At 54.9% G+C, this 55,999-nt stretch carries 55 protein-coding genes (2 of these 55 cut by a window edge); 26 read left to right on the top strand and 29 right to left on the bottom strand.

Annotated features, from left to right (window positions below; genetic code table 11):
* From GNG27_RS09975 to osmE, 6 genes are all read right to left on the bottom strand, one after another.
* Nucleotides 1-99 carry the start of a 6-phospho-beta-glucosidase gene (locus GNG27_RS09975; protein ID WP_156263575.1) on the bottom strand. Its footprint begins 1,257 nt before the window's first position, so only the first 99 of its 1,356 coding nucleotides appear in the window; it begins with the start codon at nucleotides 97-99; its stop codon lies off the left edge, out of view.
* Nucleotides 100-202: 103 nt separating this feature from the next.
* The gene (gene chbR / locus GNG27_RS09970; protein WP_156263574.1) at nucleotides 203-1,021 is read right to left on the bottom strand and encodes a transcriptional regulator ChbR; all 819 of its coding nucleotides are present in this window, start codon (nucleotides 1,019-1,021) and stop codon (nucleotides 203-205) included.
* 28 nt (nucleotides 1,022-1,049) lie between these two features.
* Nucleotides 1,050-1,403, bottom strand: coding sequence for a PTS N,N'-diacetylchitobiose transporter subunit IIA (chbA, locus tag GNG27_RS09965; protein ID WP_142489167.1), 354 nt, complete (start codon nucleotides 1,401-1,403; stop codon nucleotides 1,050-1,052).
* A gap of 46 nt (nucleotides 1,404-1,449) precedes the next feature.
* On the bottom strand, nucleotides 1,450-2,808 hold the full coding sequence (gene chbC, locus GNG27_RS09960; protein WP_156263573.1) for a PTS N,N'-diacetylchitobiose transporter subunit IIC: 1,359 nt from the start codon (nucleotides 2,806-2,808) through the stop codon (nucleotides 1,450-1,452).
* Nucleotides 2,809-2,892: 84 nt separating this feature from the next.
* Nucleotides 2,893-3,210 (bottom strand): PTS N,N'-diacetylchitobiose transporter subunit IIB, encoded by a 318-nt coding sequence (gene chbB, locus GNG27_RS09955; RefSeq protein ID WP_142489165.1) that lies wholly within the window; start codon nucleotides 3,208-3,210, stop codon nucleotides 2,893-2,895.
* Between the two features lie 273 nt (nucleotides 3,211-3,483).
* Nucleotides 3,484-3,825 (bottom strand): osmotically-inducible lipoprotein OsmE, encoded by a 342-nt coding sequence (osmE, locus tag GNG27_RS09950; RefSeq protein ID WP_106993615.1) that lies wholly within the window; start codon nucleotides 3,823-3,825, stop codon nucleotides 3,484-3,486.
* Between the two features lie 231 nt (nucleotides 3,826-4,056).
* On the opposite strand from osmE, the gene nadE reads away from it, so the two are divergent.
* Complete coding sequence (gene nadE, locus GNG27_RS09945; RefSeq protein WP_156263572.1) at nucleotides 4,057-4,884, top strand: ammonia-dependent NAD(+) synthetase; 828 nt, start codon at nucleotides 4,057-4,059, stop codon at nucleotides 4,882-4,884.
* Nucleotides 4,885-4,969: 85 nt separating this feature from the next.
* Nucleotides 4,970-5,857 carry an excinuclease Cho gene (gene cho, locus GNG27_RS09940; RefSeq protein ID WP_156263571.1) on the top strand — a complete coding sequence of 296 codons (888 nt, stop codon included), beginning with the start codon at nucleotides 4,970-4,972 and terminating at the stop codon, nucleotides 5,855-5,857.
* Here cho and ves read toward each other — a convergent pair.
* The 7 genes from ves to GNG27_RS09905 form a co-directional block, all read right to left on the bottom strand.
* Nucleotides 5,826-6,383, bottom strand: a complete 558-nt coding sequence (ves, locus tag GNG27_RS09935) for an environmental stress-induced protein Ves (protein WP_142489162.1) — start codon at nucleotides 6,381-6,383, stop codon at nucleotides 5,826-5,828. The two genes, cho and ves, sit on opposite strands and share 32 nt — an antisense overlap.
* Before the next feature lie 296 nt (nucleotides 6,384-6,679).
* On the bottom strand, nucleotides 6,680-7,168 hold the full coding sequence (gene spy, locus GNG27_RS09930; RefSeq protein WP_142489161.1) for an ATP-independent periplasmic protein-refolding chaperone Spy: 489 nt from the start codon (nucleotides 7,166-7,168) through the stop codon (nucleotides 6,680-6,682).
* A gap of 337 nt (nucleotides 7,169-7,505) precedes the next feature.
* Nucleotides 7,506-8,471, bottom strand: coding sequence for a succinylglutamate desuccinylase (gene astE / locus GNG27_RS09925; protein ID WP_156263570.1), 966 nt, complete (start codon nucleotides 8,469-8,471; stop codon nucleotides 7,506-7,508).
* A 10-nt stretch (nucleotides 8,472-8,481) separates the two neighbouring features.
* Nucleotides 8,482-9,807 (bottom strand): N-succinylarginine dihydrolase, encoded by a 1,326-nt coding sequence (astB, locus tag GNG27_RS09920; protein ID WP_156263569.1) that lies wholly within the window; start codon nucleotides 9,805-9,807, stop codon nucleotides 8,482-8,484.
* Complete coding sequence (astD, locus tag GNG27_RS09915; RefSeq protein WP_156263568.1) at nucleotides 9,794-11,281, bottom strand: succinylglutamate-semialdehyde dehydrogenase; 1,488 nt, start codon at nucleotides 11,279-11,281, stop codon at nucleotides 9,794-9,796. Before astD ends, astB begins: the two co-directional genes overlap by 14 nt.
* Nucleotides 11,278-12,312 carry an arginine N-succinyltransferase gene (astA, locus tag GNG27_RS09910; protein ID WP_142489157.1) on the bottom strand — a complete coding sequence of 345 codons (1,035 nt, stop codon included), beginning with the start codon at nucleotides 12,310-12,312 and terminating at the stop codon, nucleotides 11,278-11,280. Before astA ends, astD begins: the two co-directional genes overlap by 4 nt.
* Entirely contained in the window at nucleotides 12,309-13,529 is a 1,221-nt protein-coding gene (locus tag GNG27_RS09905) for an aspartate aminotransferase family protein (RefSeq protein WP_156263567.1), read from the bottom strand. Before GNG27_RS09905 ends, astA begins: the two co-directional genes overlap by 4 nt.
* Before the next feature lie 145 nt (nucleotides 13,530-13,674).
* Here GNG27_RS09905 and GNG27_RS09900 point away from each other — a divergent pair, with 145 nt between their 5' ends.
* The 7 genes from GNG27_RS09900 to GNG27_RS09870 all read left to right on the top strand — a co-directional run bounded on the left by GNG27_RS09900 (nucleotide 13,675) and on the right by GNG27_RS09870 (nucleotide 20,189).
* On the top strand, nucleotides 13,675-13,977 hold the full coding sequence (locus GNG27_RS09900) for a hypothetical protein (RefSeq protein ID WP_156263566.1): 303 nt from the start codon (nucleotides 13,675-13,677) through the stop codon (nucleotides 13,975-13,977).
* Entirely contained in the window at nucleotides 13,974-14,783 is an 810-nt protein-coding gene (gene xthA / locus GNG27_RS09895; RefSeq protein WP_142489154.1) for an exodeoxyribonuclease III, read from the top strand. The genes GNG27_RS09900 and xthA overlap by 4 nt, the downstream gene beginning before the upstream one ends.
* Entirely contained in the window at nucleotides 14,784-15,470 is a 687-nt protein-coding gene (locus GNG27_RS09890) for a TVP38/TMEM64 family protein (protein ID WP_156263565.1), read from the top strand. It abuts the gene before it with no gap.
* Nucleotides 15,471-15,481: 11 nt separating this feature from the next.
* Entirely contained in the window at nucleotides 15,482-16,654 is a 1,173-nt protein-coding gene (locus GNG27_RS09885) for an ABC transporter substrate-binding protein (RefSeq protein ID WP_156263564.1), read from the top strand.
* Nucleotides 16,627-18,162 (top strand): ABC transporter permease subunit, encoded by a 1,536-nt coding sequence (locus tag GNG27_RS09880; RefSeq protein ID WP_156263563.1) that lies wholly within the window; start codon nucleotides 16,627-16,629, stop codon nucleotides 18,160-18,162. The genes GNG27_RS09885 and GNG27_RS09880 overlap by 28 nt, the downstream gene beginning before the upstream one ends.
* Nucleotides 18,162-18,794 (top strand): ATP-binding cassette domain-containing protein, encoded by a 633-nt coding sequence (locus GNG27_RS09875; protein WP_156263562.1) that lies wholly within the window; start codon nucleotides 18,162-18,164, stop codon nucleotides 18,792-18,794. The genes GNG27_RS09880 and GNG27_RS09875 overlap by 1 nt, the downstream gene beginning before the upstream one ends.
* Before the next feature lie 87 nt (nucleotides 18,795-18,881).
* Nucleotides 18,882-20,189, top strand: a complete 1,308-nt coding sequence (locus tag GNG27_RS09870) for a rhodanese-like domain-containing protein (protein WP_156263561.1) — start codon at nucleotides 18,882-18,884, stop codon at nucleotides 20,187-20,189.
* On the opposite strand, the gene GNG27_RS09865 is transcribed toward GNG27_RS09870, so the two are convergent.
* Both GNG27_RS09865 and GNG27_RS09860 read right to left on the bottom strand, forming a co-directional pair.
* Nucleotides 20,181-20,813 (bottom strand): CDP-alcohol phosphatidyltransferase family protein, encoded by a 633-nt coding sequence (locus GNG27_RS09865; protein WP_156263560.1) that lies wholly within the window; start codon nucleotides 20,811-20,813, stop codon nucleotides 20,181-20,183. The two genes, GNG27_RS09870 and GNG27_RS09865, sit on opposite strands and share 9 nt — an antisense overlap.
* Nucleotides 20,806-21,378 (bottom strand): carboxymuconolactone decarboxylase family protein, encoded by a 573-nt coding sequence (locus GNG27_RS09860; RefSeq protein WP_197090579.1) that lies wholly within the window; start codon nucleotides 21,376-21,378, stop codon nucleotides 20,806-20,808. Before GNG27_RS09860 ends, GNG27_RS09865 begins: the two co-directional genes overlap by 8 nt.
* 69 nt (nucleotides 21,379-21,447) lie before the next feature.
* Between GNG27_RS09860 and GNG27_RS09855 the strand changes: the two genes are divergently transcribed.
* Nucleotides 21,448-21,864, top strand: a complete 417-nt coding sequence (locus GNG27_RS09855) for a pyrimidine (deoxy)nucleoside triphosphate diphosphatase (protein WP_156263559.1) — start codon at nucleotides 21,448-21,450, stop codon at nucleotides 21,862-21,864.
* Here the strand turns inward: GNG27_RS09855 and GNG27_RS09850 are convergent.
* The gene (locus GNG27_RS09850) at nucleotides 21,824-22,102 is read right to left on the bottom strand and encodes a YnjH family protein (protein ID WP_142489146.1); all 279 of its coding nucleotides are present in this window, start codon (nucleotides 22,100-22,102) and stop codon (nucleotides 21,824-21,826) included. The genes GNG27_RS09855 and GNG27_RS09850 overlap by 41 nt on opposite strands.
* Nucleotides 22,103-22,338: 236 nt before the next feature.
* Between GNG27_RS09850 and gdhA the strand changes: the two genes are divergently transcribed.
* On the top strand, nucleotides 22,339-23,682 hold the full coding sequence (gene gdhA, locus GNG27_RS09845; RefSeq protein WP_142489145.1) for an NADP-specific glutamate dehydrogenase: 1,344 nt from the start codon (nucleotides 22,339-22,341) through the stop codon (nucleotides 23,680-23,682).
* A 93-nt stretch (nucleotides 23,683-23,775) separates the two neighbouring features.
* On the opposite strand, the gene GNG27_RS09840 is transcribed toward gdhA, so the two are convergent.
* The 3 genes from GNG27_RS09840 to GNG27_RS09830 form a co-directional block, all read right to left on the bottom strand.
* Nucleotides 23,776-25,680: a DNA topoisomerase III gene (locus GNG27_RS09840; RefSeq protein WP_156263558.1), complete on the bottom strand. Its 1,905-nt coding sequence runs from the start codon at nucleotides 25,678-25,680 to the stop codon at nucleotides 23,776-23,778.
* Between the two features lie 4 nt (nucleotides 25,681-25,684).
* Nucleotides 25,685-26,728 (bottom strand): selenide, water dikinase SelD, encoded by a 1,044-nt coding sequence (gene selD, locus GNG27_RS09835; RefSeq protein ID WP_156263557.1) that lies wholly within the window; start codon nucleotides 26,726-26,728, stop codon nucleotides 25,685-25,687.
* A gap of 117 nt (nucleotides 26,729-26,845) precedes the next feature.
* Complete coding sequence (locus GNG27_RS09830; RefSeq protein ID WP_156263556.1) at nucleotides 26,846-27,397, bottom strand: NAD(P)H nitroreductase; 552 nt, start codon at nucleotides 27,395-27,397, stop codon at nucleotides 26,846-26,848.
* Between the two features lie 164 nt (nucleotides 27,398-27,561).
* Between GNG27_RS09830 and sppA the strand changes: the two genes are divergently transcribed.
* The 4 genes from sppA to GNG27_RS09810 all read left to right on the top strand — a co-directional run bounded on the left by sppA (nucleotide 27,562) and on the right by GNG27_RS09810 (nucleotide 33,030).
* The gene (gene sppA, locus GNG27_RS09825; protein ID WP_156263555.1) at nucleotides 27,562-29,418 is read left to right on the top strand and encodes a signal peptide peptidase SppA; all 1,857 of its coding nucleotides are present in this window, start codon (nucleotides 27,562-27,564) and stop codon (nucleotides 29,416-29,418) included.
* Nucleotides 29,419-29,477: 59 nt separating this feature from the next.
* Complete coding sequence (ansA, locus tag GNG27_RS09820; protein ID WP_142489140.1) at nucleotides 29,478-30,494, top strand: asparaginase; 1,017 nt, start codon at nucleotides 29,478-29,480, stop codon at nucleotides 30,492-30,494.
* Between the two features lie 9 nt (nucleotides 30,495-30,503).
* Nucleotides 30,504-31,145: a bifunctional nicotinamidase/pyrazinamidase gene (pncA, locus tag GNG27_RS09815; protein ID WP_142489139.1), complete on the top strand. Its 642-nt coding sequence runs from the start codon at nucleotides 30,504-30,506 to the stop codon at nucleotides 31,143-31,145.
* A 634-nt stretch (nucleotides 31,146-31,779) separates the two neighbouring features.
* A complete protein-coding gene (locus GNG27_RS09810) occupies nucleotides 31,780-33,030 on the top strand; it encodes a glycoside hydrolase family 18 protein (RefSeq protein ID WP_156263554.1) in 1,251 nt (416 codons plus the stop codon).
* A gap of 43 nt (nucleotides 33,031-33,073) precedes the next feature.
* Here the strand turns inward: GNG27_RS09810 and GNG27_RS09805 are convergent, their stop codons facing one another.
* The gene (locus GNG27_RS09805) at nucleotides 33,074-33,352 is read right to left on the bottom strand and encodes a YeaC family protein (protein WP_142489137.1); all 279 of its coding nucleotides are present in this window, start codon (nucleotides 33,350-33,352) and stop codon (nucleotides 33,074-33,076) included.
* 42 nt (nucleotides 33,353-33,394) lie between these two features.
* Nucleotides 33,395-33,808 (bottom strand): peptide-methionine (R)-S-oxide reductase MsrB, encoded by a 414-nt coding sequence (msrB, locus tag GNG27_RS09800; RefSeq protein ID WP_156263553.1) that lies wholly within the window; start codon nucleotides 33,806-33,808, stop codon nucleotides 33,395-33,397.
* A gap of 341 nt (nucleotides 33,809-34,149) precedes the next feature.
* Here msrB and gapA point away from each other — a divergent pair, with 341 nt between their 5' ends.
* Together gapA and GNG27_RS09790 are read left to right on the top strand one after the other, a co-directional pair.
* On the top strand, nucleotides 34,150-35,145 hold the full coding sequence (gene gapA / locus GNG27_RS09795; RefSeq protein ID WP_032617687.1) for a glyceraldehyde-3-phosphate dehydrogenase: 996 nt from the start codon (nucleotides 34,150-34,152) through the stop codon (nucleotides 35,143-35,145).
* 76 nt (nucleotides 35,146-35,221) lie between these two features.
* Nucleotides 35,222-36,106, top strand: a complete 885-nt coding sequence (locus GNG27_RS09790) for a D-hexose-6-phosphate mutarotase (RefSeq protein WP_142489135.1) — start codon at nucleotides 35,222-35,224, stop codon at nucleotides 36,104-36,106.
* Between the two features lie 46 nt (nucleotides 36,107-36,152).
* Here GNG27_RS09790 and GNG27_RS09785 read toward each other — a convergent pair whose 3' ends face one another.
* Both GNG27_RS09785 and GNG27_RS09780 read right to left on the bottom strand, forming a co-directional pair.
* Nucleotides 36,153-37,007 carry an aldo/keto reductase gene (locus GNG27_RS09785; RefSeq protein WP_156263552.1) on the bottom strand — a complete coding sequence of 285 codons (855 nt, stop codon included), beginning with the start codon at nucleotides 37,005-37,007 and terminating at the stop codon, nucleotides 36,153-36,155.
* A gap of 90 nt (nucleotides 37,008-37,097) precedes the next feature.
* Nucleotides 37,098-37,844 (bottom strand): MipA/OmpV family protein, encoded by a 747-nt coding sequence (locus tag GNG27_RS09780; protein WP_142489133.1) that lies wholly within the window; start codon nucleotides 37,842-37,844, stop codon nucleotides 37,098-37,100.
* 433 nt (nucleotides 37,845-38,277) lie between these two features.
* On the opposite strand from GNG27_RS09780, the gene yeaG reads away from it, so the two are divergent.
* Entirely contained in the window at nucleotides 38,278-40,212 is a 1,935-nt protein-coding gene (gene yeaG, locus GNG27_RS09775; protein WP_142489132.1) for a protein kinase YeaG, read from the top strand.
* 126 nt (nucleotides 40,213-40,338) lie between these two features.
* Complete coding sequence (locus GNG27_RS09770; RefSeq protein WP_142489131.1) at nucleotides 40,339-41,625, top strand: YeaH/YhbH family protein; 1,287 nt, start codon at nucleotides 40,339-40,341, stop codon at nucleotides 41,623-41,625.
* Nucleotides 41,626-41,769: 144 nt separating this feature from the next.
* Here GNG27_RS09770 and GNG27_RS09765 read toward each other — a convergent pair whose 3' ends face one another.
* On the bottom strand, nucleotides 41,770-42,666 hold the full coding sequence (locus tag GNG27_RS09765) for a diguanylate cyclase (RefSeq protein WP_156265104.1): 897 nt from the start codon (nucleotides 42,664-42,666) through the stop codon (nucleotides 41,770-41,772).
* Nucleotides 42,667-42,975: 309 nt separating this feature from the next.
* On the opposite strand from GNG27_RS09765, the gene GNG27_RS09760 reads away from it, so the two are divergent.
* Nucleotides 42,976-43,422, top strand: a complete 447-nt coding sequence (locus GNG27_RS09760) for a DUF441 domain-containing protein (protein WP_142489129.1) — start codon at nucleotides 42,976-42,978, stop codon at nucleotides 43,420-43,422.
* Here GNG27_RS09760 and GNG27_RS09755 read toward each other — a convergent pair.
* Nucleotides 43,406-44,194, bottom strand: coding sequence for a helix-turn-helix transcriptional regulator (locus tag GNG27_RS09755; protein WP_156263551.1), 789 nt, complete (start codon nucleotides 44,192-44,194; stop codon nucleotides 43,406-43,408). The two genes, GNG27_RS09760 and GNG27_RS09755, sit on opposite strands and share 17 nt — an antisense overlap.
* 99 nt (nucleotides 44,195-44,293) lie before the next feature.
* Between GNG27_RS09755 and GNG27_RS09750 the strand changes: the two genes are divergently transcribed.
* Nucleotides 44,294-45,481 (top strand): CynX/NimT family MFS transporter, encoded by a 1,188-nt coding sequence (locus GNG27_RS09750; RefSeq protein ID WP_156263550.1) that lies wholly within the window; start codon nucleotides 44,294-44,296, stop codon nucleotides 45,479-45,481.
* Between the two features lie 8 nt (nucleotides 45,482-45,489).
* Here GNG27_RS09750 and GNG27_RS09745 read toward each other — a convergent pair whose 3' ends face one another.
* The gene (locus GNG27_RS09745) at nucleotides 45,490-46,200 is read right to left on the bottom strand and encodes a CTP synthase (RefSeq protein WP_156263549.1); all 711 of its coding nucleotides are present in this window, start codon (nucleotides 46,198-46,200) and stop codon (nucleotides 45,490-45,492) included.
* A gap of 147 nt (nucleotides 46,201-46,347) precedes the next feature.
* On the opposite strand from GNG27_RS09745, the gene GNG27_RS09740 reads away from it, so the two are divergent.
* Nucleotides 46,348-46,692 carry a DUF488 domain-containing protein gene (locus GNG27_RS09740; protein ID WP_142489125.1) on the top strand — a complete coding sequence of 115 codons (345 nt, stop codon included), beginning with the start codon at nucleotides 46,348-46,350 and terminating at the stop codon, nucleotides 46,690-46,692.
* Nucleotide 46,693: 1 nt separating this feature from the next.
* Here GNG27_RS09740 and GNG27_RS09735 read toward each other — a convergent pair whose 3' ends face one another.
* Nucleotides 46,694-46,999, bottom strand: coding sequence for a hypothetical protein (locus GNG27_RS09735; RefSeq protein ID WP_142489124.1), 306 nt, complete (start codon nucleotides 46,997-46,999; stop codon nucleotides 46,694-46,696).
* A gap of 526 nt (nucleotides 47,000-47,525) precedes the next feature.
* Here GNG27_RS09735 and GNG27_RS09730 point away from each other — a divergent pair.
* Genes GNG27_RS09730 through GNG27_RS09715 form a run of 4 tightly spaced genes read left to right on the top strand, consistent with a single transcriptional unit; the run spans nucleotide 47,526 to nucleotide 52,936 of the window.
* Nucleotides 47,526-48,731 carry an integrase gene (locus tag GNG27_RS09730; protein WP_156263548.1) on the top strand — a complete coding sequence of 402 codons (1,206 nt, stop codon included), beginning with the start codon at nucleotides 47,526-47,528 and terminating at the stop codon, nucleotides 48,729-48,731.
* Nucleotides 48,724-50,631: a hypothetical protein gene (locus GNG27_RS09725; RefSeq protein WP_156263547.1), complete on the top strand. Its 1,908-nt coding sequence runs from the start codon at nucleotides 48,724-48,726 to the stop codon at nucleotides 50,629-50,631. The genes GNG27_RS09730 and GNG27_RS09725 overlap by 8 nt, the downstream gene beginning before the upstream one ends.
* Complete coding sequence (locus GNG27_RS09720) at nucleotides 50,628-52,538, top strand: hypothetical protein (protein ID WP_156263546.1); 1,911 nt, start codon at nucleotides 50,628-50,630, stop codon at nucleotides 52,536-52,538. The genes GNG27_RS09725 and GNG27_RS09720 overlap by 4 nt, the downstream gene beginning before the upstream one ends.
* Before the next feature lie 20 nt (nucleotides 52,539-52,558).
* Complete coding sequence (locus tag GNG27_RS09715; protein WP_156263545.1) at nucleotides 52,559-52,936, top strand: hypothetical protein; 378 nt, start codon at nucleotides 52,559-52,561, stop codon at nucleotides 52,934-52,936.
* Nucleotides 52,937-53,111: 175 nt separating this feature from the next.
* Here GNG27_RS09715 and GNG27_RS09710 read toward each other — a convergent pair whose 3' ends face one another.
* Nucleotides 53,112-54,827, bottom strand: a complete 1,716-nt coding sequence (locus GNG27_RS09710; protein ID WP_156263544.1) for an ATP-dependent helicase — start codon at nucleotides 54,825-54,827, stop codon at nucleotides 53,112-53,114.
* A protein-coding gene (locus tag GNG27_RS09705; protein ID WP_156263543.1) for an ATP-dependent endonuclease crosses the window boundary here: on the bottom strand, nucleotides 54,824-55,999 show its 3' portion. The gene runs 678 nt beyond the window's last position; 1,176 of the gene's 1,854 nt are visible here — the last part of the coding sequence; its start codon lies beyond the right edge, outside the window; it ends in the stop codon at nucleotides 54,824-54,826. The genes GNG27_RS09710 and GNG27_RS09705 overlap by 4 nt, the downstream gene beginning before the upstream one ends.

The following is a 55,999-nucleotide window of genomic DNA, read 5'->3' as shown; positions in this document are numbered from 1 at the left end:
GAACGGCAGTTCATGATAACGCTTGAGGAACCCTTCCAGTAATTCCGGGGTGTAGCTGCTTCCGCCGCCGATGGTCACTACTTTTAGTTTCTTTTGCATAATATTTCTCCCAGGGAGATGCGCCATTTAAGTATAGCGATCCCGTCCCATATATTTGGGCAAGTTTTGAAGTCGATATTTCCGGCGGCGATCCCGCCGGACGTTAATTAATAATGGTGAGGTTTTTCCGGTAGCTGTTAGGTGTAAATGAGGTCAATTTCTTAAAGGTCTTAATAAACAGACTCGGACTGCTGTAACCGGATTCGTAAGCAATATCCGTCACCGAATAATTGGTGATCTCCAGCTGTTTTCTGGCGAAATTGATCCGTATTTCATTAATAATCTGCACCGGGGTTTTCTGATAATAACGCTGGGTCGCCCGGGTCAGATATTCTTGTGATTTACCTGACAGCGCCACCATATTCTCCAGCGCATTTTCACCAAAGCGCAGTTTATCGTGCATCATTTCTACGGTGGTGCGCAGCCATTGTGGGATATCGTCCGTCGCCTGCTGCTCTTCGCGATAGTGGCGTAAGCGGTTGACGACATAGAAGGTCACCGTTTCAATGAATTCATCGAACTCATTGTCACGAAAGTTAAGCGAGGCAATAACGGTGTCGATCCAGTTCAGGAATTCACTTTTTACATGATAAACCTGCGAAGCGACAAAGCAGAACGGCAGCAGCGGCGAATAGTGAGTTTCGAAGAAGCGTTTACTGATGCCGACGTTAAGAATACGCGTGGCGCCAAAGTCGTAAAAGCTCTGATGGTGGGACCCCATCGGGATAAAGACGAAGTCCCCACGCTCCAGCAGCACCCGCTTGCCGTTGATCTCCTGGAAATAGCGGCCGGTCAGCACAATGGTGAATTCATAGTAGTCATGCTGATGCAGACCGCTGATGCTCTCCACCTTGTTGTAGATAAACACATGAAAATTTTTACCATTGAACAGCTGCTGTTCCCGGGCGGTAGTGATTTCCATTGCGCTGACCTCCTGCTATCAGTCTGACTTACTGCATTTTCTCGTGAAGTTCGATGAGTTCCGCCACCAGCTCACGTGCCAGCATGGAGGTCATCAAATGGTCCTGGGCATGTACCAGCACCAGGCTGACCTTCATCTTACCTTCACCCTGATCGCTTTCGATCAGTTTTGTTTGCACCAGGTGCGCTTCATTCAGCGCGGTGCGGGACTGGGCCATCATCTCTTTGGCGGTATCGAAATCACCCTGCTTGGCTTTTTTCAGTGCGCCGTACGCCAGGCTACGCGCCTGACCAGAGTTGATGATAAGCCCCATCACTACTTCTTCAAGGTCGTTCTCTGCTACTTCTTCTGCTTCTGCAACAACATTTTCTAAATCAAACATCTCGGGTTCTCCTGTACTGACGCGGGTTGCCCCGCGTCATACGACATCAGAATTTCAGTGCGAGGGCGATCTCTTCTTCGCTCTCTTCTTCATCAATGGTGGTCTGAGCCTTATTGGCGATGGCGACGAACGGCATGTAGAGCAGGGTTGCCACACCAAGGTTAAATATCGCCAGCAGGAAGGCCGCTACGCTGCCGTTGGTGTTAAAGAAGGCACCCAGGCCCGCTGGCATAGTCCATGGCGCAATGTTGGTTACCGGCGGGATTATCCCCAGGTAGTAGGCAGTCAGAGTTATGCCGGCCAGCAGCGGTTGCACCAGGATGAACGGAATGAACATCACCGGGTTCATAATAATCGGCAGACCGAAGAGGATAGGCTCGTTAATCTGGAAGATGCCTGATGGCAGTGCCAGCTTCGCCACCTGACGGTGATCCGCACGACGGGAGGTGATAAAGACCGCGATAATCAAGCCCAGCGTCGCCCCGGTACCGCCCAGGAAGATATAGGAGTCGAGCATCGGTTTGGCCCACACGTGGAAGGTTTTACCCGCCGCCAGCGCCGCATCAACGGAGCCGTACTGCTGATAAAGCGCCACGTTTTCCAGCGCCCATGGGGTCATGATGCCGCTGTCCAGCGCAGCCAGCGCCAGAGAGCCGTGAACACCGAAGAACCACAGCAGGGAGGTGAAAATCACGTAAGCCCAGCCCACGACACCACCCATAGAGGCCAGCGGTGTGGAGATGGTATCCATAATGATCTGGTGGAAGTTGGTGCCCCAGTGAGAGAGCGCCCAGGCGATGGTCCCCATGATGGAGAGAATAATAAAGCCTGGGATCAGCGCCGAGAAGGAGCGGGACACCGACGCCGGCACGCTGTCAGGTAAACGAATCACCCAGTTGCGACGAATAATAAAGGTAAACATTTCCGCCACGACCAGGCCGATCACGATACCGGAAATGATGTTTGCCCCGCCCAGCCAGTTGGCCCCTACCGCGTACGCTTCACCGACGCTGTATGGGGTCACGGTCATAAAGGCAGCGACGGATAATAAACCGGCGGCCAGCGAGTCGACTTTACGCTCTTCTGCCAACGCCATCCCAATAAAGAAAGGCGCCATCAGCGACATAATACCCAGCGTACCGTTGTACACATTGCCGCCGATGGCCTTGAAACCATTTAACGTTTCAATAGTTGAGGGATCTAAACGAACACCTAATGAATAGAAAAATGAACCATCACCGAAGCTAAGAAAAACGTTGTTAATTAAAACGAACATGGCCCCGGCCAGGGTTAACGGCATTACTTTAATAAAGCCGTTTTTAATGGCGTTGACATGCGGTTGCTTTCCTATTTTAACTGCAAAAGGAAGGAGTACCTTTTCAAGCGCAGCAATAAATCTACTCATAGAAAATGCCCTTAAATGCCGCAATAATATTGCGGCGTAAGTGTGTGTGAAATTGCTCTTTGACGGGAAAAATAAAAAATTAAATTAATTAGCAGCTTTTTTAATCGCTGCTACAGCAGCTTTAAGAACACCCAAACCATCCACTTTGCCGTACAGCGCAGAGTCGATCACTTCAACCGGTTTATTCGGTAACAGACGTTGAATCTCCGGCAACATATAGGCAATTTGCGGCCCTAACAGCACCACATCCGCCTGGGTCCCTTTCTCGCCTGCCAGCGTTTCCGGGAAGGCTTCAATCACAACCGGTACTTCGTACTTCTCTGCCTGCGCGCGCATCTTTGACACCAGCAGTGACGTTGACATGCCCGCCGAGCAAAACAGATAGATATGTTTCTTTTCCATAGCAATTTCCCTCTTATATGCTCACCGCTTTCGCCGCGATATCCCCGCCTTGACCGACCGGATTCCCTCGCTGGCGTATCTGATGGATGGAGTATACGGCAACTGATTTCCCAGGGATAATTCGAAAGAGACTACAATTGTCTCTCCTTGACCTGTCGTTATGACCACCTTCACATTTTAGGTAAATAATTCGCGGTGAGAATTAAGATGTGTAGAGACGTAAAAAAACCGGCCATGCGGCCGGTTTGTCTCTTTGCTCAGGAAAAGGCGTTATCAGGCCTTAGGTGCCTGCGGATCGGTATCGTATTCCGCACAGGTCTGGTAGCCGGAGTTAATCACGTGGCCAGTATCGTCGAGGGCCACAAAGTAAGTTTCTGTTTTACCATCACGTTGACCCAGGATGTAGGTCTGGCAGGTACCGCGGGCGTGGATCATCGTCACTTCTGATGACGGCTTACCGGCAAGCTGCTGTACCTGTGCACGGCTCATCCCTTTTTTAACGTCTTTTACGACGGGCTCTTTAAACTGGTCCGTCGTACGGTCATACGCGGTACACCCTGCCAGCAAAGTCATTACAGCCGCTGCGCCTAACATTCCTGCTAAATTCTTGTTCATATTCCGTCCTCTTGTTTATCAGCGTGTTATGTAAGCCTGGAATAGAAAATCACATTTTTCAACCTTAAGCGTGACGGCAAAGTTTTTTCGGAAAATTCCTGTAAAGCACGCATAAGCTGCTAAATCGGCCTGGTTCGCCCAATTCAAATGTGTGATCCTTGTCGTTTTCCGCATGACGAGTTAGCTTTAACAGAACATTCATCAGGCAAATTTGTGTAACGGAGGGGCTAAATGGCTCTGCAACAAGAAATTATCCAGGCGCTGGGTGCCAAAGCCACCATCAATGCGGAAGAAGAGATCCGCCGTAGCGTCGATTTTTTGAAATCCTATTTAACACGCTTCCCGTTTCTGAAGACGCTGGTGCTGGGCATCAGCGGCGGTCAGGACTCCACCCTCGCCGGGAAGCTCGCCCAGATGGCGATCAGCGAACTGCGCGCCGAAACGGGTAATGAATCCCTGCAGTTTATCGCGGTGCGCCTGCCCTTCGGCGTGCAGTTTGACGAGCAGGATTGCCAGGATGCCCTCGAATTCATTCAGGCGGATCGCGTCCTGACCGTAAACATTAAAGAAGCGGTGCTGGCCAGCGAAAAGGCATTGCGCGACGCGGGTATTGAGCTGAGCGACTTCGTGCGCGGCAATGAAAAGGCCCGCGAGCGCATGAAAGCCCAGTACAGCATCGCCGGGATGACCAGCGGCGTGGTGGTGGGCACTGACCATGCGGCCGAAGCGCTGACCGGTTTCTTCACCAAATATGGCGACGGCGGCACCGACATTAACCCGCTGTTCCGTCTCAACAAGCGCCAGGGCAAACAGCTGCTGGCCGCGCTGGGCTGCCCGGAGCATCTTTACAAAAAAGCCCCTACCGCGGATCTGGAAGACGATCGCCCTTCCCTGCCGGATGAAGCCGCGCTGGGCGTGACCTATGAAAACATTGACGATTATCTGGAAGGCAAGACGCTGGATGAAGGCACCGCCCGCATTATTGAAGGCTGGTATCTGAAGACCGAACACAAACGTCGCCCGCCGATCACGGTATTCGACGACTTCTGGAAACAATAATTATGACGGGGCGGCATCTGCCGCCTCTTTTTTAACCACACCACAGCTGCTACACTGTATGCCTGAACAGTATCAGGAGTAAGTTGTGAGCAGGCGTCAATCGGCACCGCGGCTTGAATTCGAAGCGGCAGCTATCTATGAATATCCCGAACATCTGCGCCCGTGGCTTGAGGCACTGCCCAAGCAGCCTGGCGTCTACTTCTTCCATGGCGACAGCGACGCCATGCCCCTTTATATCGGTAAAAGCGTAAATATTCGCAGCCGGGTGCTGTCACATCTGCGTACCCCGGACGAGGCCGCCATGCTGCGCCAGTCTCGACGTATCACCTGGATCCAGACCGCGGGTGAGCTGGGCGCTCTGCTGCTTGAGGCGCGCTTGATTAAGGAGCAACAACCGCTGTTCAATAAACGGCTGCGCCGCAATCGCCAGCTCTGCTCCCTGCAAATCACCGAGGGTAAACCGCAGATCGTGTACGCCCGCGAGGTCGATTTTTCACACACGCCGAATCTGTTTGGCCTCTTCGCCAACCGCCGTGCGGCGCTGCAAACCCTGCAGACGCTGGCCGATGATCGCCAGCTCTGTTACGGCCTGCTGGGGCTGGAGTCGCTAAGCCGCGGGCGGGCCTGCTTCCGTTCCGCTCTGAAGCGCTGCGCGGGCGCGTGCTGCGGGAAAGAGAGCGTTGAGGATCATCAGCAGCGTTTAGTCGAGGGATTGCAGGCGATAGGCGTCACCTGCTGGCCGTGGGACAGCGCCGTGGCGCTGAAAGAGTCGCGCCCGGACATGACCCACTACCATATCATCCATAACTGGCTCTGGCTGGGAGCGGTCGACAGTCTGGACGAGGCGGCGGACCTGCTGCGCACGCCCGCCGGTTTCGATCAGGATGGGTATAAAATTCTCTGCAAGCCCTTGCTGACCGGCAACTACGAGATCATTCCGCTCAGTGTCCCGGAAGCCAGAAAATCTCGCTGAACAGCAGGGTTCCCTCTTCCTTCAGCAGCCGCAGCGTATGGTCGCCCTCATGCCACCATGCGCCCTGATCGGCGGTGAGCAGCTTCTCCCCCAGCTGCCAGGCGCCGCTCAGCACAAACACCACCCCGCCGCGTGAGGCAAAGGTGGTGAAGGTGCGGTCCGCCACGCGCACCTTTGCCCGGCAGCGATCCCGGCGGGTCATAATATTGAAATCCATCGACATCTGTCCTTCCAGCAGCTGCGCCTTTACCGGCAGGTCGCCGGCAAAGCTGAAGGGCTGATGACGCTGCAGTGTGTGAGTAAAAGCCTTTCCGCCATCCAGATGGACCTCCCCCCCCTCCAGCAGGGTGATCACCCGATCGACGCCGGGTGATACGGAAAAGTCACCGTTACTGGCCAGAGAGGCAATACTGGCACGCCAGTTAAATTCCCGGGTTGCGGGGGGAAAACAACATATTTCGCGCGTCTCACCGGCCCCGTTGCGCCAGAGGCTGATCGGCATTTTGCGGATATCAAAGAATTCCATCACCACTCCGAATGGCGCAATACGCGCCAGAGCAACCCGCGCAGGGCGGTCGCATTTTGATTGTTATCGTTAGGTCATCACTGGGTAGTATCGGCAGATGTGCACAACGGCCTTAGCATGACGACGAAAAAATCCGTAACGCCAGAAATTTCAATCACATTCTGCAAAGCGATAACAGGAGAATACCGGGATGGCGGCGGCTGGCAAGAGGGGAGAAAAGAAAAAACCGCCGGACCTGTCCACAGCGTATTCGCTTGGGTGAACAGGACTCCGGCGGTCTTGAATGGCTGAACCGATTATTCGGCTGGTGGGGTCATTTTACCTTCCGGCGCGGAACGTTCTGTCAGACGCTTCTCAAAATTCGCATCGAACTGTTTTTTCTGTTCCGGGGTCAGGATGTTGTAAATCTTGTTCTGGGTTTCCATATGCGCCAGCATGCGGGCTTTGTTCTGCTCGGCCATCTTATCGACCTGCGCCTGGGCTTTCGCTTTATCGAAGCTGTCGCTGGCAATGATGTCATGCATTGCGCGGCGCTCTTCTACCGGCGGACGTTTCATCTGGTCACGCTGGCTTTTCATGATGTCGCGGATCTGCGTTTTCTGCGCATCCGTCAGGTTCAGGTCTTTAAACATCATGTCGTGATGCATACCCGGCTTACCTTTGTGATGCATCATTTTGCTTTCGGTCGGTGCTGCCGTCGTGGTGGCGGTATCTGCGGCGAACGCCGCGCTGGTAGCGCCCAGAGCCAGGGTAGAGGCAACAAACAGTGCAGTTAATTTACGCATAATTTTGTCCTTCCTTTCAGTTATTCTTCGGCGCTATGCCGTGTTGACGAGATTCACTTTACGGGGTTTATCGTCAATTAATCAGAGCAAGGGTAAAACAATGAAAGTGTAAAAAACAAATTATCGCCAAATATGGAGGAAATAAGGATAAAGCGTGGAGAGTTGAAACAAAAATATTCATCTGAATGATTTTAAAGAGATTGTGAAGGAGTATACCGGGAGAAAGATTAATAATAAAGCAAACAGCCAGGAATAATCTGTAATAAAACGGCAGCCAAATGAAATGGCTGGGAAAATAAACAACCCCACCGTGTTATGCTGATGGGGCCGGAGGGTTTCAGGTTATTTTTTCCAGCATCAGCCCGGCTCGTAAACCGAAGGCCACGGCAGGATTCGGGAACAGAACATACTCCGTCGGGTGGTGTACTTCATAGCGTTCCTCGCCATCCTCTGCCAGCAAACTGCCCTGGCGGAACGGGGTAAAGTTCAGGGTATGCGCCGCCATGTGCAGCACAAAAGCTTCGCTGCGGCGGGTGATCTGCTGCACCACCCGGTACTGCTGGACAGGATCAGCATGCTGCCCTGGCGCCTCGCCACTCAGCAAGGCATACAGCGCCTGATGGGTAGTGGCAAAGCGAGTCAGATCGTTATGGCCGAACGGCAGCGCCTTGCCCAGCTCCAGGGTACAGGCCAGGGCACCAAAACGTTCGCAGCTGAAATGGGTGAAGGTGCCGCCCGGCGCCTGATGAAAGACCAACGCCTCCAGCCCGGCATCTCCAAGCCACTGAATAAAGGCTTCATCCCAGGGTTGACTGCGCTGGGGCAGCACGCCAAAACGCTCATGATAAGAGGCGCGGATGGCAGTATGCAGATCCAGATGCCAGCGATCGTCCCCCGCCTGCTGGTAAAACCCTGTCACCAACTCCTCCAGCAGGGGCGCCCGCGCGGTCTCGTCGCAGGCCGGAAACTGCGCCCCGCGCCCGCTGAACAGACGATTGATATCGCAGGTGAGATAGCGCTTGCCGGCCCTCAGCGCCGGAGGGTTACCGTAGATGACCAGCAGGCGGCAGCGCAGCGTCAGTTCGCCGCGAAACAGCGCCCGCACCAGCAGGTCGACAATTTCCACCGGTGCGGTTTCATTGCCGTGGATCCCGGCCGAGAGCACCAGGGAGCGCGTGCTTGCGACCTCCGGCGTCAGCTCCAACACCCCGCGTGCCAGCCAGCGCCAGTGAAACGATGCCCCTCTGCCTTCGTGGTGGGGAGGCATTTCATCGGCCATCGTCAGCGCCAGAAAGTTGTCCATCACGCCTCCTTTATTGCTGGAACGGGTAGACAGACCCGAGCTGCAAAATTTGGGTCAGAGCATCCAGCGCCTCGCGCCCTTCGCGCAGCAGCTGCGGATCCACCAGGTCAGCCAGGGTCAGGCGATCGCGGTAGTAGCGGTCCACCCAGTCATTGAGGGTATTGAACAGGGTCTCGTTCATCATTACCGCCGGGTTGACCGCCCGCTGCTCCTCGGGAGTCAGTACCACGCGCAGGCGCAGACAGGCCGGGCCACCGCCGTTAGCCATGCTCTCGCGCAGATCGAATACCCGCAGCTCGCTGATAGGGTTATCCTCCGCCACCAGACCACTCAGATAACGCCAGACGCCCGGGTGATCCTGCGACTCCTGCGGCAGGACCAGCATCATGCTACCGTCGTCCCGGCTCAACAGCTGGCTGTTAAACAGATAGGTCGCGACCGCGTCCTGCACCGAGACCGCCTCAGTCGGCACTTCGATGGGCATAAAGCCGGGCACCCGCTCGCGCAGGGCCTCCAGCAGCGCGGCCTGATGCACAAACGCCTGCTCATGGCAGAACAGCACCTGGCGGTTCGATACGGCAATCACGTCGTTATGGAACACCCCCTGGTCAATCACCTGCGGGTTTTGCTGGGCAAACATCAGCTGCCCGGGGTTAACCTGGTTTAGCCGGGCAACCGCCTGGCTTGCGGCCAGGGTCTGGCGTGCCGGGTAGCGGGCCGGTGCCTCATTGCCCCCCTCTTCCCGACCGTAAACAAACAGCTGCAGGCCCGGCTCGCCGTAGTCGCCGCCGAGGCGGTTATGGTTGGCCGCCCCTTCGTCACCGAACATCGCCACCTGCGGCAGCGCCGTATGAACGCTGAAACGGGATTCATCGCGAAAAAGAGCGCGCAGCACCTTTTCGGTGGTGCCGGCTTCGCTGGCGCGGTGGAATTTGTTGTTGAGGTTAGCCACCGTCAGATGCACTTTGCCGTCGAGAGTGTCCGCCGACGGCGCCACGGTCGCGGCATTGGCTACCCACATCGAGGAGGCCGAACTGGCAGCGGATAGCAGCTGTGGCATCTGAGTGCCTGCCTTCTCCACCACCTGTTCATCGGTGCCGGTAAAACCGAGCTGGCGCAGTACGCCGACGTTAGGCCGCTCCTGAGGCGGGATCACCGCCTGGGGAAAGCCCGCATCCGCCAGCGCCTTCATCTTTAACAGCCCCTGCTTTGCCGCCAGTTGCGGGTTGGAGATCTGAAAACGGTGTTTCGTGGAGGCCTCATTGCCGAACGACAGCCCGGCATAATGGTGGGTCAGGCCTACCAGCCCGTCAAAGTTAACTTCACGCGCTTTCATGGCGCTTCTCCCGAGTAAAATCGAGGCCCGGACTCAGCTGCTCCGGCAGGACAATGGCCGGAGTTTCGAGGCTCGCCATCGGCCAGGCACAGTAATCCGCCGCATACCAGGCGCTGGCGCGGTGGTTGCCGGAGGCCCCTACGCCGCCAAAGGGCGCAGTACTGGCCGCGCCGGTGAGCGGTTTGTTCCAGTTAACGATCCCGGCGCGAGCCTCCAGCAGCAGCTGGTCGAACTTCTCGCGATCCGGGGAGATCAGCCCGCACGACAGGCCGTAGCGCGTGGTGTTAGCCATCGCGATGGCCTGGTCGAAATCGTCATAGCGCCAGACGCAGAGCAGCGGACCGAAGACCTCTTCGTCCGGTACATCGCGCACCCCGGTCATCTCAACAATGCCCGGCGTCAATAAAGAGGTGCCCGCCTTCACCAGACGCGGATCCAGTAGCGACTGGCCGCCACGGGCGACATGTTCCCGCCAGACGTGATAGACGTTTTTCGCCGCCTGTTCGGAGATCAGCCCGCCGATAAAAGGCTGGTCGCTGGCATCCCACTCGCCCGGCAGCAGATGTGCACTCACCTCCACCAGACGGGCGAGGAAGGCGTCACCCTCGGCACCGCTTTTTACCAGCAGACGACGGGCGCAGGTGCAGCGCTGTCCGGCGGTGATAAAGGCCGAATGGATGGTCAGATGAACCGCGGCGTCGATGTCAGCCGGATCGTCGACGATCAGGGCATTGTTGCCGCCCATCTCGAGGGCCAGAATTTTTTCCGGCTGTCCAGCCAGCTGGCGGTGCAGCTGGTAGCCGGTGCCGGCGCTGCCGGTAAACAGCAGCCCGTCAATGTCGCGCAGCGCACTCAGCGCCTGGCCGGTTTCGCGCCCGCCCTGTACCAGATTGAGCACGCCCGGCGGCAGCCCGGCCTGCTCCCACAGTTTGACGACCGCCTCCCCGCTCCACGGCGTCAGCTCGCTCGGCTTGAAGATCACAGCGTTACCCGCCAGCAGCGCGGGCACGATATGGCCGTTCGGCAGATGGCCGGGGAAGTTATAGGGGCCGAACACCGCCAGCACGCCGTGCGGGCGGTGGCGCAGGGTGGCGGCGCCGTCGGCCATCTCGGTACGCTGCTCGCCGGTGCGGGTGTGGTAGGCCTTCACCGAAATGGCGATTTTGTTGATCATCGCGGTGATTTCGGTCGCCGCTTCCCAGCGCGGTTTGCCGGTTTCGCTGGCAATGATGCGGGTCAGCTCCTGTTTGTTGGCCTCCAGCAGGGCGGCAAATTTCTCAACGATAGCCTGACGGGCGCTGAACGGCAGCCTCGCCCAGCCCGGGAAGGCGGCGCGCGCCGCACGGCACGCCTGCTCAACCTGCGCGGCGCTGGCGTCCGCCCCCTGCCATAACACCTCCTGACCTACCGGATTGTGTTTGGTGCGTGGTTCACCTTCGCCGGTCACCCAGTCGCCGTTAATCCATAAGTTCATGCTGTTTTCTCCTCGGGGCACAGGCGCACCATGCGAATACGATCGCCGGCGCGGCATTTCAGGGCATCCAGCTGGGCTGGGGTCAGCACCAGACGTTCACAGTCAGGATCCACGCGGATCAACGTGGCGCGGAACTGGTCATATTGTTCATTGGCCACCAGGCAGGCGGGCCACTCGCCCGGCGCAGGCTGGCCTTCGGCCACCTCTACCAGACGGCTTTTACGGATCGCCCGCACCCGGTCGATGTCGCACTCCAGCGTCGGGCCGCCGTCAAAGATGTCGACATAGTTACGGTAGCGGAACCCTTCTTTCTCCAGTACCGCGCGCGCCGGGGCGGTTTGCGGATGCACCTGGCCAATCACGGCCTGCGCTTCAGGGCTGAGGAAATAGGTATAGATAGGATGTTTTGGCATCAGCTCGGCAATAAAGGCTTTCTGCCCGGTACCGCACAGATAGTCGGCCTTGCTGAACTCCATCGAGAAGAAGCGCTCCCCCAGGCTTTGCCAGAACGGCGAGAAGCCGGTTTCGTCGATCACGCCGCGCATCTCGGCCACCACTTTTTCGTTAAAGCGGTCGCGGAAGGCGGCCATAAAGAGAAAGCGCGATTTGGAGAGCAGATAACCGTTGCCCTCCTTGCGCCATTCCGGATCGAGAAACAGCGTGCACAGCTCGCTGCTGCCGGTGTGATCGTTGCTGAGGAACAGCGTCGGCAGCGCGTTGTAGACGTTCAGCTCTTTCGAAGCGTGCACCAGGGTGCCGACACGGTAGTTGTACCAGGGATCGTTCAGACCCACCGCCACCTCAATGGCGCAGATTCCGGCCACGGTGCCGCTGTCGGTATCCTCCAGCACAAACACGTAGCCCTGTTCGCCTTTCGGCAGCGTCCCTTGCCAGGTCTCCAGCGAGCGCTCAATGCGCGCCGAGAGGGTATTTTCATCAACGGGAAGCGAGGTCAACCCGCCTCCTGTCTTACCGGCAAGCTGCATGAGGGCGGATAAATCACCGCGCTCAATGGGACGGATGACCATCATGATGACACCCCGGACTTCACACGTTCACAGGCCAGCGCGAAGCGATCTAACCCGGTCTGCACTTCTTCCTCGCTGACGATCAGCGCAGGCGCGAAGCGCACCACGTTAGCCCCGGCGATCAACACCATCACGCCCGCTTTTGCCGCTTCCTGTGAAATAAGTTTAGCTTTTCCGGCGAACTCCTCCGTGAGCACGCAGCCAATCAGCAGCCCCAGACCGCGGATTTCTTTGAACAGGCCGGTTTTGGCGTTAATGGCCTGCAGGCGCTCGACAAACCACTCATGACGCTGCCTGACGCCGGTCAGCACTTCCGGGGTGTTGATGATATCCAGCACCTGACCGGCCACCGCCGACGCCAGCGGGTTACCGCCGTAGGTGGTGCCGTGGGTGCCGACGGTCATCACCCGGGCGAATTTGTCGGTGGTGAGCATTGCCCCCACCGGGAAGCCGCCGCCGAGGGCCTTGGCGGTGGAGAGCACGTCCGGGATGACGCCGTAATGCATATAGGCATACAGCTCGCCGGTGCGGCCGACGCCGGTCTGAACTTCATCAAAAATCAGCACCGCGTTGTGGCGATCGCACAGCTCGCGCAGCCCCTGGAGGAAGGCTTTATCCCCAGGCAGCACGCCGCCCTCGCCCTGCATCGGCTCGACGATCACCGCGCAGGTGGTGTCGTCGATCAGCTCGCTGGCGGATTGCAGATCGTTATAGATCGCGTGACGGATATCCGGCGGCAGCGGCGCAAAGTCCTGGGAATAAGAGGGCTGACCGCCCGCGCTGACGGTAAAAAGGGTGCGGCCGTGGAAGGCATTTTTGAAAGCGACGATGCCGCTTTTCTGGCTGCCAAAGTTGTCGTGGGCATATTTACGCGCCAGCTTCAGCGCCGCTTCGTTAGCTTCGGCCCCGGAGTTACAGAAGAACACTTTTTCGGCGAAGGTGGCGTCGATCAGTTTTTTCGCCAGGCGCAGCGCCGGTTCGTTGGTGTACCCGTTCCCGGTATGCCAGAACTTCGCCGCCTGGTCATTCAGCGCCTGTCGCAGCGCCGGATGGGCGTGACCCAGGGCGTTAACCGCAATGCCGCCGGCGAAGTCGATATACTCTTTGCCCTGCTGATCCCACAGGCGTGAGCCCTCTCCCCGTACCGGAATAAAAGCCGCCGGGGCGTAAACCGGCATCATCCATTCATCAAAGTTTTCACGCGTAATTGACAGAGACATAGCGACCTCATCCGGTAAATAAAAGGTTGATTAAATGTTAAATATTTTAGTGTTTACGCTGTAAATGTAGATTGCAGCGATCGTGCCAGCCAGCGATAAAAATGCATAAACGGGATGGGGGAACGTAATATCAACAGGTTACGATATGGAGTTATTCACTGTTATTGCATATAAAGTGAATATTTTTACAACAAGCGCGGCTTTGCCGGATGAAAAACAGCTGTTTTATGCAGAAGCCAAATATAATTCTGGAATTGTGATCGCTCGCGAAATTTGTGGTCCATTTACGCGCCATCGCAGGGCATCACGCGCCAGATCGGTGCAAAAATTGCACTGTCAGTACGATCTATCGCAGAAATGGCTGGAACATACGCAGCGGCGGCAGTCAGCCCAACGAAATTCTGCTACCATCCTTGCACTATTCACCTTGCACTGGCAGCGACTATGAAATTTGTCTCTTTTAATATCAACGGCCTGCGCGCCCGTCCTCATCAACTGCAAGCCATCGTTGAGCAGCATCAGCCTGACGTTATCGGCCTGCAGGAGACAAAAGTTCACGACGATATGTTCCCTCTGGAAGAGGTGGCAAAACTGGGTTACAACGTCTTTTATCACGGCCAGAAAGGCCATTACGGTGTGGCGCTGCTCACTAAAGAGACGCCCGTCTCGGTGCGTCGCGGCTTCCCGGGGGACGGTGAAGATTCCCAGCGCCGCATCATCATGGCGGAAATTCCTTCGCCGCTGGGCAACATCACCGTGATCAATGGCTACTTCCCGCAGGGCGAGAGCCGCGACCATCCGCTGAAGTTCCCGGCTAAAGAGAAGTTCTACCAGGATCTGCAGTCCTTCCTCGAAACCGAGTTGAACAAAGAGAATCCGGTGCTGATCATGGGTGACATGAACATCAGCCATACCGATCTGGATATCGGCATCGGCGAAGACAGCCGCAAACGCTGGCTCCGCGCCGGGAAGTGCTCCTTCCTGCCGGAAGAGCGCGAGTGGATGGCGCGTCTGATGGACTGGGGTCTGGTGGATACCTTCCGCCACGCCAACCCGGAGACCCAGGATCGCTTCTCGTGGTTTGATTACCGCTCCAGAGGCTTTGACGATAACCGCGGCCTGCGCATCGACCTGCTGCTGGCAAGCGCGCCGCTGGCAGAGCGCTGCATTGAAACCGGGATCGATTACGAGATCCGCAGCATGGAAAAACCGTCCGACCACGCCCCGGTATGGGCGACATTCGACGTAAAATGAATGGCGGCAAACGTCCGTAAAATCACACTTCTGTGCGCCCTTCTGGGCGCATTTGTTGTTATTTATACGCAACTGCCTCCCGGCGTCCTGACGCTGGAAAATCTTCAGGCCCGGCATCAGGCGCTGCTGCTTTACTGCCAGCAGGCGCCACTGCAAAGCGCCGCGCTCTTTTTCATTCTCTATGTGCTGGTCACCACCCTGTCGCTGCCGGGGGCTGCGCTGCTGACCCTGCTCGGCGGGGCGCTGTTCGGCCTCTGGCCGGGGATTTTGCTGGTCTCCTTCGCCGCCACGCTTGGCGCCACGCTGGCGATGCTGGTCAGCCGCTATCTGCTGCGCGACTGGGTGCAGCGCCGCTTTGCCGGGCCGATGCGCACCGTGAATGACGGAGTTGCCCGCGACGGGGTTTTTTATCTGTTTGCCCTGCGCCTGATGCCGCTGTTTCCTTTCTTTATGGTCAACCTGCTGGCCGGGGTGACGACCCTCGGGGTACGGCGCTACTGGTGGGTCAGCCAGCTCGGGATGCTGCCCGGTGCGGTGGTTTTTCTCAATGCCGGCCACCAGTTAGGGCAGATCGCCTCGCTGCGTGATATCCTCTCGCCGGGCGTGGTTTTCGCCTTTACGTTACTGGGACTGCTGCCGCTGATTACCCGCTGGCTGTTTGCCCGCTTTTCCCGCACTTCTCCATAACAGGGGGCATTATGCGCCGTGCGCGTTTTTGCATGTTGTTAACCGGCCTGCTGATGGCAGGGCCGGCGCTGGCTGATGACAGCTGGCAGAAAACTAAAGAGGAGGCCCGGGGCAAGACCGTCTGGTTTAACGCCTGGGGCGGCGATGAGGCGGTAAACCGCTATCTGGACTGGGTGAGCGGCGAGATGAAAACCCACTACGCCATTACCCTGAAGATTGTCCGTCTGGCGGATGCCGCCGACGCGGTAAAACGCATCCAGACCGAGGCCAGCGCCGGGCGTAAAACCAACGGCTCGGTCGATCTGCTGTGGGTCAACGGCGAGAACTTCCGCACCCTGAAAACCGCCGGGCTGCTGCAGACCGGATGGGCACAAAGCCTGCCCAACTGGCGCTATGTGGATACGACTAAACCGGTGACGGAAGATTTCGCTATTCCGACCGAGGGGGCTGAGTCGCCATGGGGCAGCGCCCAGCTCACCTTTATCGCCAGCCGCAAGACCCTGCCGCAACCGCTGTCGGACCCGCAGGCGCTGCTGGCGTACGCCACCCAACATCCCGGTACCGTCACCTATCCGCGACCGCCCGACTTTACCGGCACCGCGTTTCTGGAACAGCTCCTGCTGACGCAAACCACCCTGCCGGAGGCGCTGAAGCAGCTGCCGGACAACGCCAGTTTCGCTGCGGTCACCGCCCCGCTGTGGGCGTATCTGGATAAGCTGCATCCCCATCTGTGGCGCGAGGGTAAAGATTTCCCGCCGTCACCGGCGCGGATGGATGCCCTGCTGGCAAGTGGCAATTTAGGGCTATCCATCACCTTTAACCCGGCCCACGCGCGGCAAAAAGTGAACAGCAACGAGCTGCCCGCTGACAGCTACAGCTTTGGTTTTCAACAGGGGATGATCGGCAACGTGCACTTTGTGACGATCCCGGCCAATGCCTCTGCCAGCGCGGGCGCGAAGGTCGTGGCTAACTTTTTACTCTCCCCGCAGGCGCAGATCCGCAAGGCGGATCCCGCCAACTGGGGCGATCCGAGCGTGCTGGATCCACAGACCTTGCCTGCCGCTGAGGCCGCAGCGTTGCGTCAGTTTATCCCGGCAGGACTCCCGGCCACGCTCGCGGAACCGCACGCCGCCTGGGTTAACGCGTTGGAGCAGGAATGGCTGCGTCGCTACGGCACCCACTAAGCGGGCTCGCCTGGCTGCTGATGGCGGCGGTGTATCTGCCGCTGCTGCCCGCCGTTGCCCTGCTGTTACCGCCGATCTTCTCCCTGGAGAACTGGCGGGCTCTGGCAGCGGATCCGCAGCTGCCGCAGGCGCTGATCGCCACCCTGGTGTCCACCCTGATTGCCGCCGTCGGGGCGCTACTGCTGGCGCTGGCGGTGGTGGCCGCGCTGTGGCCCGGCAGCCGCTGGCGACGGCTGTGCAACCACCTGCCCTGGCTGCTGGCGATCCCCCACGTGGCGTTTGCGGTCAGCGTGCTGCTGATTTTTGCCGAAGGCGGCGAGCTCTACCGCCTCTGTTCGTTCTGCTCCCCGGTGCTGGATCGCTACGGAATTGGCCTTGGCCTGACCCTCGCTATCAAGGAGAGCGCGTTTGTTCTCTGGGCGATTTACGCCTCGCTGCCGGAAAAAGATCTGGTGCAAAAAGTGACCGTGCTGCGTTCGCTGGGCTATGGCCGCTGGCAGGCGCTGCGCTGGCTGATCCTGCCCGCCATTGCCCCCGCGCTGGGGGCGGTGATGCTGGCGACGATCGCCTGGACGCTGTCGGTGGTGGACGTGGCCCTGATCCTCGGACCGGGAAACCCTCCTACCCTCGCCGTGCTGGCCTGGCAGTGGCTTTCACAGGGGGATACACAACAGCAGGCCAAAGGGATGCTGGTCTGTGCGATCCTGCTGATCATCCTGGAGCCGATCGCCGTCGCGCTGTTTCTCTGCTGGCGACGCTGGAAACGCACTATCCCGGACGTCTCCGGGGATCGCCCGACGCCGCGCCCGCTGCGGGTGGGACGCGCCTGCGCCCTGCTGCTGCCCCTGGCGGGCCTCGTCAGCGTGGCGATCCTGGTGCTGGTGGCGGGCGATGCCCGCGTCTCCCGCGACGCGGCGGCGGTGAGCCTGTCGCTGGGTCTCTGTTCGGCGGCGCTTGCGCTGGGAATGATCCTGCTCTGGCTGGAGTGGGGCCCGCAGCGCGGGGGCTTCTGGGTCTGGCTACCGCTGGCGCTCCCCGCCCTGCCGCTGGTGGCCGGACAGTATCAGCTGGCGCTGCTGATGCAGCTCGACGGAGAGTGGATTGCCGTGCTGTGGGGTCATTTACTGTGGGTGCTGCCGTGGATGCTGCTGGTGATGCAGCCGGCCTGGCGCCGACTCGATCCGCGCCTGATCCTGATCGCCCGCACCCTCGGCTGGGGATCGCTTAAAATATTCTGGCTGGTCAAATGCCCGCAGATGATCCGTCCGGCGCTAACCGCCTTTGCGGTCGGATTTTCCGTCAGTATGGCGCAGTATCTGCCCACCCTGTGGCTGGGCAGCGGCCGGTACGCCACGCTGACCACCGACGCCGTGGCGCTCAGCAGCGGCGGCAGTAGCGCCGTGCTGGCGGCCCAGGCGCTGTGGCAGCTGCTGCTACCGATGCTGGTCTTTGCCGCCTGCATCCTGCTTTCCCGGCTGGTGGGCCGCTTTCGACAGGGGTTACGTTAATGCTGATAGTTAAGGATGTTTCGCTCTCGCTGCGCCAGACGACGCTGCTGCACAACGTCAGTTTCGAGGTGCCGCCTGGCGAAATACTCACCCTGATGGGCCCTTCCGGTAGCGGGAAATCATCGCTGTTTGCCTGGATGGTGGGGGCTCTGCCCGGCGATTTTCGCGCTGCCGGAGAGCTGTGGATCAATTCCCGGCGCTGCGACACCCTGCCCACCGAGCTGCGGGGGCTCGGGCTGCTGTTTCAGGATGCGTTGCTCTTCGATCACTTCAGCGTCGGGCAGAATCTGCTGCTGGCGCTCCCGGCGGCGGTCAAAGGCGAGGCGCGCATACAGCAGGTTAACGACGCGCTGGACGCTGCGGAATTGAGCGGCTTCTTTCGTCGCGATCCCGCCACGCTCTCCGGCGGCCAGCGCGCCCGGGTGAGCCTGCTCCGCGCCCTGCTGGCTCAACCCCAGGCGCTGCTGCTCGACGAGCCTTTTAGCCGTCTGGATAAAAATCTGCGCGACCAGTTTCGCCGCTGGGTGTTTGCCGAAGTGCGTGCCCGGCGGATCCCGGTAGTACTGGTGACGCACGATGACGACGATATTCCCGCGAATGGGCAGATGCTGCCGATGGCAGGCTGGCAGTGAATCCCGTGACATCCTGCGCAAACGCAACGTTTTTTGTCCGGCAGATTGCCACAATCACGTCTCATTTTTTTACGATCGGGCATTTCGATGAAACGTGTTTCTCACCTGACCGCGCTGACCGCCGCTTTAGGTCTCGCCTCTTTTTCAACCCTGGCCGCTGACATGGCGCACTCCCTGACGCTGACGAAGCTTCAGCAGCAGCAAGGTTCGATTATTGATACCCGCGCCAGCGCCTTTTACAACGGCTGGCCGCAGACCCTGAACGGCCCATCCGGCCACGAGCCTGCCGCCCTTAATCTTTCCGCCAGCTGGCTGGGAGCGATGAACGAGACCCAGCTGAAAGCCTGGGCGTCGCAGCATCAGCTGACCCCGACCACTCCGGTTGCCTTATACGGCAGCGACAGCGATAACCAGGCCGTCCAGGCCTGGCTGAATCAGGCGGGTTTCAGCCAGGTCACGTTGCTGAGCGATGCCCTGAAAAACCCGGCGCGTCTCCAGCGCCTCGCCCACTTCGAACAGCTGGTCTACCCGCAGTGGCTGAACCAGCTCCAGCAGGGCAAGACGGTGACCGCCGCCCCTGCCGGGGAGTGGAAAGTGATTGAAGCCGCCTGGGGCGCACCTAAATTTTATCTGCTGAGCCATATTCCCGGCGCAGGCTATATCGACACCAACGAGGTGGAAAGCGAGCCGCTGTGGAACAAAGTTTCCGATGCCGATCTGAAGGCGATGCTGGCAAAACATGGGATCCGCCATGACACCACGGTGATCCTCTACGGCCGCGACGTCTATGCCGCCGCGCGCGTGGCGCAGATCATGCTGTACGCCGGGGTGAAAGATGTGCGCCTGCTGGATGGCGGCTGGAAGGCCTGGAGCGAAGCAAACCTGCCGGTCGAACGCGGGACGCCAGGCAAAGTGTCGCCAGCGGCCGATTTTGGCGCGCCGATCCCCGGTCAGCCGCAGCTGATGCTGAATACCGAACAGGCCCGCGGCCTGCTGCATCGTAAGGATGCCTCTTTGGTGAGCGTTCGCTCATGGCCGGAGTTTACCGGCGTGACCAGCGGCTACAGCTATATCAAGCCAAAAGGTGAGATCGCGGGCGCACGCTGGGGTCATGCCGGGAGCGACTCGACCCATATGGAAGATTTCCATAATCCGGATGGCACCATGCGCAGCGCTGACGATATCGCCGCCATGTGGAAGCAGTGGAACATTCTGCCGGACCAGCAGGTGGCCTTTTACTGCGGCACCGGCTGGCGGGCATCAGAAACCTTCATGTATGCCCGGGCGATGGGCTGGAAAAATGTCGGCGTTTACGACGGCGGCTGGTACGAATGGAGCAGTAACCCGCAGAACCCGGTGGCGACCGGTGAACGCGGGCCAGAGAGCTCACTCTGATCCCGGCTGGCGCTGAACATCCTTCAGCGTCATATAGCCACTCCAGATGCGCGTTGCGGTGGTGAGCCAGCACAACGCGCCAAACACCCAGGCCAGCCACGCAAAGTGCGCCGGGAACAGGCAGCAAAGCACAAACAGCAGAATAGTTTCTGTTCCTTCCGTCAGCCCGCCCAGATAGTAAAACGACTTGTGGGCGTAGCCCGGATTGTCGATGTTGTGCTTCGCCGCCAGCGCCGCAAACGCCAGAAAGCTGCTGCCGGTGCCGATGAAGGCGAACAGCAGCCAGGCGGCTGGCAGCGCATTCACCACAGGATCCGCCAGGGCAAAGCCAAAGGGCACCAGAGCATAAAAGAGAAAATCGAGGGCGATATCGAGAAAGCCCCCGGCATCGGTTAACCCGCGCCGCCGCGCCAGCGCCCCGTCCAGCCCGTCCAGCAACCGGTTCAGCACAATCGCCACCAGCGCCGCCAGATACCAGCCCAGCGCCAGAAACGGCAGGGCCAGCACTCCCATAGCAAAGCCGATCAGCGTAATGCCGTCCGGAGCAATCCCCGGTTTATCCAGCGTCATCACCAGCCGGTTAAGCAGCGGTTTCAGGCGCGGATGGAGGTGACGGTCAAGCATCGTGTTTTTCTCCGGGCATGGCGCACAACCCTTGCGAAGGGATATCCAGCGCGGCATTGAAGCGCGCAGAGAGGTTCTGAAACGCGAGCAGTGCGGTCATCTCCGTGATCGCCTCATCGCTGAAGTGTTGGCGCAACGCCGCTTTGAGGGCATCGTCCACCACCGGCGGGGTGGCAGTAACCGCCTCGGCATAGGCCAGCGCGGCACGCTCTTCATCGCTGAATATGGGACTGTCGCGCCATGTCGCGACGGCCTGCACCTTCTCCAGACCACCGCAGCGTTCCGCCAGACGCAGCGCATTGGCATCGATGCAGAACGCGCAGTGGCACACCTGCGAGACGCGGGTCATCAGCAGCGAACGCAGCACCGGGTTGAGAGGCGATTTTTTGCGCTCCAGAAAGCCGACAAACAGCGCCACCAGCCAGAACAGCCGGGGCATTCTCCCCCACCAGCGCAGCGGATTGAGCACCGCGCCATAATGTTTTTTCTGCATCCTGGCGATTGGCGTTAGACTGGCGGGGATGGATTCGATGGGTTTAACCCAGGCTGGTGGTAACTCTTTCACAGGATGCTCCCTGGTCGCTAATAAGTACGTAGATCCTAACGCTTTCTCTCTTAACCATTATTGACGACCATGCTAAAAACACTCGATGTTGTTTGCGCTATTCTCGAACGGGATGGCAAGATTTTACTGGCGCAGCGCCCGCTGCATGCGGATCAGCCCGGACTGTGGGAGTTTGCCGGCGGCAAAGTGGAGGCCGGGGAAACGCAGCCCGAGGCCCTGGCGCGCGAGCTGCGCGAGGAGCTGGGCATCGAGGCCCGGCCCGCGCGGTATATCGCCAGCCACCAGCGGGAAGTATCCCTGCGGCTGATTAACCTGCACGCCTGGCACGTCCCGACGTTTACCGGCACGCCCGAAACGCACTACCACAGCCAGCTGGTGTGGTGCTCCCCGCGCGAGGCGCTGGGCTACGATCTCGCCCCAGCGGATATTCCTCTGCTGGAAGCCTTTATTCTCTTACACGACGCCAGACCAGCGGATTGGTGCTGATCGCCTGCGGATCGCGCTGACACTGCAACAACACGCCCTCGGCTTTTACCACCGATCCTTCTGAATAGTTCTGATCCTGATAGATGCAGCACTGGTTGCACGGCGGCGGGCGCTGACCGCTGGAGCTGAAGATCTCCGGCGGGATATTCACATCCACACCCCCGGTACTAAATCGCTGGTCGGCCTGACTGCCGGCCGCGAAAACCCCAAGCAAAACAGCCATTACAATACGCTTCATAGACGTCTCTTCCTGTTGTGTCCTGACAATGACTATAACGGTAAACCTGCCGACAAACTTTAATCCCGCCGATCATCGTTTTTTATTATGACCCGGCGCGTTTAATGAATTTAACTTGAGGGCGAAATTTAGCTTGCGTCACAAAGCCCATCGGGTGGTATAGTCGAAAAACACAACATCATGCATATATTTGTTACAAATAAAATAATCCCAAAATATTAGAGGAACTTATAGTTATGGACCAGGCTTGCTCCCTTGAATCCTTTCTAAACCGTGTTCAACAGCGCGATCCGAATCAGAGTGAATTCGCTCAGGCCGTGCGTGAAGTGATGACCACCCTCTGGCCATTTCTGGAACAAAACCCCCGCTATCGTCAGATGTCCCTGCTTGAACGCCTGGTTGAACCAGAACGCGTGATCCAGTTCCGCGTGGTATGGGTGGACGACCGCAATCAGGTCCAGGTCAACCGCGCCTGGCGTGTCCAGTTCAGCTCCGCGATCGGCCCGTTCAAAGGCGGGATGCGTTTCCACCCGTCGGTTAACCTGTCGATCCTGAAGTTCCTCGGCTTTGAACAAACCTTTAAAAATGCCCTGACCACCCTGCCTATGGGCGGCGGCAAAGGCGGCAGCGATTTTGATCCGAAAGGCAAGAGCGAAGGCGAAGTGATGCGCTTCTGCCAGGCGCTGATGACCGAACTGTATCGTCACCTGGGCGCGGATACCGACGTACCGGCCGGGGATATCGGCGTGGGCGGGCGCGAAGTGGGCTTTATGGCCGGGATGATGAAAAAACTCTCCAACAACAGCGCCTGCGTCTTCACCGGGAAAGGTCTCTCCTTCGGCGGCAGCCTGATCCGCCCGGAAGCCACCGGTTACGGTCTGGTCTACTTTACTGAAGCGATGCTGAAGCGTCACGGTATGAGCTTCGACGGGATGCGCGTCGCGGTATCCGGCTCCGGCAACGTGGCCCAGTACGCTATCGAGAAAGCAATGGAGTTGGGCGCCCGGGTGATCACCGCCTCCGACTCCAGCGGCACCGTGGTTGATGAAGCAGGCTTCACCACTGAAAAACTGGCGCGCCTGTGCGAAATCAAAGCCAGCCGTGACGGTCGCGTGGCCGATTATGCCCGCGAATTCGGTCTGACCTACCTTGAAGGCAAACAGCCGTGGGCCGTGCCGGTTGATATCGCCCTGCCATGCGCCACCCAGAACGAATTGGATATTGATGCAGCGCACCAGCTGATCGCCAACGGCGTAAAAGCGGTTGCGGAAGGGGCTAACATGCCAACCACCATCGAAGCCACCGACCTGTTCCTGCAGGCTGGCGTGCTGTTCGCACCGGGTAAAGCGGCAAACGCCGGCGGTGTGGCAACCTCAGGTCTGGAGATGGCGCAGAACGCCGCGCGTATGGGCTGGAAAGCCGAGAAAGTGGATGCGCGTCTGCATCACATCATGCTGGATATTCACCACGCCTGCGTCGAGTACGGCGGAGAAGAGAAGCAGACCAACTATGTCCGCGGTGCGAACATTGCCGGGTTTGTGAAGGTCGCGGATGCGATGATGGGTCAGGGTGTGATCTGATTCTGTGGCTGTGCCGGGTGGCGCTGCGCTTACCCGGCCTACGGTTCGTGCTTTTGCAGGCCGGGTAAGGCGTAGCCGCCACCCGGCAACTCCTCAGGCCGCACTCTTCTTCTTAAACTTTTTCTTCTTGTCGCCACCCGGCGCAACCATGCCGCGAAAATCTCTGACCGAGGTATTCCGCGCCTGGTTGATCAGATCGAATAACGTGCCCACCAGCGGCTGCATAAAATCCTGATAACGACACTGTTTTTCGCTGATCTGAGTCAGCACCGACTCCCAGTGCGCGGTCATGTCCGGGCGGGCGGCCATCTCCGGCAGGGAGTGGATCAACGCCTTTCCGGCATCCGTCGCGTGGATATAACGCCCTTTCTTGTGCAGAAAACCGCGTTTAAACAGCAGCTCGATGATCCCGGCGCGAGTCGCTTCCGTCCCCAGCCCGTCGGTGGCACGCAGGATTTTCTTCAGATCTTTATCCTGCACAAACCGGGCAATACCGGTCATTGCTGAGAGGATCGTGGCGTCGGTGAAGTGTCGCGGCGGCTGGGTCTGTCGCTCCACCACTTCGCCCTTCTCGCACAATAGTTCGTCGTCTTTTTTCACCACCGGCAGCGGCGTGCCGTCGTTCTCCTCGTCACGCTCTTTATTGCCCAGCAGCGTGCGCCAGCCCGCTTCGGCGAGGAAACGCGCCTTGGCGATAAACTTGCCTTTGGCGATCTCCAGCTCAATAACGCACTTGCGGAACAGGGCATCCGGGCAGAACTGCATCAGATACTGACGGGCGACGAGGTTATAGACCTTCGATTCGTTCTCGGTCAGATTGACCTTGCTGCTGCGCGCCGTCGGGATGATGGCGTGGTGGGCATCCACCTTCTTATCGTCCCAGCAGCGGTTGCGGGTATCCGGATTGACCACCGGCTGCGGCAGTAAATCGGGCGCGTGGGCGGCAATGGCGTTCAGCACCGCGTGGCGTCCGGCGAAATGCTCCTCCGGCAGGTAGCGGCTGTCGGAACGCGGATAGGTGATCAGCTTGTGCGTTTCATACAGCTTCTGGCAGATATCGAGCACGTTTTGCGCGCTCAGGCCATAGCGTTTTGCCGCCTCGATCTGCAGGGCAGAAAGGGAAAACGGCAGCGGAGCAGGTTCCGATTCCCGTTTATCGTTATAGCTGGTGACGACGGCGGTCTGGCCCTCAATACGGGTCACCACGTGGTCGGCCAGCGGACGATGCAGCAGGCGCCCCTCTTCATCCTGATAAGGTTCGCAGGCCTCGCTCGGCTGCCAGATGGCGGTAAAACGTTCGTCCTTCGGGGTAACGATGTGGGCTTTCACTTCGAAGAAATCTTTGGCGACAAAGTTCTCGATCTCTTCATCGCGGCGCACCACCAGCCCCAGCACCGGAGTCTGCACGCGACCCACCGAGAGCACCCCCTGATAACCGGCGTTACGCCCGAGAATGGTGTAGGCGCGGGTCATGTTGATGCCGTACAGCCAGTCGGCGCGGGCGCGAGCCAGGGCGGAGACGCACAGCGGCACAAACTCGCTGTTGGATCGCAGACGCGAGATGGCACGCTCCACCGCCTGCGGGTTGAGATCGTTGATCAGACAGCGCTGCACCTGGCGGCGTTTCTCTGGCGAGAGGTTCAGGTAATCCAGCACCTCGTCCACCAGCAGTTGCCCCTCCCTGTCCGGGTCACCGGCGTGGATCACTTCTGCGGCGTCATTCAGCAGGCGCTTAATGACGTTGAGCTGTTTGGTGACCGTCGGGCGCGGCTGCAGCTGCCACTTTTCCGGCACGATGGGCAGATCGTTGAGATTCCAGCGCGCGTAGCGGCTGTCGTAAGCGTCCGGCTGGGCCTGCTCCAGCAGGTGACCGATACACCAGGTGACCACCTGCCCGTTCCCGCACTCGATATAGCCATCGCCCTTGCGATGCGGCTTGGGTAACACATCCGCGATCGCCCGGGCGAGGCTGGGTTTTTCGGCAATAAATAACCGCATTGAATTAACGGATCTCAATCATCGGACGGCCGCCGCGGGCGGTCACCAGCTCGCCGATGGCGGTCAGGGTGATACCGAACTCAGCGGCGGTCGCCTGGACTTCGGCTTCTGCCTCCGGCGTGACCGCCAGCAACAGGCCGCCGGACGTCTGGGGATCGCACAGCAGATCGCGCCACTCGGCAGGCATCTCGCCCATCAGGTGGCCGTAGCTGGCGAAGTTACGCTGCGTGCCGCCCGGCACGGCACCCTGGGCAATATAGTCTTCCACGCCCGGCAGCTTCGGCACGTCCTGATACCAGACCTGGGCCTGCACGCCTGCCCCCTGGCACACTTCGCTCAGATGGCCCAGCAGGCCAAAGCCGGTGACGTCGGTCATTGCCTTCACGCCCTCAATGTTCGCAAAGGCGGCACCGGCGAGGTTCATCTGGCACATCACCTCCGTTGCCAGCCCTTTGTGCTCCGGCTGCAACAGGGATTTTTTCTCGGCGGTGGTGAGCACGCCAATGCCCAGCGGCTTGGTGAGGAACAGCTTGCAGCCCGCTTCGGCGGTGCTGTTGCGTTTAACGCGTTCCGTCGGTACCACACCGGTGACCGCCAGGCCGAAAATGGGCTCCGGGGCATCAATGGAGTGGCCACCCGCCAGGGCGATCCCCGCCTGCTGGCAGGCGAAGCGTCCGCCCTCGATCACCTCGCGGGCGATCTCCGGGGCCAGGGTATTAATTGGCCAGCCGAGGATCGCAATCGCCATGATCGGCTTTCCGCCCATGGCGAAGATGTCGCTGATAGCGTTGGTGGCGGCAATGCGCCCAAAGTCGTACGGGTTATCGACGATCGGCATAAAGAAATCGGTGGTACTGATAACGCTGGTGCCGTTACCTAAATCGTAGACCGCGGCATCGTCGCGGGTTTCGTTACCCACAAGCAGGTTCGGGTCGACAAACTTCGCCTGCTCGCTATGCAGAATGGTTTCCAGCACTTTGGGGGAAATTTTACAACCGCAACCGGCTCCATGGCTGTATTGCGTTAAACGAATGGCTTGCTCGCTCATGACAATCTCCTTTCATTACAATTGCACTATGTTAGCGCTCATTCCATTAAGTGATAAGTATGACTGTCTGAATTCTGCGGCAGTTGTTCAGGATCCAGACAGTTTTTGCGCCGGGGATCAGAAATGAGTGACAAACGACCCGGTGTCGGGCACGGAGACGGTGGTCGAGGCTTTCAGCTGCGGGGTACCCAGATAGAGGAAACCGACGATTTTGTCGTGTGCGCCGCAGTCCAGGCCTTCGCGGACCACCGGGCTGTCGGTTAATGCGCCGCTGCGCCAGATACCGTTGTAACCCTGGGCGACGGCAGCCATCTGCATAGCCATTACCGCACAGCCGGCAGACATCTCCTGCTCCCACACCGGCACTTTGTGCTGCGGCTGGCATTTGGCGACCACGGCGATAATCATCGGCGCGCGGAACGGCGCGTTGCGGGCTTTTTCAATCGCCTTTTCATCCTGTCCGGCGGCCACGGCCCCTTTCTCCAGCAGGGTACTGAAGCGCTCGCGTCCTTCACACTCTATGATAAAGAAGTGCCACGGCTGTAAGGTGCCGTGATCCGGGGCGCGCATCCCGGCGCGAAGAATGTTGTCCAGCTGTTCGCCTGCCGGGGCGGGCTCGGTCAGACGCGCCGCGCTTCGGCGGTTAACAAGCAGTTCGAGTGCATCCATGGGGTTACTCCTGTCTTGAAATTTACTCAAAATTAACACGACGGCAGATTTTGTTACAGCGTGGCAGGCGATTCCTGCTGACAAGTGGCGGTCGGGTCATTACGATAGCCCGACAACACCGTCCAGTGGCGACGGGAAGGTAATTATCTGGACAGGGAGAATACATGCGAACCCTCTGGCGACTGTTTGCCGGCTTTTTTAAATGGACGTGGCGTCTGCTGAATTTCGTCCGAAATCTGGTGATGAACATTTTCTTCATCCTTATTCTGATGGTTTGCGTGGGCGTGTGGATGCACCTCAGCACCAACAACCAGGCTCAGAGCGCCGGGCGCGGCGCGCTGTTGCTGGATATCGCAGGGGTCGTGGTCGATAAACCCTCCACCAGCAACCGTCTTGGGGTACTGGGCCGCCAGCTGTTTGGCGCCAGCAGCGACCGTCTGCAGGAAAACTCGCTGTTCGATATCGTCGATGCTATTCGTCAGGCGAAGGATGACCGCAACATCACCGGCATCGTGCTGGATCTGAAGAACTTTGCCGGAGCGGATCAGCCTTCCATGCAGTACATCGGTAAAGCGCTGCGTGAGTTCCGCGACAGCGGCAAACCGGTGATTGCGGTGGGCGATAACTACAGCCAGGGGCAGTACTATCTGGCAAGCTTTGCCAATAAAGTGTGGCTCTCGCCGCAGGGCACCGTCGATCTGCACGGTTTCGCCACCAATGGCCTCTATTACAAATCGCTGCTCGATAAGCTGAAAGTCACGACCCATGTCTTCCGCGTCGGGACCTATAAATCTGCCGTAGAGCCGTTTATCCGCGACGATATGTCTCCTGCCGCCCGTGAAGCGGATAGCCGCTGGATTGGCGAGCTGTGGCAGCACTATCTCGCCACCGTCGCCGCCAACCGCCAGATCGCTCCGGAGCAGGTCTTCCCGGGTGCGCAGGGCGTGCTGGATGGGCTGCGTAAAGTCGATGGCGATACCGCGAAGTATGCGCTGAACAGCAAGCTGGTGGATGCCCTGGGCTCCAGCGCCGAAATTGAAAAGTCCCTGACTAAGCAGTTCGGCTGGAGCAAAGAGGACAAGAACTACAGCGCCATCAGCTTCTATGATTATCAGGCGAAAAAACCGGCCGATACCGGTGACAGCATTGCCGTGGTCTTCGCTAACGGGGCGATCATGGATGGCGAAGAGACGCCGGGCAACGTCGGGGGTGATACCACCGCCGCACAGATCCGCGATGCGCGTCTCGATCCGAAAGTGAAAGCCATTGTCCTGCGGGTGAACAGCCCGGGCGGCAGCGTCAGCGCATCGGAAGTGATCCGCGCGGAACTGTCAGCGGCCCGCGCCGCCGGTAAACCGGTGGTGGTTTCCATGGGCGGCATGGCGGCATCCGGTGGTTACTGGATCTCGACCCCGGCGAACTACATCGTGGCGAACCCAAGCACCCTGACCGGCTCCATCGGCATCTTCGGCGTCATTAACACCGTAGAGAACAGCCTCGACTATCTGGGCGTGCATACCGACGGCGTGGCGACCTCGCCGCTGGCGGATATTGCCATCACCAAAGCACTGCCGCCGGAAGTGTCACAGATGATGCAGCTCAGCATTGAGAACGGCTATAAGCGCTTTATCAGCCTGGTGGCCGACTCCCGTAAGCAGACCCCGGCGCAGATCGACCAGATTGCCCAGGGCCACGTCTGGACCGGCCAGGATGCGAAATCCAACGGGCTGGTGGATAACCTGGGCGATTTCGATGACGCCGTGGCCAAGGCCGCCGAACTGGCGAAGCTGAAGCAGTGGCATATCGACTTCTATCAGGATGAGCCGACCTTCATCGATTTGGTGATGGACAGCTTCTCCGGCTCGGTCAAAGCCATGCTGCCGGACGCGCTGCAGGCATATCTGCCGGCGCCGGTCGCCTCGGCGGCGAAGGCAGTTAAAGCGGAGGGCGACAAGCTGGCCGCCTTTAACGATCCGCAAAACCGCTACGCGTTCTGCCTCACCTGCGCTAACGTACGTTAATCTCCATCCCCTCTTCTGCGAAGAGGGGATTTTTCTTTGAAGCCCAAGAACATTACATCATGCAAAAGAAATCAATCTATGTGGCCTATACCGGCGGTACCATCGGTATGCAGCGCTCGGAAAATGGCTATATCCCGGTTTCGGGTCATCTGCAGCGCCAGCTGGCGTTAATGCCTGAGTTCCACCGCCCGGAGATGCCGGACTTCACCATCCACGAGTACGATCCGCTGATGGACTCTTCCGACATGACCCCGGAAGACTGGCAACATATCGCCGACGACATCAAGGCGCACTACGATCAATATGATGGCTTCGTGATCCTGCACGGCACCGACACCATGGCGTTTACCGCCTCGGCCCTCTCCTTCATGCTGGAAAACCTCAGCAAACCGGTGATCGTCACCGGCTCGCAGATCCCGCTGGCGGAGCTGCGTTCCGACGGGCAGATCAACCTGCTTAACTCGCTGTACGTGGCGGCCAACTTCCCGATTAACGAAGTGAGCCTGTTCTTCAACAACCGCCTGTATCGCGGCAATCGCACCACCAAAGCGCATGCGGACGGCTTTGATGCTTTTGCCTCACCCAATCTCTCTCCGCTGCTGGAAGCCGGGATCCATATCCGCCGCCTCGGTACCCCTCCCGCGCCGCATACTTCCGGCGAGTTGGTGGTGCACCCGATTACGCCGCAGCCGATTGGCGTGGTGACCATTTATCCGGGTATCTCCGCCGATGTGGTGCGTAATTTCCTGCGTCAGCCGGTAAAAGCGCTGATCCTGCGCTCCTACGGCGTGGGCAACGCCCCGCAAAACGGCGAGTTTCTGAAGGAGCTTCAGGAAGCGAGCAGCCGCGGCATCGTGGTGGTAAACCTGACCCAGTGCATGTCCGGCAAGGTGAACATGGGCGGCTATGCCACCGGTAACGCCCTGGCGCAGGCGGGGGTCGTGAGCGGATTCGACATGACGGTAGAAGCCACCCTGACTAAACTTCACTACTTACTGAGTCAGGATCTGGACGTGCAGTCGATTCGTACGGCGATGATGCAAAACCTGCGTGGCGAACTGACGCCAGACGAATAAGGAGTGAGCATGAAACAACGTGCCCTGTTACTGGTGGATTTACAGAATGACTTTTGCGCCGGCGGCGCGCTGGCGGTGGCGGAAGGCGACAGCACGGTAGACGTTGCCAACGCCCTGATCGAGTGGTGTAAAGCCCGCGGCGAAGCGGTAGTGGCCAGCCAGGACTGGCATCCGGCAGATCACGGCAGCTTTGCCAGCCAGCACAGCGTCGAGCCCTTCACTCAGGGCGAACTGGATGGCCTGCCGCAAACCTTCTGGCCCGATCACTGTGTGCAGCACACCGAAGGCGCAGAGCTGCATCCCCTGCTCAACAGCAAAGCCATTGACGCCATTTTCCAGAAAGGGGAAAACCCGAACATCGACAGCTACAGCGCCTTCTTTGATAACGGCCACCGGCAGAAAACCGGGCTGGATCAGTGGCTGCGCCATCACGAAATCGTGGAGCTAATCGTGATGGGGTTGGCGACCGATTACTGCGTCAAATTTACCGTGCTGGATGCGTTACAGCTGGGCTACCGGGTGAACGTGATCACCGACGGCTGTCGTGGGGTCAACATTCAGCGCCAGGACAGCGCGCAGGCATTTATGGATATGGCGGCGGAAGGCGCCACGCTTTATACGCTGGCGGACTGGCAGGAGACGCAGGCCTGATAGCCTTGTGCCGGGTGGCGGCTACGCCTTACCCGGCCTACAAAACCCACAGGCCCGTGCAAGCGTCAGCGCCGCCGGGCAAAACCCCGCCCCCCGTAGGCCCGTGCAAGCGCAGCGCCGCCGGGCAAAACCCCGCCCCCCGTAGGCCCGTGCAAGCGCAGCGCCGCCGGGCAAAACCCCGCCCACCGTAGGCCCGTGCAAGCGCAGCGCCGCCGGGCAAAACCCCGCCCCCCGTAGGCCCGTGCAAGCGCAGCGCCGCCGGGCAAAACCCCGCCCACCGTAGGCCCGTGCAAGCGCAGCGCCGCCGGGCAAAACCCCGCCCCCGTAGGCCCGTGCAAGCGCAGCGCCGCCGGGCAAAACCCCGCCCCCCGTAGGCCCGTGCAAGCGCAGCGCCGCCGGGCAAAACCCCGCCCCCGTAGGCCCGTGCAAGCGCAGCGCCGCCGGGCAAAACCCCGCCCCCCCGTAGGCCCGTGCAAGCGCAGCGCCGCCGGGCACAATTCTTATTAAGTCCCATAAGGTGAACTGCCTCGCACTCTCAGCGAGGCGGCAATGCTATTCTTTTTTGGCACTTTTTTCGCCACGCCATTACGTGGCGTGCTTGTTTTTTTACCGTCAAAATTGAAGAGGAATTGCTATGAAACGTTTGCCTTTGCTGGCAGCTTTACCCCTGCTCTGCGCGTCCGTTGCTTCCGCCAGCTCCCTGATGTCGGTGGGCTATTTTAACGGGGGTGGCGACGTCACCGCCGGACCGGGCGGAGATATCAACAAACTCGATGTGCGTCAGATCACCCACCTTAACTACTCGTTTGGCCTTATCTATAACGACGAGAAAGACGAAAGCAACCCGGCGCTAAAAGATCCGAACAAACTGCATCAAATCTGGCTCTCCCCAAAAGTCGCCGCCGATCTGGCTTTACTCCCAGTCCTGCGCAAACAAAACCCTGACCTCAAGGTGCTGCTCTCCGTGGGTGGCTGGGGGGCGCGTGGCTTCTCGGGGGCGGCATCGACCAAAGAGACTCGAGCCGTGTTCATCCGCTCAGCTCAGGAAATTGTCGATAAATACGGTCTCGACGGGATTGACCTCGACTGGGAGTTCCCGGTTAACGGCGCATGGGGACTGGTCGCCAGCAAGCCTGAGGACCGGGATAACTTTACCGCCCTGCTGAAAGAGCTGCGTGCTGCATTCGGGGATAAAAAACTGGTGACCATCGCCGTCGGTGCCAATGTGGAGAGCCCGAAAAGTTGGGTAGACGTTAAAGCGGTTGCGCCGTTACTTGATTACATCAACCTGATGACCTACGACATGGCGTACGGCACCCAGTACTTCAACGCCAACCTGTATGACTCCAGCGCCTGGCCCACCGTAGCCGCCGCGGATAAATACAGCGTGGACTTCGTGGTGAACAACTATCTGGCCGCCGGGCTGAAGCCGCAGCAGATGAACCTGGGTATCGGTTTCTATGGCCGGGTACCGAAGCGTGCCGTTGAGCCTGGCATCGACTGGAGCAAGCCGGATGCACAAAAAAATCCCGCGACTCAGCCTTATTTCGGCGCACAGCAGATCGAGCTGTTCAAATCGCTGGGCTACGATCTGACCAAAGACACCTATGTGAAGTACAACGATATCGTGAAGACGTTATTAAACGATCCGCAAAAACGCTTTACCGAGCAGTGGGATGACCAGGCCAAAGTGCCGTGGCTGTCGGTTAAGGGTGATGATGGCAAGGCGCTGTTTGCCCTGTCGTACGAAAACCCGCGGTCGGTGACCATCAAAGCGGAGTACATCAAAGAGAAAGGTCTGGCCGGTGCGATGTTCTGGGAGTACGGCGCGGATGACAACAACCAGTTGGCGAAGCAGTTAGCCGAGTCGCTGGGGATTAAGTAAAAATTAGCCCTCTCCCTGCGGGAGAGGGCATTAGCCCGCATGGTTACTGCATTTTCAGCGTCGCGATCGATTTTGGCGCGATGCCAAAATCCTCTTTCAGCTGTTGCTTACTCTTCATCACCATCTGACCCTGGGTGTCGATAGTCATGTGCTGCGCATCGGTATTATTGCGCGCCTGCCACAGCATCACTAACTGCAGACAGTTCTCTTTCTGCTCGGCGGTCAACGCCACGCCATCGGCCCATTTCCCTAGCTCCACTGCCGTGACCAGACGCTGATACACTTCCGGCGTCATGCCCTTAATCATCTCTTCAATATTCATGTTAAATCCGGCTCCGAAGGAATAATTTGCTGAATCGATTTTTCAGCCTTTCGTCTGGTCGCCATTCTGGTCATCAGTGAAGCTTAATGAGGCGGAATTGACGCAAAAACGCTCGCCTGTCGGCTGTGTGCCGTCCGGGAAGACGTGACCGAGATGGGCGTCACAGTTTCCACAGCGAATCTCAATGCGCTCCATACCATGGCTGAAGTCCTTTAGATAGTGAATAGCCTCTTCACTTACCGGTTCATAAAAGCTTGGCCAACCACAGCCAGAATCATATTTGCTTTGGGAGTTAAACAGCGCAGCGTCACACACCAGGCAGTGGTAGACACCATCCCGTTTGTTATGCAGCAGACGCCCGGTAAACGGCGGTTCCGTACCGTGGTTTTGCGTCACGTAGAACTGCATTTCTGTGAGGTTTTTTTTCAGTTCATCGGGGTTTTGTTGATTCGACATAGGCTTACATCTCGCAGTTGAAACAGACAACTTTTACCCTCGATTCTAACAAAACATTAACACTGAAGTATGAACTTTTGTTCTAAACTTACTCGTTGCGTAGAGGCACTCAGACAAATGTGATCTACTCCACGTTTTTATGTGGTCAGCCCTTTAAAATTCCGTGCGCAGGCCCCATATGGGTGCAAGCTCCAAGGGAATGTGAGGTGGGTCAATCGAGCAAAGGTAGTGCGAAGGATTGATTTGTCGCAATGATTGACACGATTCCGCTTGACGCTGCGTAAGGTTTTTGTAATTTTACACGCAACCTTTTATTCACTAACAAATAGCTGGTGGAATATATGACTATCAAAGTAGGTATCAACGGTTTTGGCCGTATCGGCCGTATTGTTTTCCGTGCTGCTCAGGAACGTTCTGACATCGAAATCGTTGGTATCAACGATCTGTTAGACGCTGAATACATGGCGTACATGCTGAAGTACGACTCAACTCACGGTCGTTTCAACGGCACCGTTGAAGTGAAAGACGGCCACCTGGTTGTCAACGGCAAAACCATCCGTGTTACTGCTGAAAAAGATCCAGCTAACCTGAAGTGGAACGAAATCGGTGTTGACGTTGTTGCTGAAGCAACCGGTATCTTCCTGACCGACGAAACTGCGCGTAAGCACATCACCGCTGGCGCGAAAAAAGTTGTTCTGACTGGTCCATCCAAAGACAACACCCCAATGTTCGTTAAAGGCGCTAACTTCGAGAAGTATGCTGGCCAGGACATCGTTTCTAACGCATCCTGTACCACCAACTGCCTGGCGCCACTGGCTAAAGTTATCAACGACAACTTCGGTATCGTTGAAGGCCTGATGACCACCGTTCACGCTACCACCGCTACTCAGAAAACCGTTGATGGCCCGTCTCATAAAGACTGGCGCGGCGGCCGCGGCGCAGCTCAGAACATCATCCCTTCTTCTACCGGTGCTGCTAAAGCAGTTGGCGTAGTTCTGCCAGAGCTGAACGGCAAACTGACTGGTATGGCGTTCCGCGTTCCTACTCCTAACGTATCTGTTGTTGACCTGACCGTTCGTCTGGAAAAAGCAGCAAGCTACGAAGAAATCAAGAAAGCAATCAAAGCGGCTTCTGAAGGCGCAATGAAAGGCGTTCTGGGTTACACCGAAGACGACGTTGTTTCTACCGATTTCAACGGCGAAGTGTGCACTTCCGTGTTCGATGCTAAAGCAGGTATCGCACTGAACGACAACTTCGTGAAACTGGTTTCCTGGTACGACAACGAAACCGGTTACTCTAACAAAGTTCTGGACCTGATCGCTCACATCTCCAAATAAGTTGAGATGAGAAACTGATCCAAAAAGGCGACCTCGGTCGCCTTTTTTTATGGCATTAGAGACAGAGGATTGCGTAATGATTAAAACAATTTTTGCACTTCCGGTAGTCGAACAACTTACCCCTGTGCTTTCCCGTCGTCAGATTGATGATGTCGAAGTCATCGTGATTGAACATCCGCAGGTTAAGGCTTCTGTCGCCCTCCAGGGCGCGCATCTGCTCTCCTGGCAGCCAGAAGGTGAAGTGGAAGCGCTGTGGCTGAGCGACATCACCTCCTTTAAAAAAGGGGCGGCAATCCGCGGCGGCGTACCAATCTGCTGGCCGTGGTTTGGCCCGGCTACCGAACAGGGCCTGCCGTCGCACGGTTTTGCCCGCAACCTGCCGTGGACGCTGAAAGCCCATAACGAAGATGAATCCGGCGTGGTGCTGACCTTTGAACTGCAAAGCGACGACGAGACCCGCAAACTGTGGCCGCACGACTTTACCCTGTACGCCCGCTTCAAGTTAGGTAAAACCTGCGAGATCGAGCTGGAAGCGCACGGTGAATTTGAGACCACCTCTGCCCTGCACACCTACTTCAACGTCGGCGATATCGCTGCCGTAACGGTGAACGGCCTCGGCGATAGCTTTATCGACAAAGTGGATAATGCGAAAGAGGGCAAACTCAACGACGGCTCACAGACATTCCCGGATCGTACTGACCGCGTCTACCTGAACCCGGAAGCCTGCAGCGTCATTGAAGATACCGTGCTGAATCGCGCGATTGAAGTGATCCATCATCATCACAGCAACGTGGTGGGCTGGAACCCGGGCCCGGCGCTGTCAGTGAGCATGGGCGACGTTCCGGACGACGGCTATAAGACCTTTGTTTGCGTGGAAACCGCCTGCGTCAGCGAACCGCAAACCGCGACGGAAGAGAAACCTTCCCGTCTGGGACAGACGATTCACATTGTGAAGCGTTAATCCCCTATCCTTGCCCTCTCCATGTTGAGAGGGCATTACGCTCACTTCACACCATGTCTAACGCCGTTTTCTGTTCAGGCGCCGGGAAGGCCGCATCCAGCTGCTTTAACGCCTCCGCAGAGAGCGAAATGCCCTGCGCGCCCGCATTCTCTTCCACATGCTTAATGGATGACGCTTTCGGGATAGCCACGACCCCGCGATGACTTATCACCCACGCCAGCAGAACCTGCGCCGCCGTGATCTGATACTCCTGCGCTATCGCATTCACTACCGGATGATTGAACAGCCCTGAGCGTAGCCGCCCGGCCTGCGCCAGCGGGCAATAGGCCATCACCGGCATCGACTGCTGCTGACACCATGGCAGCAGGTCATATTCGATACCGCGCGAGGCCAGATGGTACAGCACCTGATTGGCCGCGCAGGCCTGTCCGCCTGGCACCTGCCAAAGCTCCTGCATATCCGCATAGTCGAGGTTCGAGACGCCCCAGCGGCCAATTTTACCCTGCTGTTGCAGCGTCTCCATCAGCCGGACGGTCTCATCCAGGGCGTAATTCCCGCGCCAGTGCAGCAGATAAAGGTCAATATACTCGGTGCCGAGACGGCGCAGGCTGGCTTCGCAGGCGGCTATTCCTTTGTGCCCTCCGGCATTCCACGGGTAGACTTTGGAGACCAGAAACACCTCGTCGCGCAGGCCTTTGATCGCCTCGCCGACCACCTTTTCCGCGCCGCCGTCGGCATACATCTCGGCGGTATCAATCAGCGTCAGCCCGCGCTCAATGCCAGCCCGCAGGGCGTCCACTTCCTGGCGGCGCTGGCTCGCTTTTTCGCCCATGTACCAGGTACCCTGGCCAATGGCCGGAAGGACGATGTTGTTGCCAAAGTTAACGGTTTTTTCGCTCATCACATTCTCCTGTTTATCTGCACCACCCTAAAACAAACGGGGCTCAAGAGCCCCGTTGTGATGCACAAATTGCACAGTAAAAATGCACAATCAGAAACTCCAGGTCAGACCCACCGACATCAGCCCCGTCCAGGACTTATCGACCATCGGACTGTCCTTCACTTCGTCGCTCAGGCGGTTATAACGCCCCGTGGCGTAGACGTTCCAGTCAGGAGCAAATTTATAGCTGGCAGTCAGTTCCAGGTACGGGTTCCAGCCATCATCTGCGTCATAGCTATTCAGGCCGCTGCGACGGGACTCTTTATGGGACACGCCATAATAGTAGTCGTTGTAGTTTTCGCTGTGGTATTCCAGACCGATGCCCGGAGTCAGCGTCAGCCCGCCATTGGTGTAACGGTACAACCACGCCAGATCCCAGATATAGCCATTACTGTTATCAAGCGTATCGCCAGCCAGGGCGGTGCGCAGGAAACCGTATTCGGTGTTATGAACCCAGGAAACCCCCGCCATCATGGTGCTCTTACGTTTATCGAGCTGACGAAGCTGGTAGTTGTCGCTGTCGCCTGGCTTGAAGTGCGTTGGGTCGTAGTAGGCCATGACGGAGAGTTTGTCGGTCTGGTCGTTCCACAGATAGTAGCCACCGCCCAGCCCGCGGAACCAGAAATTATCACCTTCATAAGTGACAACCGGAACCGGATAGAAATCACGGTCATATTGTTTATAAGGGCTATTGATTACGCCGACACCAGCACCAACTGACCACTGATTTTCCGCGTATGCTGTACTCACTGAGGTGGCAACGATAATCCCCAGTGCCAGAAGTTTGAGTTTGGTCACAATCCATTCTTTCCTGTAGTCAAATAATCAGCGGGTGAAGTGTAACCGTCATTCCCCCCATTTCTCAAAATTTTTTGTCAGCTAATCAATTTGATTAACCCCTTATTTTGTTTGCGGCAAATGACGGAACGCTGTCAGCCAGATTACCGTTCAGTGAAGGAAGTCTCTTTGTCTGACAGGATTTGGCTGAATTTCTGGATGAGTTATTGATATGTCATTGAAATTAGATTTTGCGTGCAGGCAAGTTTTGCAAATGCCATCTACGCTTAATTTTAAGAAGCTGAATACCGAATCACCCCGCGGTTTTAGCGCCCGACCTGGCACACGGGTTGCTGCTCTGGCAGTGAGGTGCAACGGATCCCGCTTCCGGGAGCCTCTACTATTCATATGAACGGCTCTTTTCCTGTGCTAAAAAACGAAAGGACGGCATGCCATGAATATATTCGATCACTATCGCCAGCGCTATGAAGCTGCCAAGGACGAAGAGTTCACACTGCAGGAGTTTCTTACCATTTGTCGGCAAGATCGCAGTGCCTATGCCAATGCGGCAGAACGACTATTGATGGCTATTGGTGAGCCGAATATGGTTGATACTGCCCAGGAGCCACGGCTTTCCCGTCTGTTTTCGAATCGGGTCGTCGCCCGATATCCTGCGTTTGAAGAATTTTACGGCATGGAAGATGCCATCGAGCAGATTGTTTCCTACCTGAAGCACGCTGCTCAGGGTCTTGAAGAGAAGAAACAGATCCTGTATCTGCTGGGTCCCGTCGGCGGTGGTAAATCCTCGCTGGCTGAACGGCTGAAAGCGTTGATGCAGCGTGTACCGATTTACGTGCTCAGCGCCAACGGCGAACGCAGCCCGGTCAACGACCATCCGCTGTGCCTGTTTAACCCGCAGGAAGATGCGCAGATTCTGGATAAAGAGTACGGCATTCCTCGTCGCTATCTCGGCACTATTATGTCGCCGTGGGCCGCGAAGCGCCTGCATGAATTTGGCGGCGACATTACCAAATTCCGCGTGGTGAAAGCCTGGCCGTCCATTCTGGAACAGATTGCGATTGCTAAAACCGAACCGGGTGACGAGAACAACCAGGATATCTCTGCGCTGGTAGGTAAAGTGGACATCCGTAAACTGGAAAACCACGCGCAAAACGATCCTGATGCTTACGGTTATTCCGGTGCGCTGTGCCGCGCCAACCAGGGGATTATGGAGTTCGTCGAGATGTTTAAAGCGCCGATTAAGGTGCTGCATCCGCTGCTGACCGCAACCCAGGAGGGTAACTACAACGGTACGGAAGGGATCTCCGCCCTGCCGTTTAACGGGATTATTCTGGCGCACTCCAACGAATCGGAATGGGTTACCTTCCGAAACAACAAAAACAACGAGGCCTTCCTTGACCGTGTTTATATCGTCAAAGTGCCTTACTGCCTGCGGATCTCCGAAGAGATCAAGATTTACGAAAAACTGCTGAACCACAGTGAGCTGGTTCACGCCCCATGCGCCCCGGGAACCCTGGAAACGCTGTCGCGCTTCTCAATTCTGTCGCGCCTGAAAGAACCAGAAAACTCCAGCATCTATTCGAAAATGCGCGTCTATGACGGTGAAAGCCTGAAAGATACCGACCCGAAAGCGAAGTCCTACCAGGAGTATCGCGATTACGCCGGTGTGGATGAAGGGATGAACGGTCTCTCCACGCGCTTTGCGTTCAAAATCCTCTCCCGCGTGTTCAACTTTGACCATGCTGAAGTGGCCGCTAACCCGGTACATCTGTTCTACGTCCTGGAGCAGCAAATTGAGCGTGAACAGTTCCCGCAGGAGCAGGCTGAACGTTATCTGGAGTTCCTGAAAGGCTATCTGATCCCGAAATACGCCGAGTTCATTGGCAAAGAGATCCAGACCGCCTACCTGGAATCCTACTCCGAGTACGGGCAGAACATTTTTGACCGCTACGTTACCTATGCTGACTTCTGGATCCAGGATCAGGAGTATCGCGACCCGGATACCGGCCAGCTGTTTGACCGCGAGTCACTGAATGCGGAACTGGAAAAAATCGAGAAGCCTGCCGGGATCAGTAATCCGAAAGACTTCCGAAATGAGATCGTCAACTTTGTGCTGCGCGCCAGAGCGAACTTCAGCGGACGTAATCCAAACTGGACCAGCTACGAAAAACTGCGCACGGTTATTGAGAAGAAAATGTTCTCCAATACCGAGGAGCTGTTGCCGGTCATTTCCTTTAATGCCAAAACCTCAACCGACGAGCAGAAAAAGCACGACGATTTTGTCGACCGCATGATGGAGAAAGGTTACACCCGCAAACAGGTTCGCCTGCTCTGCGAATGGTACCTGCGCGTGCGTAAATCGTCTTAATAGCCCGAAAAGCCCGGCGGCGCGTTGCTTGCCGGGCCTACTACAATGTTCCGTAGGCCGGATAAGCGTCAGCGCCATCCGGCACTTACGGGCACTGAAAGTTGGCAAATGCAGTACGGGGGGCATATGACCTGGTTTATTGACCGGCGTCTTAACGGTAAAAACAAGAGCACGGTGAATCGCCAGCGCTTCTTGCGCCGTTATAAAGCGCAAATCAAACAGTCGATCTCCGAGGCCATTAATAAGCGTTCGGTGACCGACGTAGACAGTGGGGAGTCCGTTTCTATTCCGACGGACGACATTAGCGAACCGATGTTCCATCAGGGACGCGGCGGTTTGCGCCATCGCGTTCATCCCGGTAACGACCATTTCATCCAGAACGACCGCATCGAACGCCCGCAAGGCGGGGGTGGCGGCGGAGGCGGCAGTGGTCAGGGCCAGGCCAGCCCGGACGGGGAAGGTCAGGACGAGTTTGTCTTCCAGATCTCCAAGGATGAGTATCTGGATCTGCTGTTTGAGGATTTGGCCCTGCCGAATCTGAAGAAAAATCAGCACCGTCAGTTGAATGAGTATAAAACGCACCGGGCCGGTTTTACCGCCAACGGCGTGCCGGCCAACATTAGCGTGGTGCGTTCGTTACAGAACTCGCTGGCGCGCCGCACCGCCATGACGGCGGGAAAAAAACGTGAGCTTCGCGAGCTTGAAGCCAGCCTGGATAGCGTGACCAACAGCGAGCCCGCACAGCTGCTGGAAGAGGAGCGTTTGCGCAAAGAGATTGCCGAACTGCGCGCCAAAATTGAGCGCGTGCCCTTTATCGATACCTTTGACCTGCGTTACAAGAATTACGAGAAACGTGCGGAACCCTCCAGCCAGGCGGTGATGTTCTGCCTGATGGACGTCTCCGGCTCGATGGATCAGGCCACCAAAGATATGGCCAAGCGCTTTTATATTCTGCTCTATCTGTTCCTGAGCCGAACCTATAAAAACGTGGAAGTGGTCTATATCCGCCACCACACCCAGGCGAAAGAGGTGGATGAACATGAGTTCTTCTACTCGCAGGAGACGGGCGGCACCATTGTTTCCAGCGCCCTGAAGCTAATGGATGAGGTGGTTAAGGAGCGCTACGACCCGGCGCAGTGGAACATCTATGCGGCGCAGGCGTCGGATGGCGATAACTGGGCGGATGATTCGCCGCTATGCCATGAAATTCTGGCGAAAAAACTGCTTCCGGTAGTGCGTTACTACAGCTATATCGAGATCACCCGCCGCGCCCACCAGACGCTGTGGCGTGAATATGAACATCTGCAATCCATGTTTGATAACTTCGCGATGCAGCACATTCGCGACCAGGACGATATCTATCCGGTATTCAGAGAGCTGTTCCACAAGCAATCTGCCACCAGCAACAGCTAACCCCACCGCCGGTCACTGACCGGCGGTCAAAGAGAATGAGAGGAGCAGAAATGGGTTGGAAATTGTTATAATGCGAAATGGATGTGGATGAATGCCTGGCCCCAGAAATAAATACACCAGTTGAAAATAACTGGTGTATTTTAGTTAATCACAAAACTTCTGCGTTTCGAGATCCCGGTTAATCAGCTGGGTACAATTACGGCCGCTTTTTTTGCCGGTATATAACGCGATATCCGCCCGCTCCAGTACTTCCCGAAGCACCTCCCCTTGATGAATACGTGTTAATCCACCGGTAAAAGTAATACGAATAATGTGCTCACCGGCAATAGTTTCAAGCCGGGCAATGTCGCGGCGCAGGCGCTCGGCAATGATGACCGCTTCATCGTCGTGGGTGGCATGGAGTAAAACAATAAATTCTTCCCCTCCATAACGATACATCGACTCAGATCGCCGGATATTATTACTGATATTCAGGGCCAGTGAACGCAAAACAATATCCCCGTTCAGATGACCGTAATTATCATTCACTTTTTTAAAGTGATCGATATCCAGTAATAATAAATAGAGGCCACTGGCGCCCAGCTCTTTATTCATGCTGCCGAACGACTCATCGAGGATGCGGCGCAGCGGCAGGCCTGTCAGGGCGTCATAGCTGGTACGCAGCTGCAGCAGGTGTACTTTATAGAGGGTCAGGGCATCGGTGAACGCCAGCAACGATTGTTCGAAGAGATCAAAATCCTCATTACGCTGACGCTGCTGTTCAATAGCAGAAATTAAACGCCGGCAAGCCTGATGAACATGAATATGTTTTTTGTTAATATCCAGTAAAAAGTTTGTGTCTTCTCGCTCTTCCAGTAACCGGGTATTAAGCCAGTGACCAAACTCGCAATGCAGATGAGCTTCCTCACTGGAAACTTCCGGTAAATCTACATTACGACTGTCGATAAAACGCAATAGTTTTACTAACCATTTGAAATGTGCATCCGTTGACTGGTTCAGACCGCGTACGGTTTCGTCAATCTCTTTAAACTTTCTGTTCACAGAAACTCCAGAGTAACAGATTAATAACAACAAAAATCATAATTGATTAAATCTCAAAAAATGTCAGCGAATTAAAATATTATATAGACGCCTACTAATAAATCTACGGAATGATTGTTTCCAATTATCTTGAAAAAATGTCGGCGAAATAAAACCTGTTTATCGTGGAAAAAGCGGGGCCGCAGCGTCCCGTCATCCCCTTTCAGGCAATAGCCCAAATCAGAATATTTTTTGTTAAAAACGCTTTTTACCTACCTGCGAGCGGGTAAAGTAAGCAGGCTTACTTTTTATTTTGGCAAGGAATACAACATGTTCGACCCTACTCTGCTCATTCTTCTGGGCCTGGCGGCGCTGGGCTTTGTCAGCCACAACACCACGGTAGCGATTTCAATTCTGGTGCTGATCATCGTCCGGGTGACGCCATTGAGCGGTTTTTTCCCGTGGATTGAAAAGCAAGGTCTGACCGTCGGGATTATTATCCTCACCATCGGCGTGATGGCGCCGATTGCCAGCGGCACTCTGCCAGCCTCAACGCTGATCCACGCCTTCATGAACTGGAAATCCTTGATTGCCATCGCCGTGGGCGTGTTTGTGTCGTGGCTGGGCGGACGCGGCGTCACGCTGATGAGCTCCCAGCCCACGCTGGTGGCCGGACTGCTGGTGGGCACGGTGCTGGGGGTGGCGCTGTTCCGCGGCGTGCCGGTCGGCCCGCTGATTGCCGCCGGGCTGGTATCGCTGTTTATCGGTAAGTCGTAGCCAGGCTGGCGATATACCGCGCCGGAGTCTGCCCCAGCCCCTTTTTGAACATGGTGATAAACGCCGTGGTGGAGTCATAACCCAGAGCATGGGCCACCTGCTGCACCGACTGGCCGCGGATCAATCCCTGCAGGGCCACGATCAGCTGAAGCTGATGCCGCCAGCGGCGAAAGTTGAGCCCGGTTTCACTGACCACCAGCCGGGCAAGGTTGCGCTCGCTCATTGCAAAATGGTGCGCCCACTGGTGTAGCGTCTGCCATTCCGCCGGGGAGGCGGCCATGGTGTCACTCATCTGGCGAATTTTAGGATGCGAGGAGACCGGGAGCTGCAGCTGCTCCTCGGGCTGGCGGGGCAGTTCATCAAACAGTACCTCCACCAACCGTCGGGTGGCAGGATCCTGTTGTCCTGGGCTGCGCGCTGCCAGGGTCAGGATCAACTCCCGTACCAGCGGTGAAATTTTTAGCGTGCAGCAACGATCCGGCAGCGATACAGCCCCGGGCTCGATAAACAAAAAACAGAGCCGGGCGCTGGGTGTGGCCTTATTGCTGTGCGGCAGCTGTCCGGGGACCCAGACCGCATACTGAGGGGGCACCATCCACATGGCATTCTCCACTTCGCAGGTGATCGCGCCGTGCAGGGCCAGGATCAACTGCCCCTTGCGGTGTTGATGTTCCGCGATACGCTGCTCATCTGCCACCACCCGCACGTGAAATGCCACCGCTGGGTCATGCTGACTGTCGGGATCGTAACCTTCAAGACCGAGTCCAGGCATTATGTTGTCCGATTTTAGCGATAATCTGTCATTTTAGCTTGATTTCAACCTTCCTGAAAATGCGTATCCTTTAGCCTCAATTCGAGGTAAGAGATAACAATGACCATAGCCCTTTCGACTACCGGCAAACAGCGGGCGCTGCTGATCGCCGGGATCCTGATGATTGCCACCTCGCTGCGGGTGACCTTTACCGGCGCCGCGCCGCTGCTGGACGCCATCCGCACGGATTATGCCCTGACCACCGCCCAGACCGGTTTGCTCACTACCCTCCCGCTGCTGGCCTTTGCGCTCATCTCGCCCCTGGCGGCCGGTCTTGCCCGCCGCATTGGCATGGAGCGCAGCCTGTTTATCGCCCTGTTATTAATTATCGCCGGAATTGCCCTGCGCTCCCTGCCCTCCGCCATGCTGCTGTTTGGCGGCACGGCGGTGATTGGCTGCGGTATTGCGCTGGGTAACGTGCTGCTGCCGGGGCTGATCAAACGCGATTTCCCCGGCCAGGTGGCGAAACTGACCGGAGCGTACTCCCTGACGATGGGGGCGGCGGCGGCGCTGGGTTCTGCACTGGTGGTGCCCGTCGCCCTGAGCGGCGCAGGCTGGCACGGTGCGCTGTTGATGCTGATGGTATTCCCTCTGCTGGCGTTGCTTCTGTGGTTACCGCAGTGGCGCCAGCACCCTGCCGGCTCCCTGAGCGGCGCGCGGGCGCTACATAGCCGGGGTATCTGGCGCTCGGCGTTGGCCTGGCAGGTGACGCTGTTTCTGGGGATTAACTCGCTTATCTACTATGTGATTATTGGCTGGCTGCCGGCGATCCTGCAGAGCCACGGTTATAGCGAAACCGAAGCCGGCTCCCTGCACGGGCTGTTACAGCTGGCAACCGCCGCGCCGGGCATTGCAGTGCCGCTGATCCTGCTGCGGCTGAAAGATCAGCGTTGGGTGGCCGGGCTGGCGGCAATGATGTGTGCGGTAAGCAGCGCAGGGCTATGGTTTATGCCCGATCTGGCTGTGATGTGGACGCTGATTTTTGGCTTTGGATCCGGGGCCACGATGATCCTCGGCCTGACGTTTATTGGCCTGCGCGCCAGCTCGGCACATCAGGCTGCGGCCCTTTCCGGGATGGCGCAGTCGGTGGGCTATCTTCTGGCCGCCTGTGGACCTCCGCTGATGGGCAAAATCCACGACGCCAACGGCGACTGGCGGATCCCGCTGTTGGCCTGCGCGCTGGTATCGGTATTGATGGCCGTCTGTGGGATGCTGGCCGGGCGTGACCGGGAGATCACGCCCGGCTAAGCCGGCACTCAGTAATTCAGTGCTGCGCGAAGCAGAGCCTGCACCAGCGGGGCCGGTCGGCCTGCCAGCGCGGCGCGCTCATGCTGGAACAGCGTGGCGATAAAGAACGGGTGCGTCACCAGCTCTACGGCACGGATCTCACCCTGCGCGTCCCAGCCGGTGACGCGCATATCGCCTTTCTCCAGCTCCTGCGCAAACTCAGGCGAAACGCCGTAATTGCAGTGATAACCCTCTTCGATCTCTTCCTGGCCATAGGCTCTGGCAATCAGGGTATTGACGCGCAGTTCAATGGCGTCGCTTTGCTCGACCAGCGAGCAGGTCAGCGGGGCAATCACCATCCGGCCTTCGGTATCCGTCTCGGCGTGGGCCGCATCCTGCCAGCCCAGGACGTTACGGGCATATTCAATCAATGCATGCTGGAAGCCGCCGCAGGTGCCAAGAAACGGGACGCTGTTTTCGCGGGCGTAGCGTGCGGCAATAAACGCGGCGTCGGCATTTTTGTACGGGCTTGCCGGCACCAGCCAGATAGCGTCGTAGCCGACCAGGTCTTCCGGGCTGGTTAATTCAGTCGTCGCCAGCCAGTCGTAGTCGGCCGTAACCTCCAGCACCGCTGCGGCATCATCAATGGCCAGAGGGATCGCCTGGTGAGCCAGAACGTCAGGATTGTAGTCGCCGACCAGCGCAATTCGGAGGGTATTTTTTACCGCAGAGAGTTCCATAGAGTGATCCTTATGCCAGACAAATATCAGATAACATAAGGCGCCTCAGACTACCGATCTTTCGTTGATATCACAACACCTTAAAATACGTGGGCAGAATGTGGTAGCGTTGAAGCTACAGGGCGTGGCAGAGAAAAGGAGCAAAACATGATTCAGTGCAAACGACTGTATGACGAGGCCAGTAAAGAGGATGGCTACCGGATCCTGGTGGACCGACTCTGGCCGCGGGGGATGAAAAAGGAGGCGTTAGCCTGCGATGAGTGGTGTAAGACCCTGGCCCCATCCAGCGACTTGCGCAAGGCATTCCACAGCGAGACGATCGATTTCGCCAGCTTCAGCGAGGCCTATCGTCAGGAGCTGGCTCTGCATCAGGATGAGGGACTGCGGATTGCCCGCCTGGCAGACAAGCAGACCGTGACCCTGCTGTATGGCGCGAAAGACCGGCAGCAGAATCACGCTCGGGTGTTAGCCGACTGGCTGCGTCAGCTCTAAATCAATCCAGCATCAGGGCGTCGAGGGTTTCCGGCGACGCTTCAGGCGTGAGCGGCATCAGGTGTTCCGGGCGTACAAACGCAAAGCCGCTCTGGTTATCAAACGAAAACACATCCCCGGTCACCAGCCACAGGGCGCGCTCTGCGCCTGGCGGCAACTCTGTCATCACCCCGTTAACCGGGTTCAGGAAACGCTGGCCCGGCTGACAGAGGCTGAATAACTCAACGGATTTGCCGATATTGCGACGCCCTGCTGGCGTACGGGCGCCGATGATCATCGCCAGGCTGCCCGGATTTAACTGAAACATACTTCCTCGTAATTGGCTGTGGAATACATAAGAATATTCTTAGTGCAAAGTGTATCTCAGCCAACAGAGCCTGTCACCAGGGGGAAGGGGTGATCCTTTCTCCATGATTTCTTCATTATGCCGTACAGACAAGTAATCATGATTTCCATAGACAAACATGTAATCTAAATATGGACTATCATGAAATGCGTAACACTGAAGTTGGCGCTTTGAAACAGGATCTTCATAGCTAGTTCTGGAAGGGATAAAGCATCTCACCTTTGGGATCGATGATATGCCATCAGCACGAAGACTACTGCTTCCTAATCTGAAACTTACGAACTTAGCAGAAGAGATATCTTCAGAAGCGAGTAAGGTTCTGATACCTGCGACCAAGATGAGTGTTTTAACGACCTATCACACTGTTCCTAAGCTCATACACTTGCATAGCACCCCCAATCGTTCCGCGCCCCTTAAGATACCTCTTTGCTTGAAATTATTTCCACTAGTCGTCGGACGCGACGGTGTACCTTGGGCAGAAGCGAACATGTGGTTGCTTTCTAAAGCTCAAGAAACTTATGCGCCTTCAATGACTACAATTGCCAGTAATGCAGATGATCTTGCTTCGTATATGCGATTTATTGAAGAAACGAATATTGAGTGGACAATATTCGAGGCGAACAAATTAACTCGGCCCACATATCGTTATTATTCTCATCTTAAACAATTAATAGCAAATAATGAGGTCGCGCACTCAACAGCGCGCAGACGAATGTCATCAGTGATCCGATTTTACAAATGGCTTAAATTAGACGGCTATTTGAAATTTGATTATGAGCCGTGGAAAGAATCTGAAAGAATAATTTTCTTCACGGATCTAAGAGGATTTATAAAAAACAATAAGGTTGTAACAACAGATATTTCGATAAAAAACCAAATAATCGACGATCCTTATGATGATTTTATCAATGACGGAGGGAAACTTCGTGCACTGACTCAATATGAACAACAATGTATTCTTAATGCTTTAATTGAAATTAATAATACAGAAATGACTCTTATTCATCTTTTTTCTCTTCTTACTGGTGCCCGATTACAAAGTATTTTAACCTTTCAGGTACATCATGTACTACGTATAACCGAGATGGATGCGCAAGATACTATGCGCTTTGCGATTGGTCCAGGAACTGGCATCGATACAAAAAATGACAAAAAAATGGTGCTGCATATTCCTGTATGGTTTTATAAACTCTTACAAGATTATGCCGTGAGTCATCGTGCCAAGAAGCGGCGTAATCGCGCAGTTGGAGGAGATAATGAAGAACAATATCTATTTCTAAGCATTAGAGGAACTCCCCTTTATTACAACAAATCAGACAGTACAGGCGCACGTGATAAAGCAAATAAGCACCATAATAAAGTGGGCCAGGCTGTAAGACAATTCATCATTGAGAAAATTATACCATATCTCAAAGAAAACAATGATGGCGCAACTTTCCTCTATCGTTTTCATGACCTCCGAGCGGCATTCGGAATGAACTTAATGGACTCCCAACTTGCACTAGTTGAGCAGGGGACTATAACACTGAAACATGCGATAGAATTCGTAAAAAATCGCATGTCGCATGAGTCAATAACTACGACAGAACGATATTTAAACTATCGCTATCAAAAGAAAATGATACGGGCCGCGCAAGATGGATGGGAAGCTGAAATATTCCGCATTGCAACTCGGGGAGCCAGTAATGACTGATAACTACACTTCGCGTCCTATAAAAGTTGTTACGCTACCGATACCTGAAGATTATCCATTCAAATATGGTCCAACAACTGTTTTGAAATTTAGTCATGGAAAACATGTGGATATAGGGTGTATTGTATTTTTAAAACGTAAATATAGCAAATCAATAATACAGCAAGTAACGAGTTGTACTGTTGATCTTATGTCATTTTCAGAAGAGCGTTGTGTGATAGTACAATCGTTAACAGTTGTCTTTAATAATGAAATCCGTCGGAGAAGGCGCAAACCCGTTACAGTTTTTCAATGGGCTGTGTCATTTCGTAATTTTATGAATTGGTGTGATGAAAACAATCAACTTATAAAAAATCTCATAAGAAGTGATTTTGAAAATGCTTTTAGAAACTATATAATTCACTTGCGCCAAATTGTACAAGTAAAATCGCTATCTCTAAGGTCACAGGTAAAAAGTCAAAATAATGTCATAGCAGTTTTAAATAATTTATTCGAGGTAGAGGATTTTGCACGGGGTATGAATTTGCTAAAAAGCAGTTTTATCGATGAAAACCCTACTGTGATCCCTACTGAAGATGTTCAAACCAAGGCATTATCATGGTTGAGTAAGTTATTTCATGGCCTAACAGATTTTGTATTAAGTAACTCACCATATCCACATAAGCTTTCGATTCCAGAGTATTTGGGTTGGCCTGAAAACTCTATGTGGATAGTACCTTCAAATATCTGGGCCATTACACCCGATGAAGAATGCACGACCCCATATCATACATTATTCAGTCATGGAAGAATCGCAACCAAAGCCGAAATGACAAATATGCGAGTTGAACATGGTAAAACAATTGATGAGATTACAGTTATTAAGGATATTTATAGAGTAGAAACTAGGATTAAGAAAGCCAATATTGATGAAAGAGATATTCAACGTATAAATAGAGCCTTGTGCGCAAATTCCGCTTTTATAGAGCTATTTGTGGCTGAAACTGGTATGAGCTCATCACTAATTAAGGATCTTCCTTGGTCGTCTGAACTCAAAGAAGCAATGGATAACCCATCAATTTTGAGACAACGGTTTCGGGTAATAAAATATCGTGCCGCAGGGCGAATTGTTAGTTTTGAGATTGGAGCAACATTTCTTAATGAGTTCAGAAAATTCATGAAAATACGCGATTACTTACTTAATGGCACGGTATGCGACACTTTATTTTTTGCATACTCATGCCGAACTCATTGGGAACTAGAAAAATTCAAATCGAATAAGATTTACATTGCCATTAAAAAACTAGATAAGAATATCAAACCTGTCACTCACAGAGAATGGAGGGCAAGCAAGCAAGACTGGGCTATTAGAAATACCGCTCCATCTATTGCAGCGAAATTATTACAGCATTCAGAAATCACTGCCATTCGTTCTTATAGCAATGGTTCACAAATCTCGCATGAATCTGAAATGAGTGACTTCTTTAGTAACTTTGAAACAATTATCCAACAAAAAAGGAGTAGTATAGATTCAGAAACAGATACTTCCTATGGTTCTTGTATAGCTCCGGATCAACCAATCCCTATAAACAGTGAAATAAAAATCATCCCTGAATGCGGCAGATTAGAAGGTTGCTTATTCTGTGATAAATATCGCGTACATGCGGACGAAACAGATATCCGAAAACTCCTTAGCTGTAGATTATATGTAATGGAAGTTAGTAGTTTTGCATCTTCCGCAGAAGAATATAGTGAAAGCATTACCCCTATTATAAAACGTATTGATTACATTTTATCTGAAATCGAAAAAAATTCACCTGATGAATTCGGTCATCTCAAATCAGAAGTAGAAACATATGGTGAATTAACACCTTACTGGCGATCTAAGTTAGAAATGCTTCAGGAGTTAAATCTGCTATGAAAAAATGGTCTGCACGTCTGGAATTTACTACAGAAGAAAATCAGCCTGACGATTACATTTCTTCATCCGAACTCTACCCTGCACATGACTTTGTCGTATGCCGCAACTCAACTGGCGAGACGGCTTCAGTTTTTTCTGATGATTCTTGGGATCTTACGGCCTACCACCCAAAAAAATCTCGCAGTATATTGTATTTCAATATTTGGAAGGTTAACGATCTTATACTATCCAGAGACCAATTAAAATTAATACTGGATGTTAAGTGGATTATGTTCATTCTTATTTTTATGAGAAAAGGACAACCATTATCTTTTTCTTCGTTATATAATTTTTTGCAACCCCTCAAGCACATTATGCGCTACTGTCATAATATGGGTTGTGACATGTCGTTAGTTTTGAATTCATCAGAAGTACTGAAAATGCTATTCTGTGTAGAGGGACATAATAATAAGATAGCAAACCTAACATCAATGCTAAGGAATTTAAAAGATTTGGGGCAAGAGGTTACTGGGTATGAAATTATTTCCATCAAAGATATTGACGAGTTACAAAGGGTATCTTTCGCGTACCATCAGTCAGTAAAACAGCATGCACCAATACCGACACGCATCTACTCATTAATTATTTCGGAACTTTGTGAAATTATGGATGGATTTGACAGAGAGGGCGAAAAAATTCTCGAAGTGGTGGATTTCTACATACATCATCCAGGAAATCTCCGTGCCATACAGCAATTAATTGTAAAAAAAGGGTTAACAAATTATTTTTCTTATAGAGGTTTTGGTTTACATGCTACGGGTTTAACATCCTTAATTTCAGAAACGCTGGCTGCTGCCAGTGTTTTACTCCAACTTTTCACGGGCATGCGAGCTTCTGAAACTAGATTTCTTCCGTATAATTGCCTCTCAATAACTAGCCATGATGGACGAGATCGTTTTATTATTAATGGTCATACCACGAAGTTGAATCATGGTCGTAATAGGGAGGCTCGCTGGGTAACGAGTAATCGCGGTAAGCAAGCAGTTTTAGTTGCACAAAAAATCACTAAGGTAATGTATTCGCACTCCCTTACGGACGAGAGTTATCTATTTGTAAATATTCTGTCTGGAAATAACTCAGGTAAAGGATTACAACCACTTAACCTGCGTCTTAACCAGTTCAGTGCGCTAAAAAAACGTCTTTCATTTCCCATAACTGATGAAGACCTACGAGAACTTGAAAATATTGATCTGCACAGGAACTGGAAAGAAGAAGCTGATTATCGGGTAGGAGCACCATGGCCCTTGAGAAAACATCAGTTTCGACGTTCGCTTGCACTTTATGCGCAACGCTCTGGTTTAGTGACTTTGCCTAGCCTAAAAAGACAAATGCAGCATATAACTGAAGAGATGGTATGGTATTATTCTAAAGGTTCTGAATTTGCAAACAACTTATTAGATACGAATAAAGGAGACAAGCATTTTGCTTTGGATTGGCAGGAAGCACAACCTTTATCTCAGTATCTTGGTTATACTCTGGCAATGTTTCTTTCCAATGATATCTTATTTGGCAGCCATGCTAACTGGATAAATAATCACATTAAGAAAGAAGGATTATTTTATCTTCAAGACCGCGAGGAAAGTCTTAAGCGTTTCAAGCTTGGCCAAATAGCATACCGCGAAACAGCAATAGGCGGTTGTATAACAACATCTAATTGCGATAAAAATATGTTAGATATTTTATCCATAAATTGCATTAAAAGTGGCTGTGTTAATTTCGTTGGAAGTAAGAAAAAACTAGAGCGTATACTTGCGTTGCAGACTAGACGTGTGCATGAACTTTATATAATGGCACCAGACAGTCCTGAGTATCGCTCTGAAAAAAGCGACTTAGAATTTTTGAATTCAATTATGAACAAAATTATTTGAAATGATCCCCGAGGTTGATTATGGCTACAGAAACATTAAGTGACTATTATGCTGCTCTAGAACGCTTGATTAAAAGGAAAGCGAAGATCAATAATGATACTGTAGCTTTAGAAGCAGGCAGAAAAAAAGGAACCATAAAAAAATCAAGGCCTATTTATGCTCTTTTGATAAAAGACATTGAGAATGCTGCTTTAGAACAAAGTCAGATACATAAGCATTATCAAATTAAATTAACTCAGAGTAGGAATGCCACAACTGAGTTGCGTAAACAACTGGATGAAGCCTATGCCAGAGAGGTCTCCTTACTCGCTGAGTTATTAGAAACGAAGCGTAAACTTCATGCATTAACAGGTGAGTCCATATTGCCATTAAGACGTAAAATCATAAAGAAAGAATAACACTCCTTACTGCTTTTAATTGGGTAGTTTTCCAATAATTACTGATTATGCTAATCCATTTATTTCATGAGCCTTTTTACGCCTGATCTTTGATTTGATAATCACTAAAATTACGACAGTAGACCAACCCGAACAAAGTAATTTTTGTTAGCCATAAATCATGAACCACATTATGTCATGAACTGCTCCTTATTTCTTGAAATCCAGCAGTAATAAGATCCCCTCGCAACTCTTTTAAATTAGACTGAGGTACGGCAAGCAAAAATAAATTTCGAGCTCTGGTAATCGCCACATACCCTATTCGACCTTCTTCACCACTAGTACCTGAAAGTAAAGCTTTAATATTAGCTTTGGTCGCCACAAACAAAACTGCTTCTATAGATTCACCTTTCACCTGATGTACAGTTTCCACCCTTATTCCATGACCATTATCCTTAGCTGCCACTTCACCTGTGAGTGGGGCATCTGTTAACGCTGTTTTTGCTAGTCTGTTGCCAAGCGTACCTACTGCCTTAAACCCGAACTGTTTCTCGATGTCTGCGAGAAGAACTCTAACATTGTTAACGAGCTTAGTATGCCATTCAGTTTTAGCTGTTAACTCGGAAGATGGTAAACCTGTTTCGGTATTACGGCTGAAGCTCCATAACAATCGTCTTAACCCGATCATCCACGTTTCATGAGGTAAACCCTGAAGGTTTGAACTGAGCCCATGTGGAGGATTAGCCAGCAATCCGACTACAGCCCGGCATACACACTTAAAACAGTCATGATATAGGCCCTTCTGATCTCGTAGCAACGCAGCTTCTGATAACATCGCTATCGTACCACGCCCGGGCGGAATGGTTTTCCCCGCCAGTTTTGCCACCCGGTCCGCCCCCCGACTGAGAATTACCGCATCCTGATGTCGCATGCCTAATTTTTGAAAATGTGCCTGGAATGATTCAAACAGTTTTGGCAGTTCTGATTCTTTGTATCCAATGAAATATGCTCCGCCTTTTTCGGCCGCCCGATCTGGTTCATCATCTCGTTCGCATAACAAATTGGCAACATTGATGATCGAAGGTAGCGAGCGATAGTTGCGAGTGAGCTTATAGCCTGTAACCTCAGCACGTTCCGTGAAAGTGTTTAGAAATGAACCATCAGCGCCCGCGAAGCCATATATACTCTGGTTCACATCTCCGATGAGAGAAACTTGGACTCCTGCATCGATCAGTAACTCCAGGATGGCTTGATGTAATGTCCCCAGATCCTGTGCCTCATCGACAAGAATATGCGGATAGCGGGCCGCCAGCGCACGCAGTACTGCTGGTTGGGAGACCAAAGTTTGATACACCCAATACCGACCAAGTTCATGAGTATATGCACCGGTTTCTCCCAGAGATACAACTGCTTTTAAGGCTCTAACGGTATTAAGTTTCTCTGTCCCACCGTTTGAATTGGTGAAGAAAATATTTCCATTCTGTATACCTATTCTTATGTCCTTAAGCGGCAGAGGACGACCTTCTTCTGGCCAGTACTGAAAGCTCGAAAGAAATGGCTCAGTTCCTGTTACCAGATACGCAGCCTGACTCGCTCCCATTGCGCGGTAAGCATGAGGGCGCAGTATGTATTTAGTAAAAAAACCATCAAGCGTATCGACTTCTACGCGTTTTCGATTAGCGTCGTCCGATAAAACTGAGGCCAGCTGATCGTATCCTTTATTGAAAGTATCGACTGCAACATTCGAGAAGGATAAAAGCACGACGCGACCACGGCTTTCTTCCATCTTCTGCCTTATAGCAATCAGACGCCTGATGGCTGTAGCCGTTTTTCCGCTACCAGCACACGCAGTAACAGCGATCGGTCCCAACGGCGCATTGATGAATTTTTTCTGCTCGTCAGAGAGTTTCATAATTTGCCCGTTCCTTGACAAACATGCTGGATGGCCTTTTGAAGATATTCTGGTACCTTACATCCTGGAGTGCTGGCAATCTGTTCAGCGAATGCCTGTCCAAATCGGCCCTTTTGCACATTGCAGCTATCTTTGCGTTCGAACATTCCGCAAAACAGCGCCCTCGCCTTCGCAGTATTGTCTGGTTGAGCATCCACAATGTTACGTAAAGCCTTTGCAATCCTTGGGTGCGGGTCGGCTAATGCTGTTAGCATTGGGCCGCGGTTTGCCTCAAGGAGTGCCAAATCGTATTCCAGGGTTTTCAGGCCGTGAAAAACTTTCACAAAAGAATCTTCTAATTTCTTCATCTTAAGGGTATTGCCGGATAGTCTTACTTCGTCGCCAAGTGACGGATAGACTTCTTTCCGCTTAATTTTTTTCTTTTTTACCTGCTCGTTAACGGGCTCATCCTCTTCAGGGGTGTCTGTTTCTTCCAGATAGGCAGCTTCGGCAAGTAGATCTTCAATATCCTCCTCATGCCCTACCTCTTCCTCTTCAAAAGGATCAGCATCGGTTACGACAGCAACTGGAATTCGAAGCCCGTTTTCTCCAAACAGTGGCAGAAAAGAGTCAAAATTAAGACCCTCGACACTGATGAGGCTGACCCCATACTCTCGTAGGTCAAAATTCATAAGGCAGGCAAGTGCATCGACCAGCATGAGTTCTGCAGCACCTTCGACGAAAATCACCCGGCGAGCAAAAAATAATTCAGCCCTGGTCACGTCCAGATAGCGCTCCAGCTTTTCTCGTTTACCTTTGGCGAACTTAATATCCCGTGGGAAGAAAGTCTCTATACCGTCTTCGTTCTCTACTAAACACACAAGAGATTCTAGCTTTGAATTACTGGCAAAATTTGGTGAGTGGCTGGTAACGAACAACTGTACAGGCTTTTCACCTTCACTCGTCGGCACACCGGCAAGATAGCGCAAAAGTACTCGCTGCAATTGTGGATGCAAATGCGCCTCAGGCTCCTCAACGATCAAGCTCCGGTAAGCTGCATCAGGATTTCTGGCCAGTTCGCTAAGTACTACTGCCATAAAGATCAGGTTATTGAAGCCCAGTCCATTTTGTTCAATCTCCAAAGTCTCAGCCGTGAGAGAAAGCCGGGCTGAAAGACGTTGAAAATCAGTGGC

The organism is Leclercia sp. 119287, from assembly GCF_009734485.1.
In the GTDB taxonomy this organism is placed as follows: Bacteria; Pseudomonadota; Gammaproteobacteria; order Enterobacterales; family Enterobacteriaceae; genus Enterobacter; species Enterobacter adecarboxylatus_C.
Note: the sequence above shows the minus strand (reverse complement) of the source record. Positions and strands in the feature narration are given on the sequence as shown.

What these genes read in the sequence shown, in the direction of transcription:
- chbR (WP_156263574.1), bottom strand. Translation starts at nt 1,021, where the DNA reads ATGGAAATCACTACCGCCCGGGAACAGCAGCTGTTCAATGGTAAAAAT.
- chbA (WP_142489167.1), bottom strand. Translation starts at nt 1,403, where the DNA reads ATGTTTGATTTAGAAAATGTTGTTGCAGAAGCAGAAGAAGTAGCAGAG.
- chbC (WP_156263573.1), bottom strand. Translation starts at nt 2,808, where the DNA reads ATGAGTAGATTTATTGCTGCGCTTGAAAAGGTACTCCTTCCTTTTGCA.
- chbB (WP_142489165.1), bottom strand. Translation starts at nt 3,210, where the DNA reads ATGGAAAAGAAACATATCTATCTGTTTTGCTCGGCGGGCATGTCAACG.
- osmE (WP_106993615.1), bottom strand. Translation starts at nt 3,825, where the DNA reads ATGAACAAGAATTTAGCAGGAATGTTAGGCGCAGCGGCTGTAATGACT.
- nadE (WP_156263572.1), top strand. Translation starts at nt 4,057, where the DNA reads ATGGCTCTGCAACAAGAAATTATCCAGGCGCTGGGTGCCAAAGCCACC.
- ves (WP_142489162.1), bottom strand. Translation starts at nt 6,383, where the DNA reads ATGGAATTCTTTGATATCCGCAAAATGCCGATCAGCCTCTGGCGCAAC.
- spy (WP_142489161.1), bottom strand. Translation starts at nt 7,168, where the DNA reads ATGCGTAAATTAACTGCACTGTTTGTTGCCTCTACCCTGGCTCTGGGC.
- astE (WP_156263570.1), bottom strand. Translation starts at nt 8,471, where the DNA reads ATGGACAACTTTCTGGCGCTGACGATGGCCGATGAAATGCCTCCCCAC.
- astB (WP_156263569.1), bottom strand. Translation starts at nt 9,807, where the DNA reads ATGAAAGCGCGTGAAGTTAACTTTGACGGGCTGGTAGGCCTGACCCAC.
- astD (WP_156263568.1), bottom strand. Translation starts at nt 11,281, where the DNA reads ATGAACTTATGGATTAACGGCGACTGGGTGACCGGCGAAGGTGAACCA.
- astA (WP_142489157.1), bottom strand. Translation starts at nt 12,312, where the DNA reads ATGATGGTCATCCGTCCCATTGAGCGCGGTGATTTATCCGCCCTCATG.
- GNG27_RS09905 (WP_156263567.1), bottom strand. Translation starts at nt 13,529, where the DNA reads ATGTCTCTGTCAATTACGCGTGAAAACTTTGATGAATGGATGATGCCG.
- GNG27_RS09900 (WP_156263566.1), top strand. Translation starts at nt 13,675, where the DNA reads ATGGAGTTATTCACTGTTATTGCATATAAAGTGAATATTTTTACAACA.
- xthA (WP_142489154.1), top strand. Translation starts at nt 13,974, where the DNA reads ATGAAATTTGTCTCTTTTAATATCAACGGCCTGCGCGCCCGTCCTCAT.
- GNG27_RS09890 (WP_156263565.1), top strand. Translation starts at nt 14,784, where the DNA reads ATGGCGGCAAACGTCCGTAAAATCACACTTCTGTGCGCCCTTCTGGGC.
- GNG27_RS09885 (WP_156263564.1), top strand. Translation starts at nt 15,482, where the DNA reads ATGCGCCGTGCGCGTTTTTGCATGTTGTTAACCGGCCTGCTGATGGCA.
- GNG27_RS09880 (WP_156263563.1), top strand. Translation starts at nt 16,627, where the DNA reads ATGGCTGCGTCGCTACGGCACCCACTAAGCGGGCTCGCCTGGCTGCTG.
- GNG27_RS09875 (WP_156263562.1), top strand. Translation starts at nt 18,162, where the DNA reads ATGCTGATAGTTAAGGATGTTTCGCTCTCGCTGCGCCAGACGACGCTG.
- GNG27_RS09870 (WP_156263561.1), top strand. Translation starts at nt 18,882, where the DNA reads ATGAAACGTGTTTCTCACCTGACCGCGCTGACCGCCGCTTTAGGTCTC.
- GNG27_RS09865 (WP_156263560.1), bottom strand. Translation starts at nt 20,813, where the DNA reads ATGCTTGACCGTCACCTCCATCCGCGCCTGAAACCGCTGCTTAACCGG.
- GNG27_RS09855 (WP_156263559.1), top strand. Translation starts at nt 21,448, where the DNA reads ATGCTAAAAACACTCGATGTTGTTTGCGCTATTCTCGAACGGGATGGC.
- GNG27_RS09850 (WP_142489146.1), bottom strand. Translation starts at nt 22,102, where the DNA reads ATGAAGCGTATTGTAATGGCTGTTTTGCTTGGGGTTTTCGCGGCCGGC.
- gdhA (WP_142489145.1), top strand. Translation starts at nt 22,339, where the DNA reads ATGGACCAGGCTTGCTCCCTTGAATCCTTTCTAAACCGTGTTCAACAG.
- GNG27_RS09840 (WP_156263558.1), bottom strand. Translation starts at nt 25,680, where the DNA reads ATGCGGTTATTTATTGCCGAAAAACCCAGCCTCGCCCGGGCGATCGCG.
- selD (WP_156263557.1), bottom strand. Translation starts at nt 26,728, where the DNA reads ATGAGCGAGCAAGCCATTCGTTTAACGCAATACAGCCATGGAGCCGGT.
- GNG27_RS09830 (WP_156263556.1), bottom strand. Translation starts at nt 27,397, where the DNA reads ATGGATGCACTCGAACTGCTTGTTAACCGCCGAAGCGCGGCGCGTCTG.
- sppA (WP_156263555.1), top strand. Translation starts at nt 27,562, where the DNA reads ATGCGAACCCTCTGGCGACTGTTTGCCGGCTTTTTTAAATGGACGTGG.
- ansA (WP_142489140.1), top strand. Translation starts at nt 29,478, where the DNA reads ATGCAAAAGAAATCAATCTATGTGGCCTATACCGGCGGTACCATCGGT.
- pncA (WP_142489139.1), top strand. Translation starts at nt 30,504, where the DNA reads ATGAAACAACGTGCCCTGTTACTGGTGGATTTACAGAATGACTTTTGC.
- GNG27_RS09810 (WP_156263554.1), top strand. Translation starts at nt 31,780, where the DNA reads ATGAAACGTTTGCCTTTGCTGGCAGCTTTACCCCTGCTCTGCGCGTCC.
- GNG27_RS09805 (WP_142489137.1), bottom strand. Translation starts at nt 33,352, where the DNA reads ATGAATATTGAAGAGATGATTAAGGGCATGACGCCGGAAGTGTATCAG.
- msrB (WP_156263553.1), bottom strand. Translation starts at nt 33,808, where the DNA reads ATGTCGAATCAACAAAACCCCGATGAACTGAAAAAAAACCTCACAGAA.
- gapA (WP_032617687.1), top strand. Translation starts at nt 34,150, where the DNA reads ATGACTATCAAAGTAGGTATCAACGGTTTTGGCCGTATCGGCCGTATT.
- GNG27_RS09790 (WP_142489135.1), top strand. Translation starts at nt 35,222, where the DNA reads ATGATTAAAACAATTTTTGCACTTCCGGTAGTCGAACAACTTACCCCT.
- GNG27_RS09785 (WP_156263552.1), bottom strand. Translation starts at nt 37,007, where the DNA reads ATGAGCGAAAAAACCGTTAACTTTGGCAACAACATCGTCCTTCCGGCC.
- yeaG (WP_142489132.1), top strand. Translation starts at nt 38,278, where the DNA reads ATGAATATATTCGATCACTATCGCCAGCGCTATGAAGCTGCCAAGGAC.
- GNG27_RS09770 (WP_142489131.1), top strand. Translation starts at nt 40,339, where the DNA reads ATGACCTGGTTTATTGACCGGCGTCTTAACGGTAAAAACAAGAGCACG.
- GNG27_RS09760 (WP_142489129.1), top strand. Translation starts at nt 42,976, where the DNA reads ATGTTCGACCCTACTCTGCTCATTCTTCTGGGCCTGGCGGCGCTGGGC.
- GNG27_RS09755 (WP_156263551.1), bottom strand. Translation starts at nt 44,194, where the DNA reads ATGCCTGGACTCGGTCTTGAAGGTTACGATCCCGACAGTCAGCATGAC.
- GNG27_RS09750 (WP_156263550.1), top strand. Translation starts at nt 44,294, where the DNA reads ATGACCATAGCCCTTTCGACTACCGGCAAACAGCGGGCGCTGCTGATC.
- GNG27_RS09745 (WP_156263549.1), bottom strand. Translation starts at nt 46,200, where the DNA reads ATGGAACTCTCTGCGGTAAAAAATACCCTCCGAATTGCGCTGGTCGGC.
- GNG27_RS09740 (WP_142489125.1), top strand. Translation starts at nt 46,348, where the DNA reads ATGATTCAGTGCAAACGACTGTATGACGAGGCCAGTAAAGAGGATGGC.
- GNG27_RS09735 (WP_142489124.1), bottom strand. Translation starts at nt 46,999, where the DNA reads ATGTTTCAGTTAAATCCGGGCAGCCTGGCGATGATCATCGGCGCCCGT.
- GNG27_RS09730 (WP_156263548.1), top strand. Translation starts at nt 47,526, where the DNA reads ATGTGGTTGCTTTCTAAAGCTCAAGAAACTTATGCGCCTTCAATGACT.
- GNG27_RS09725 (WP_156263547.1), top strand. Translation starts at nt 48,724, where the DNA reads ATGACTGATAACTACACTTCGCGTCCTATAAAAGTTGTTACGCTACCG.
- GNG27_RS09720 (WP_156263546.1), top strand. Translation starts at nt 50,628, where the DNA reads ATGAAAAAATGGTCTGCACGTCTGGAATTTACTACAGAAGAAAATCAG.
- GNG27_RS09715 (WP_156263545.1), top strand. Translation starts at nt 52,559, where the DNA reads ATGGCTACAGAAACATTAAGTGACTATTATGCTGCTCTAGAACGCTTG.
- GNG27_RS09710 (WP_156263544.1), bottom strand. Translation starts at nt 54,827, where the DNA reads ATGAAACTCTCTGACGAGCAGAAAAAATTCATCAATGCGCCGTTGGGA.